At 73.9% G+C, this 57,671-nt stretch carries 36 protein-coding genes (1 of these 36 running past the window's edge); 16 read left to right on the top strand and 20 right to left on the bottom strand.

Features of this window, described 5'->3' with window-relative positions; genetic code table 11:
* On the bottom strand, window positions 1-2,149 hold the beginning of the coding sequence (locus tag ACFYUY_RS32590) for a LamG-like jellyroll fold domain-containing protein (RefSeq protein WP_387905992.1). 2,309 nt of this gene lie to the left of the window's left edge; the window shows 2,149 of its 4,458 coding nt (coding positions 1-2,149); it begins with the start codon at window positions 2,147-2,149; its stop codon lies off the left edge, out of view.
* 378 nt (window positions 2,150-2,527) lie between these two features.
* Here ACFYUY_RS32590 and ACFYUY_RS32585 point away from each other — a divergent pair, with 378 nt between their 5' ends.
* The 5 genes from ACFYUY_RS32585 to ACFYUY_RS32565 all read left to right on the top strand — a co-directional run bounded on the left by ACFYUY_RS32585 (window position 2,528) and on the right by ACFYUY_RS32565 (window position 12,994).
* A complete protein-coding gene (locus ACFYUY_RS32585) occupies window positions 2,528-9,634 on the top strand; it encodes an RHS repeat-associated core domain-containing protein (protein ID WP_387905990.1) in 7,107 nt (2,368 codons plus the stop codon).
* Window positions 9,631-10,152 carry a hypothetical protein gene (locus tag ACFYUY_RS32580; protein WP_387905988.1) on the top strand — a complete coding sequence of 174 codons (522 nt, stop codon included), beginning with the start codon at window positions 9,631-9,633 and terminating at the stop codon, window positions 10,150-10,152. The genes ACFYUY_RS32585 and ACFYUY_RS32580 overlap by 4 nt, the downstream gene beginning before the upstream one ends.
* Window positions 10,153-10,606: 454 nt before the next feature.
* Window positions 10,607-10,969 (top strand): YciI family protein, encoded by a 363-nt coding sequence (locus ACFYUY_RS32575; protein WP_360215927.1) that lies wholly within the window; start codon window positions 10,607-10,609, stop codon window positions 10,967-10,969.
* The gene (locus ACFYUY_RS32570) at window positions 10,966-12,264 is read left to right on the top strand and encodes an RNA polymerase sigma factor (RefSeq protein WP_387905986.1); all 1,299 of its coding nucleotides are present in this window, start codon (window positions 10,966-10,968) and stop codon (window positions 12,262-12,264) included. The genes ACFYUY_RS32575 and ACFYUY_RS32570 overlap by 4 nt, the downstream gene beginning before the upstream one ends.
* A gap of 316 nt (window positions 12,265-12,580) precedes the next feature.
* Window positions 12,581-12,994, top strand: a complete 414-nt coding sequence (locus ACFYUY_RS32565) for a hypothetical protein (protein WP_387905983.1) — start codon at window positions 12,581-12,583, stop codon at window positions 12,992-12,994.
* 126 nt (window positions 12,995-13,120) lie between these two features.
* On the opposite strand, the gene ACFYUY_RS32560 is transcribed toward ACFYUY_RS32565, so the two are convergent.
* The gene (locus ACFYUY_RS32560; protein ID WP_387905982.1) at window positions 13,121-13,732 is read right to left on the bottom strand and encodes a TetR/AcrR family transcriptional regulator; all 612 of its coding nucleotides are present in this window, start codon (window positions 13,730-13,732) and stop codon (window positions 13,121-13,123) included.
* Between the two features lie 97 nt (window positions 13,733-13,829).
* On the opposite strand from ACFYUY_RS32560, the gene ACFYUY_RS32555 reads away from it, so the two are divergent.
* From ACFYUY_RS32555 to ACFYUY_RS32535, 5 genes are all read left to right on the top strand, one after another.
* Complete coding sequence (locus ACFYUY_RS32555; protein ID WP_387905980.1) at window positions 13,830-14,651, top strand: SDR family oxidoreductase; 822 nt, start codon at window positions 13,830-13,832, stop codon at window positions 14,649-14,651.
* A 959-nt stretch (window positions 14,652-15,610) separates the two neighbouring features.
* On the top strand, window positions 15,611-16,672 hold the full coding sequence (locus ACFYUY_RS32550; RefSeq protein ID WP_387905977.1) for an alpha/beta hydrolase: 1,062 nt from the start codon (window positions 15,611-15,613) through the stop codon (window positions 16,670-16,672).
* 273 nt (window positions 16,673-16,945) lie between these two features.
* A complete protein-coding gene (locus ACFYUY_RS32545) occupies window positions 16,946-17,947 on the top strand; it encodes a diiron oxygenase (RefSeq protein WP_387905974.1) in 1,002 nt (333 codons plus the stop codon).
* A 70-nt stretch (window positions 17,948-18,017) separates the two neighbouring features.
* Entirely contained in the window at window positions 18,018-19,769 is a 1,752-nt protein-coding gene (locus tag ACFYUY_RS32540; protein WP_360215906.1) for an FAD-dependent oxidoreductase, read from the top strand.
* 410 nt (window positions 19,770-20,179) lie between these two features.
* Complete coding sequence (locus ACFYUY_RS32535) at window positions 20,180-20,368, top strand: hypothetical protein (protein ID WP_360215903.1); 189 nt, start codon at window positions 20,180-20,182, stop codon at window positions 20,366-20,368.
* Window positions 20,369-20,387: 19 nt separating this feature from the next.
* On the opposite strand, the gene ACFYUY_RS32530 is transcribed toward ACFYUY_RS32535, so the two are convergent.
* Together ACFYUY_RS32530 and ACFYUY_RS32525 are read right to left on the bottom strand one after the other, a co-directional pair.
* Complete coding sequence (locus tag ACFYUY_RS32530; protein WP_387905971.1) at window positions 20,388-21,449, bottom strand: aromatic ring-hydroxylating dioxygenase subunit alpha; 1,062 nt, start codon at window positions 21,447-21,449, stop codon at window positions 20,388-20,390.
* 48 nt (window positions 21,450-21,497) lie between these two features.
* Entirely contained in the window at window positions 21,498-22,445 is a 948-nt protein-coding gene (locus ACFYUY_RS32525; protein WP_387905969.1) for a methyltransferase domain-containing protein, read from the bottom strand.
* A gap of 203 nt (window positions 22,446-22,648) precedes the next feature.
* Between ACFYUY_RS32525 and ACFYUY_RS32520 the strand changes: the two genes are divergently transcribed.
* On the top strand, window positions 22,649-23,527 hold the full coding sequence (locus tag ACFYUY_RS32520; protein ID WP_387905967.1) for a hypothetical protein: 879 nt from the start codon (window positions 22,649-22,651) through the stop codon (window positions 23,525-23,527).
* Here ACFYUY_RS32520 and ACFYUY_RS32515 read toward each other — a convergent pair.
* From ACFYUY_RS32515 to ACFYUY_RS32495, 5 genes are all read right to left on the bottom strand, one after another.
* On the bottom strand, window positions 23,472-28,463 hold the full coding sequence (locus ACFYUY_RS32515; RefSeq protein ID WP_387905964.1) for a DNA repair ATPase: 4,992 nt from the start codon (window positions 28,461-28,463) through the stop codon (window positions 23,472-23,474). The two genes, ACFYUY_RS32520 and ACFYUY_RS32515, sit on opposite strands and share 56 nt — an antisense overlap.
* A gap of 176 nt (window positions 28,464-28,639) precedes the next feature.
* The gene (locus ACFYUY_RS32510; RefSeq protein WP_360215891.1) at window positions 28,640-30,658 is read right to left on the bottom strand and encodes a flotillin family protein; all 2,019 of its coding nucleotides are present in this window, start codon (window positions 30,656-30,658) and stop codon (window positions 28,640-28,642) included.
* A 212-nt stretch (window positions 30,659-30,870) separates the two neighbouring features.
* Window positions 30,871-31,698 carry a hypothetical protein gene (locus ACFYUY_RS32505; RefSeq protein WP_387905961.1) on the bottom strand — a complete coding sequence of 276 codons (828 nt, stop codon included), beginning with the start codon at window positions 31,696-31,698 and terminating at the stop codon, window positions 30,871-30,873.
* Window positions 31,699-31,950: 252 nt separating this feature from the next.
* Window positions 31,951-33,066 carry a helix-turn-helix domain-containing protein gene (locus tag ACFYUY_RS32500; protein ID WP_360215885.1) on the bottom strand — a complete coding sequence of 372 codons (1,116 nt, stop codon included), beginning with the start codon at window positions 33,064-33,066 and terminating at the stop codon, window positions 31,951-31,953.
* A gap of 279 nt (window positions 33,067-33,345) precedes the next feature.
* Window positions 33,346-34,104 (bottom strand): GntR family transcriptional regulator, encoded by a 759-nt coding sequence (locus ACFYUY_RS32495; RefSeq protein ID WP_360215882.1) that lies wholly within the window; start codon window positions 34,102-34,104, stop codon window positions 33,346-33,348.
* Between the two features lie 172 nt (window positions 34,105-34,276).
* Between ACFYUY_RS32495 and ACFYUY_RS32490 the strand changes: the two genes are divergently transcribed.
* Window positions 34,277-35,035 carry a tyrosine-protein phosphatase gene (locus tag ACFYUY_RS32490; protein WP_360215879.1) on the top strand — a complete coding sequence of 253 codons (759 nt, stop codon included), beginning with the start codon at window positions 34,277-34,279 and terminating at the stop codon, window positions 35,033-35,035.
* A gap of 257 nt (window positions 35,036-35,292) precedes the next feature.
* The gene (locus ACFYUY_RS32485; protein ID WP_387905956.1) at window positions 35,293-35,856 is read left to right on the top strand and encodes a DUF4291 domain-containing protein; all 564 of its coding nucleotides are present in this window, start codon (window positions 35,293-35,295) and stop codon (window positions 35,854-35,856) included.
* Window positions 35,857-35,909: 53 nt separating this feature from the next.
* Here the strand turns inward: ACFYUY_RS32485 and ACFYUY_RS32480 are convergent, their stop codons facing one another.
* From ACFYUY_RS32480 to ACFYUY_RS32440, 9 genes are all read right to left on the bottom strand, one after another.
* A complete protein-coding gene (locus ACFYUY_RS32480) occupies window positions 35,910-37,106 on the bottom strand; it encodes an MFS transporter (RefSeq protein WP_387905953.1) in 1,197 nt (398 codons plus the stop codon).
* Between the two features lie 230 nt (window positions 37,107-37,336).
* Window positions 37,337-37,915, bottom strand: coding sequence for a hypothetical protein (locus ACFYUY_RS32475; protein ID WP_360215870.1), 579 nt, complete (start codon window positions 37,913-37,915; stop codon window positions 37,337-37,339).
* Window positions 37,916-38,123: 208 nt separating this feature from the next.
* Entirely contained in the window at window positions 38,124-39,152 is a 1,029-nt protein-coding gene (locus ACFYUY_RS32470) for a BadF/BadG/BcrA/BcrD ATPase family protein (protein WP_360215867.1), read from the bottom strand.
* Between the two features lie 141 nt (window positions 39,153-39,293).
* Window positions 39,294-40,595, bottom strand: coding sequence for a 6-phospho-beta-glucosidase (locus ACFYUY_RS32465; RefSeq protein WP_387905949.1), 1,302 nt, complete (start codon window positions 40,593-40,595; stop codon window positions 39,294-39,296).
* Entirely contained in the window at window positions 40,595-41,506 is a 912-nt protein-coding gene (locus tag ACFYUY_RS32460; protein WP_387905948.1) for a carbohydrate ABC transporter permease, read from the bottom strand. The genes ACFYUY_RS32465 and ACFYUY_RS32460 overlap by 1 nt, the downstream gene beginning before the upstream one ends.
* A gap of 71 nt (window positions 41,507-41,577) precedes the next feature.
* Window positions 41,578-42,576, bottom strand: a complete 999-nt coding sequence (locus tag ACFYUY_RS32455; RefSeq protein WP_387905946.1) for a carbohydrate ABC transporter permease — start codon at window positions 42,574-42,576, stop codon at window positions 41,578-41,580.
* A gap of 22 nt (window positions 42,577-42,598) precedes the next feature.
* A complete protein-coding gene (locus tag ACFYUY_RS32450) occupies window positions 42,599-43,954 on the bottom strand; it encodes an ABC transporter substrate-binding protein (protein WP_360215856.1) in 1,356 nt (451 codons plus the stop codon).
* A 154-nt stretch (window positions 43,955-44,108) separates the two neighbouring features.
* Window positions 44,109-45,299, bottom strand: coding sequence for an ROK family transcriptional regulator (locus ACFYUY_RS32445; RefSeq protein ID WP_360215853.1), 1,191 nt, complete (start codon window positions 45,297-45,299; stop codon window positions 44,109-44,111).
* Window positions 45,300-45,558: 259 nt separating this feature from the next.
* The gene (locus tag ACFYUY_RS32440; RefSeq protein WP_387905943.1) at window positions 45,559-46,740 is read right to left on the bottom strand and encodes a mechanosensitive ion channel family protein; all 1,182 of its coding nucleotides are present in this window, start codon (window positions 46,738-46,740) and stop codon (window positions 45,559-45,561) included.
* A 436-nt stretch (window positions 46,741-47,176) separates the two neighbouring features.
* Between ACFYUY_RS32440 and ACFYUY_RS32435 the strand changes: the two genes are divergently transcribed.
* Window positions 47,177-47,821, top strand: coding sequence for an HNH endonuclease (locus ACFYUY_RS32435; RefSeq protein ID WP_360215847.1), 645 nt, complete (start codon window positions 47,177-47,179; stop codon window positions 47,819-47,821).
* A gap of 139 nt (window positions 47,822-47,960) precedes the next feature.
* Here the strand turns inward: ACFYUY_RS32435 and ACFYUY_RS32430 are convergent, their stop codons facing one another.
* A complete protein-coding gene (locus ACFYUY_RS32430) occupies window positions 47,961-51,950 on the bottom strand; it encodes a beta-N-acetylglucosaminidase domain-containing protein (protein WP_360215844.1) in 3,990 nt (1,329 codons plus the stop codon).
* Window positions 51,951-52,240: 290 nt separating this feature from the next.
* Here ACFYUY_RS32430 and malQ point away from each other — a divergent pair, with 290 nt between their 5' ends.
* On the top strand, window positions 52,241-54,325 hold the full coding sequence (gene malQ / locus ACFYUY_RS32425) for a 4-alpha-glucanotransferase (protein ID WP_387906069.1): 2,085 nt from the start codon (window positions 52,241-52,243) through the stop codon (window positions 54,323-54,325).
* Window positions 54,326-54,622: 297 nt separating this feature from the next.
* Window positions 54,623-54,796: a hypothetical protein gene (locus ACFYUY_RS32420; RefSeq protein ID WP_360215841.1), complete on the top strand. Its 174-nt coding sequence runs from the start codon at window positions 54,623-54,625 to the stop codon at window positions 54,794-54,796.
* An 88-nt stretch (window positions 54,797-54,884) separates the two neighbouring features.
* On the opposite strand, the gene pepN is transcribed toward ACFYUY_RS32420, so the two are convergent.
* Window positions 54,885-57,464 (bottom strand): aminopeptidase N, encoded by a 2,580-nt coding sequence (gene pepN, locus ACFYUY_RS32415; protein ID WP_387905940.1) that lies wholly within the window; start codon window positions 57,462-57,464, stop codon window positions 54,885-54,887.
* Window positions 57,465-57,671: the final 207 nt, after the last annotated feature.

Here is a 57,671-nt window from a genome sequence, read left to right as displayed (position 1 = left end):
CGCCCCACTCCCCGGCCTTCTTCCTGGTCACCTGTCCGTTGCCGGACGGGGGGAACCGGTCGGCGAGGGCGCTCTCGGGGAGCGTGGTGTAGACGTCGGGGACGGAGAGGCTCGGAGGAGTGAGGTCCACGCCGAACCGGCATGCCGGGGCGTATCCGGAGGAGGTGATCCCGTCGGTGGCCACGGAGCCCCAGCCGTAGACGTGGCCGTCCTTGATCACGTCGGAGCGCACCTGGAAGGCCGCGTTTCCGCCGTTGCCCACCAGGCCCGACTGGCCGGAGTCGACCTCGGGCACGCCCGGGAGGTTGTAGTCCCAGATCTTGGACCACGAGGAGAGGGAGTTCTGGACGGGGCTGTGGACGGTCGCGTTGAGGGACACCGAGCCGTTGAGATTGCTGCCCGCGCCGAGCCAGCCGACCGAGGTGCCGTCGCAGCCCTGGTTCTCCGCCCACGGTGAGGCGGTGCTCGGTGGCGGCCACACGTAGGTGTTGGTCGGGGTGTCCGGGGCGCGGTCGTACTCGACGACGACCACGGGGTTGTAGGTCAGGCGTTTGAAGGCCATCTTGTCGGACTCGTTGCCCGCGAACACGCCGAAGGTCAGGTCGTCGTGGGTGGCGGCGCGTTCCTTGTAGACCGAGGTGACGTCGTACTGGAACTCGCGGTTGTCGTAGCAGCCCTGGCCGCCGGAGCCGGCGACGTCGGCGCGGCCGAGCCGCCCGCCGACCACGACGGGCGGGTTCTTCCAGGTGGTCTGGTTGTCGATCGGCCCGGTGAAGTAGAGGTCCACCGGATAGGTGGTGGTGCAGGAGAAGTCGGAGGACTCGTACTCCCAGACCGACATGGTGGCCTTGTTGATCACCGCGCCGGCGAAGCCGCGGGTGTCGATCTGGAAGTAGGAGCGCTCGATCCCCTTGTCGACCTGGTAGCCCTGGTAGCCGACGCCGGGGCGGGCGTACTTGTCGCCCGAGGCGGTGGTCTGGCCGTAGCGGGGCGTCGTCGGGTACGCCTGCTGGGTCCAGGTCCAGGCGTTGCCGCTGCGGGAGTCGTAGAGCCAGCCGGGATCGATGAACCAGGGGCCCTGTCCCTTGCCGAGCACCGAGGCGTCCGTGGTCAGCTCGACGGCGTCGCCGGTGGTCGTGGCGGGCATGGTGGCGACCCTGGCCCCGGTGCCGGGGCCGTCCGCACTGCTGGTGCTGCGGGACTTGGCGGGTACGCCGGCCTGAGCCGTCCGACCGTCGCCATCGGCCTGGAGGGCCTGGGCGGCCGCGGCCGACTTGCCGACGGGAGCGGCCGGGGGTGCTGCGCTCACGGAGCTGTCCCACATCCGGGGCGCGGGTGCGTGCCAACGGACGGTGCCGTCCTTGCCGGTGGCGGTGAGGTTGCTGTCGCCGTCGGCCTTGACGGTGACGCCCTGGCCGGTGGTGCCGAAGCGGATCTTCTTGAGCTGCGGGCTGTTCGCGGCCTCGGCGGTCTTGACGATCAGGACGGTGCTCAGCCCGCCGAACCTGTCGGCGGTGACCTTCAGGTCGATACCGGGGGCGACGTCGGGGTACACCAGGCCGTCGCCGTCGTCGTCGAGGGACGGCTTGGTCAGCGGGAACGGCGAGTCGATGGCGAGCTTCTCGCCGTCCGGAGCGGTCAGCGTGCCCAGCGGGCCGGTGCCGCCGCCGGACAGGAGAACGCCCGCGGCGGAGGCCCGGGGGCGGTAGCCGCCGGCCGGATCGGCCACGAGCCTGGCGTCCAGTGTCGCCCAGGTGCCGTCCTTCTGCTTGACCCGCTGCTGATCGGGGTGCTGCGACCGCGAGAGGTGCCCCTCGGGCGTGGCGACGGTCTCGCTGTACTCGTCCGTCAACTCGGCTACGGGAACCGGCTTCCCGGTGGCCTTGGCCTGAGCGATCGCCCGGTCGGCGGCGGTGGCGGAAGGCTTGCCCTTGGTGTGCCGGGCGTCGGCGGACGCCATGGCGGCCAACGCGTCGGGCGTGATGGCCCCGGGCGAGGCGGTGGGTGCGCCGGCGGGCGCGGCGAAGGCGGCGGGCGCTGCGGAGGTCAGCGCCAGGACGAGCCCGACGGCCGCGGCGGACGCGCGCGCGGACGGGATCCGTGAGCGGAGGCGGGCGCCGGAGCGGGCGCCGGGCGGAGCGGCAGGCATGTGGTGAGGTTCCCCCCTCGGTCTGACAATCGGGTCCGCCCCCGGCCCGATCTGTGCACGTCATGGGCAGGGGGCGCGAGCAAGGTCCCCGATGGGTAAACCCGCGGTCAACTCGATTAGGTGTTCGACTGTCCGATTTCGGAGTGTGCGAACCACTATGGCTCTCCTGTGACATGAATCACCGTCGGCAATCATCAGGCAACTCCTCGACCTGACGGTGTCCGGTCCCCTACTCTCCGCCACAGTCGTCTGTCCACGCCCTACCTGAGGCGTGGCTACCTATGGGGGGTAGCGGTGTCCATTCGTCGTGTCCGCTTGCCGTGGCCGGCCGGGAGGGGAGCGCCGCCGGGGCGGCGCCGAAGCTCTCGGGTGGCTGTCGTGAGCGCTCTGGCCGTACTCGGTGCGCTCGTGGCGCCCGTCGCCCCGGCGCTGGCCGCTCCGACCGCCGACAGGGACAGGATCTGGTCGCCCCCGGGCACGCCGTTGCCGAAGACGGCGTCGGTGCCGGGTGCGACGGAGAAGCCGAAGTCGGCGCCGGCGAAGAAGGGCTCGCCGAACTGGGTGCCGCCCAAGAGCGCGCCGAAGACGGCCACGGGCTCGGCGGTCGCCGTGTTGGATTCCGTGCCTGCAGCCGGTGCGAAGACGGTCCGCAAGTCCGCGGACGGCGCCGAGGTGCGGGAGCCGGCGGCGGGGGCCTCCAAACGAGCCGGTGAACTACCGGTGTGGCTGGCGCCCGTCGCGCCGGACACGGCCCCGAAACCCACGGACTCCGCTGCTGCCCCGGCAGCCGCGGACACTGCTCCGGCCGGGTCGGTCAACCCTTCGGCCGCCTCGCCGGTCAAGGTGAACGTGGCGGACCGGAAGGCCGCGGCTGCGGCCGGTGTGCAGGGCGCCCTGGTCACCCTGGAACGCTCCGAACAGGCGGACGCCACGAAGGTGAGGCTGGGCCTGGACCTCTCGGGCGCAGGCTTCGGCGGTGGCTTCGCCGAGCGTGCCCAGCTGGTGACGCTGCCCGCGTGCTCACTGACCACCCCCGAGGTGGCCGGTTGCCTGACCCGCACCCCGGTGCCCTCGCACTACGACGCGGAGGCGAAGCGGCTCGTCGCCGACATCGACCTGCCCGCCGTCGCGGCGGTTCCGACGAAGGACCAGCGTGCCGAGTCGAAGGCGGCGGAGTTCGCGCCGTCGGCCGGCGCACCGTCCGCCGGTGCGGAGCCCTCGGCCTCGGGTCCGATGGTGCTCGCCGCCGAGGGGACTCCGTCGAGCGGCCTGGGCACGTACAGTGCGACGTCCCTGTCGCCGAGCCAGGCGTGGACGGCCGGCAGCTCCTCCGGCGCGTTCACGTACAGCTACCCGATCCAGGCCCCGCCCTCGCTCGGCGGCGCGGCGCCCCAGGTGGCGCTCGGCTACGACTCGGCCTCGGTCGACGGGCGGACTTCGTCGACCAACTCCCAGGCCTCCTGGGTCGGTGACGGTTGGGACCTCAGCTCGGGCTTCGTCGAGCGCTCCTACAAGGCGTGCGACAAGGCGGGGATCACCGGATCGAGCGACCAGTGCTGGGGCGGGGCGAACCTGACCCTGTCCCTGGGCGGCCACTCGGGCGAGCTCGTGCCCGACGACCAGTCCTGCGTGTCCGGCGACGCCAAGTCCGAGCAGTCCAAGTGCACCTGGCGGCTGAAGAACGACGACGGCACCAAGATCGAGTTCCTCGGCGGCGCCGACAACGGCACCTGGAACGGCTCCTACCTCAAGGTCACCGACAGCTCCGGCACGGTGTACTACCTCGGCCTCAACCACCTCCCCACCTCGTCCGGTACGCCGAGCAGTACCGGTCCGGCGAGCGGGTCGGCATGGACGGTGCCCGTGTACTCGCCCAACCCCGGCGACCCCTGCTACGACGCGGCCAAGGGCAAGGGCTCCTGGTGCCAGACGGCGTGGCGCTGGAACCTCGACTACGTCGTCGACGTCCACGGCAACCTGACCACCTACACCTACGCCCCGGAGGCGAACTGGTACGCCCGCGGGGGCGGCCAGAACCGCGGCAGCGGCGTGAACTCCTCGTACACCCGGGGCGGCACGCTCGCCACGATCGGCTACGGGCAGCTGCTCTCCGACCAGCTCGGTGCGAACGGCACCTACCAGCCCGCCGCGAAGATCGAATTCGAGACGGGCGAACGCTGCGTCTCGGGCGCGGCGGCCTGCGACCCCGCCCGGCGGACCTCGGCCAACGCGGCCGACTGGCCGGACGTGCCGCTCGACAAGCAGTGCGCCGAGCAGGGCACCTGCTCCAGCTTCGGGCCGACGTACTGGTCGACCAGGTGGCTCAACGCGATCACCACCTCGATCCGCGACGGCGGCTCCTACCGCCCGGTGGACCGCTACGAGCTCGCCCACGTCTTCAAGACGCCGGCCAACTCCGGTGAGAACACCCAGATCCCGTGGCTGCAGACGGTCAGGCGGACCGGCAAGGACGCCTTCAACGGGCAGACCGAGCAGGCCCTGCCCGAGGTCACCTTCGCCGACCTGATGCTGCCCAACCGGGTGGACGGCCTCGTCCCGGCGCGTCCCCGCTACAACCGGCCGCGCATCGAGGTGATCACCCTCGAGACCGGCGGCACGATCGCCGTCGACTACAACCGCGACTCCTGCATGCGCACCACCGGCAGGATGCCGTCCTCCGCCGACGGCAACACCATGAGCTGCTACAACGTGAAGTGGTACGACACGGGTGTCGCCGCGATGGTGGACGACTGGTTCCTGCGCTACCCGGTCGCCTCGGTGACCGTCGACCCCAACTCCAGCCTCGTCGCCGGTGCGGCCACCAAGGTCACCGCCTACGAGTACGGACCGGCCGCCTGGCACCGCAACGACGGCGCCCTGACGGACGACAAGTCCCGCACCTGGGACCAGTTCCGCGGCTACGCCAAGGTGACCGCGGTGACCGGCTCGGGCCAGGACGGCGCCAAGTCCAAGACGTCGACCAGCTACTACCAGGGCATGGACGGGGACCTGAAGGCGGACGGCTCGGCCCGATCCGTGACGGTCTCCGGTCCGACGAGCGGCGGCAAGCGCGACGACGACTGGCTGTCCGGCCGGGTGCTGGAGAGCGACGTCTACGCGGACTCGGGCGCCTCCACCCCCGAATCGTCAACGGTGAGCACCAGCAGTGGCCCGGTCACCACCGCGACCCGCAAGCGGACCGGTCTGCCGGACCTCGTCGCCCGGTACGCCGCCACCACCGCGACCAGCACCACCACCAGCCGGACCACCACCGGCACCCGGACCACGTCCACGGTGACCAGCAGCGACGCGGCCAACGGAAACCGGATCAGGACCAAGCTCAGCACCGCCGACGGCACGCCCGACCTCTGCACCCGGAACGCCTACGCCACCGGTACGAACCCGCAGATGACCGGACTGCTGTCGGAGGCCCTGACGGTCTCCGGCGCCAACGCCTGCACGGCGAAACCGACGGCGGACAACACCGTCTCCGGAGCCCGCTCCCTCTACGACGGGGCGGCCTACGGCAACGCCGGCGCCAAGGGCGAGCCGACCGGCACCCAGGTGCTCGACCGCTACGACGGTTCCGGCGCAGCCCAGTTCGTGACCACCGGCACCACGGCCTACGACACGTACGGCCGTACCGTCGGCGTCACCGACGTCACGGCCACCGACGCCGCCAACCCGAACGGCGCGACGGTGACGACGGCCTACACCTCGGCGAACGCGGGCGAACTGCCCAACCGGACCGTGACCGGCACGCCGGCCCCGGCAGGCGCACCCGACGCCGGAGCCAAGCGCACCACCACCGCCACGCTCGACCCGGCCCGCGCCCTACCGATCACCACCACCGACCCCAACGCCCGTACCGTCAACCAGGCGTACGACTCGCTCGGCCGGCTCAAGGCGGTCTGGACCCCGGGCCGGGAGACCAGCGCGAGCGCCAACTACACCTTCGACTACACCGTGGACGGCACGGCCAGGCCGTCGACCGTCACCAGCCGGACCCTGCGCTCCAACGAGAGCTACGCGGTCTCCACCCAGATCATGGACGGGCTCGCCCGGGTCGTGCAGACCCAGAGCGACCCGGCGATCTCCGCCTACCACGGCCGGTTGCTGACGGACACCTTCTACGACTCACAGGGCCGCACCAACCGCAGCTTCGCCGCCCACTACGACGACACCAGCGCTCCCAACACGGTCCGCTTCAACGTGACGCCCGCCGATGTACCCGGCCAGACCTACACCGTCTTCGACGGCATGGGCCGACCGGTCAGCTCGCAGTTCATCGCCCTCGGCGTCCCGCAGAACACCACGACCACCGCCTACCCGGGCGCCGACCGGGTCGACGTCTCGCCGCCGGCCGGAGCCACCGCGACCAGCACCCTCACGGACGCCCGCGGCCGCACCAGCCAGCTGTGGCAGTACAGGACGCCCTCCGCGACCGGCAAGCAGGCGGACGCGGACGTCACCACGTACACCTACACCGCGGGCGGTCAGGCCGCCACCCGCGTCGACGCCGCCGGGAACTCCTGGAGCTACGGCTACGACCAGCGCGGCCGTCAGGTGAAGGCGGACGACCCGGACACCGGCGTCTCGACCCGCACCTACGACAGCGCCGGCCGGCTCGCGACCACCACGGACGCACGCAACCAGACGGTGGCCACCACCTACGACCTGCTCGGCCGCAAGACCGGCACGTACAACGGCACGGTCGCCCCGGCCAACCGGCTCACCGGCTACACCTACGACACCGTCGCCAAGGGCCAGGCCGCCAGCTCCACCCGCTACGTCGGCGGTGCGAGCGGTGCGGCCTACACCAAGGCCGTGACGGACCTGGACACCGCGTACCGGCCGACCAAGACCACCGTGTCGATCCCCGGCAGCGAGGTCGGTACGACCGGGCAGGCGACCTACGAGTACGAGGCGGTCTACGACCCGATCACCGGTGCGATGACCGGGGAGTACCGGGCGGCGGCAGGCAACCTCGCCTACGAGTCGATCACCTACGACTACGACGTCTACGGCCTGCTGTACGGCATGGGCGGCGCCGGCGACATCTACCTCCGCCAGTCCGACTGGGACGCCTACGGGCGCAACATCCGCTCCACCGTCAACCCGTTCGGCTGGCAGATCGTCGCCACCAACACCTACGACGAATCCACCGGTCGCCTGCTCACCCAGTACATCGACAAGCAGACCTCCACCACGGGCACGGTCCAGAACACGACCTACGCGTACAACCAGGCCGGGCAGATCACCGGGATCCGGACCATCCCGAACAACACCCCGGCCGCCACCGACCTGCAGTGCTTCGGCTACGACTACCTGGGCCGCCTCACCAGCGCGTGGAGCGACACCGGGAAGCTCGACCAGCCCACCCCGTCCCTCGCGGGCCAGGGGGCCTGCGCCAACAACACACCCACCAGCGGGGCGGTCGCACCGGCCAGGACCACCGTCGGCGGCAGCGCCGCCTACTGGCAGGACTACACCTACGACCTGACCGGCAACCGGACCAGGCTCGTCGACCACAACCCGGCCGGCGACCAGTCCAAGGACGTGAAGGTCGACCAGACGTTCCCCGCCCCCGGCACCCGCAACACGCCCACCACCGCGTCCGGCACGGGCGGCGGCACCGGCGGCCCGCACGCGCTGGCCACCGGCAAGTCGACCTTCGGGTGGAGCGCGGGCACCGTGGGAACCGACCAGTACGACGCGGCCGGTAACACCACGAAGATCAACAACCCCGGCGGAAACCGGGTCCTCAACGCCGGCTTCGTCCTCAAGTCCGGAGAGAGCATCCGCTCCAACGGTGCCCAGCTCACCATGCAGACCGACGGAAACCTGGTGATCAGCTCGCTGCGCACCGGACAGACGACGTGGTCGACCAACACCCAGAACCACCCGGGTGCCTGGGCCACCATGCAGGACGACGGCAACTTCGTGGTCTACGACCAGCAGCGGGTCTCGCTCTGGTCCTCGCAGACCTACGTCGGTGCGGGCAGCGGCTACTTCGCCGCCCTCCAGGACGACGGCAAGTTCCTGGTCTACGCACCCGGCTGGAAGTCCAAGTGGAGCACTCCCACCTGGAACGCCGTCGACGCGGCCAACAGCGCCACCCTCACCTGGGACGTCGAGGGCAAGCTCGCCTCACTCGCCCAAGGCTCCGCCGTCACCACCTACGTCTACGACGCCGACGGCAACCAGCTGATCCGACGCAACCCGGGCAAGACCACCGTCAACCTCGGCGGCGGCGACGAACTCAGCTACGACACCGGCACCAAGACCAGCACCGCCACCCGCTACTACAGCATCCCCGGCGGCATCACCCTGGTCCGCCAGAGCCCGACCAAACTCACCTACCAGTTCGCCGACCACCACGGCACCAACACCCTGTCCATCGACCGCGACACCCTCGAGGAGACCCGCCGCCCCACCGACCCCTTCGGCGCCCCCCGCGGCACCACCTCCACCACCACCGCCTGGGCCGGCGACAAGGGCTACGTCAACGGCCTCAAGGACGACGCCACCGGCTTCACCAACCTCGGCGCCCGCCAGTACCAGCCCACCACCGGAAGGTTCCTGAGCCCCGACCCATTGTTGGCGACAAAGGATCCTCAGCAGTGGAACAGTTATGCCTACGGCCATAACGCCCCTGTCAACAGGGATGATCCCTCCGGGCTCTATGATCCTGATATCAGGGCGGCGATACAGGCCGAGCAGAAGGAGCAGAAGCAGGCCGCCGAAGAGGCGTCGCACAATTGTGGCGGGAACGGGATGAGCGGCCCGCAGATCTGCCCGAATGGAAGCAGTTGGGAAGATAACAGGCCAACAGAGACGCAAATGAATGTCCTGAAGTACCGGATGCAAATGAAGAAACTTATCTCAGAAACCGGAGATGACTACTCCGACACGGAGGACAGGGTATTCAATAAGCATGCGCCGGGCCCGCATGATATGAAGATTAGGAATTGGGTGTATCAAGTCATCTCGGGCCTAAATGTCGAGGGTTTGGTTCGTGACGACTCGTGGAATGTGGCATCCAAGCTTTTGCAGCACTGGATGGATGCAAGTGGAACGCCATTCGAGCTGCATCCCGACAGCATGATGGGCGAGATTCCAAACTTCAAAAATGATGTCAAGAAATACTTGACGGGAGATGCTGCAGGTAAGGGTAGGTTCGACTCGGGCTGGCAAGTGACAAGGTCGGTTGAGAAGGATGGGGGGTCGAGTATCGGGTGGTTCTATGCTTTGAACAACTTCCAGTGGAGGGTTACGGGCGTGAACGGAGGGAGTGGCGGTCCTGAATATAAACTGGAGATTCGGAAGCGCTACGACTGGGGAACCCCTAGTGAAGGTCGCGATCGCGTGCATAAGATGCAAATCGATATGACTCAGCCGGAGATGGCGCACCTCAACACAGTCGGTCTGGCGCGAGACTTTGATGTCTTCGGCTCGTCAATGATGCGAGGATTGCCTGAATGAGAGCAGCCGTGAAGCTTTCTTACGTTTTTGTGGCGGGAGTTTCGGTGCTGGCTGTCGCCGCATGTGGGAATGAGGTCCCGCAGGGTCGGGCTGTCAGTGCTGCCAGTCCTTCACCCTCGATGCGGACCGCGAGCGCCACGATCGACGGTTCTCCGAGCCTCGAGCTGCAAAGGCGGTACGGAGTGATCGTTCCTGCTGGCGCGAACGGTGTCTCCTACGGGTACCGCCAGGAGGGTGGCGGAGGAGAGCTGTGGGTGACATTCAAGGTTGGGCGCGAGGGGCTTGGCGCATTCCTGGCTGATGCCGGAGCCCGTGAGGAGCAGCTGAATTCCGGTGTCGTTGAGTTTACGGCGAGCGATCTTGAGCTGACTGGGTGGTCGATCGACGCCAAGAGTTCCGTAAAGGGGCTGATGGTGCCTGCGAAGGATGGGGATATCAAGAGTCCCAGTCGGAAGGTTACGGTCGACTACTCGGACTCCGAATCGATGGCGGTATTTGTCCTCGCGGCGAAACCGTAAAGATTTCGGGTATCTGGTCTATGGGCGGGGTCGTCGATTAAAATCGACGGCCCCGCCCTATCCTTTATTTAGGGTTCGCAGACGAGGGGTGGGCGATGGCGGAGGGCAGGTGCTGAGGCGCTGCCTGCCCGTACCTGCGGTCGCCGTGGGTGCCCCTGACTGGCTGCTGCTCCAGGGCGCGGGACAGCTCACACGCGCCTGCCCTGGCCCGAGGACCTCGCCGTCGCAAGGAGGGTCTGGCGAGGGACCCGCCGCAAGCGCCGGGGCCCGGCGTCTGCGCCCTGGGCGGGGCGGGGCGGCGCGTGGGGGTGGTGGAGGGGTCCGGGTGTCGGGGCGGCGGCTGGAAAGATCTTCGGGAGGAGTCGCCGACCGATGTCGAGGACCCGCCCGCGGCTCCGACCGGAGGGTGACGGCGCGCCGACGGGGCGCGCGGGACACGGATGGAGACACCGCCATGAAGTACCTCGCGATGATCTACGGCAACCAGGCCAAGTGGGAGTCCTTCCCGGCCGAGGAGTGGCCGGAGGCGATCGCCAGGCAGGAGGCGTACAACGCCAAGTACCGGGAGACCGGCGAACTGCTCGGCGCCTACGGGCTGGCCGACGCGGCCGCCGCCCAGCTGGTCCGGCGGGCGGAGGGCGTGCCCGCCGTCACCGACGGGCCGTACCTGGAGACCAAGGAGTACATGGCGAGCTTCTACCTGCTGGACTGCGAGAGCCTGGAGCGAGCCCAGCAGATCGCCGCCGACATGCCGTTCGCGGACACCGACCCGGTGGAGCTGTGGCCGATCCTGCACGAGTCCCCGGGGAACGAGTGAGCCCGACCGGCCGCGACGCCGAGGACCTGCTGCGCGAGCTGGCGCCGCAGGTCCTCGGCGTGCTCGTCCGGCGCCACGGGGCGTTCGACGCCTGCGAGGACGCCGTCCAGGAGGCGCTGTTCGCCGCCGCTCTGCAGTGGCCCGCGGACGGGGTGCCCGACAACCCGCGGGGCTGGCTGCTGACCGTGGCCACCCGCAAGCTGGTCGACCAGGTGCGCAGCGACTCGGCGCGCCGACGGAGGGAGGAGGCGCTCGCGCTCGCCACCCCGCAGTCGGCGCTGCTCGCGCCCCCGGCGGACGACGACGCCGTCCAGCAGGACGACTCGCTCGCCCTCCTGTTCCTCTGCTGCCACCCGGTGCTCTCCGCACCGAGCCGGATAGCGCTGACGCTGCGCGCCGTCGGCGGCCTCACCACCGCGCAGGTCGCCGCCGCCTTCCTGGTGCCCGAGGCGACGATGGCGCAGCGGATCAGCCGGGCGAAGCAGGGGATCAGGGCGGCCGGTGGCGACCTGCCGCCCGGGTCGGGGCCGGGGTCGGGGATTGGGGCGGGTTCGGGGGCGGGGGCGGACGGCGAGCGGCTGGGCGAGGTCCGGCACGTGCTGTACCTGATCTTCAACGAGGGCTACACGGCGAGCGGCGGCGAGGAGCTGACCGCGCCGCCGCTCGCCGCCGAGGCGATCCGGCTGACCAGGCTGCTGCTGCGCCTGGTGCCCGACGACGCCGAGACGGCCGGACTGCTGGCCCTGATGCTGCTCACCGACGCCCGTCGCGGCGCCCGTACCGGGCCGTGCGGCGAGCTGGTCCCGCTCGCGGAGCAGGACCGCGACCGGTGGGACGGCGAACTCATCTCCGAGGGGCTGGAGTTGATCTCCTCGACGCTGCCGCGCGGCCGGCCCGGGCCGTACCAGGTGCAGGCCGCGATCGCCGCCGTGCACACCGAGGCCGCGAGCGCCGACGCCACCGACTGGCCGCAGATCCTCGCCCTCTACGACCTGCTGCTGCGCTTCGACGCCAACCCTGTCGTCGCGCTCAACCGGGCGGTGGCGGTGGCGATGGTCCACGGACCGGCCGCCGGTCTGGACCTGCTCGCGGAGCTGGCGGCCGACAAGCGGCTGACCAGGCACCACCGGCTGCTCGCCGTCCGCGCCCACCTGTCGGAGCTGCGCGGCGACGATCCGGCGGCCGCCGCGCAGGCATACCGGGAGGCCGCCTCCCGTACGGCGAGTGGCCCCGAACGCCGGTACCTCCTCGGGCGGGCGCAGGGGTTGGCGGGCGCGGGGCCTGACGGGCAGTGATGCGGGGAGGGGCGCCGCCTGCGGCCTGTCGCGGTGCGGTCGGGCCGGGTTTCGCTATTGGGTGCGCGGGGCGCGTGGTGTCGCGGGGGCGGTGTCCGGCTGCCCTGCCGGGACTGGGGCGGCGACGGCGTACCCGTCATACTGCTGCGCGGCTGGCCGGGCGCGAATGGTCCACCATGGCTGGGGGGTTGCGGGCCGCCAGGCACAGGGTGATCGCCGTCGACCAGCGCGGGCACGGCGCCGGCGAACGGCGCCCGGCGGACGCGTCGCGGGCCGCGTACGTCGCCGACGCAGGCCGGGCTGCTCGGGGGCCGGCGTGCAGGAGCAGATCGGTGAGTCGCCGGACTCCTGGCTGCTGCCGTTCCCCTCGCCGGAGTCGGCGGCGGACTTCGTCGGCGGCGGGCCGGCGAGGGAGGGCTGGGCGGCGGGCCTGGAACGGGCGCGCCGACGGCTGGTCGCCGCGCTTCGAGCGGCACGTGCTCGTCGCCTCGCCGGCGGAGTGCGCCCGGCGCTCGTCCGGGACGAGTGGGAACGCATCGACTGCTCGACGCTGGTGGTGCTCGCGCAGTCCGGAATCATCCCCGCACCGGACGTCGAGGGCGTGCTGGTGGGCGTCCCGGGCCGGAACCCACGGTCGCGACCGTCCCCGGGACGGGACACGACCTGTACCTCGAGCGTCCGGGCGTCCTCCTCCGTCTGCTGGCGGACTTCCTGGCCGGATAGCCGGTGACGGGGCCCCGGAGCGGGTCCGGCGTGGGCCAGGGTGTGGGTTCCGGTGCGGTTCGGGAGAAGGCCGAGGTGTCCGCGCGGCTGGTGGGCGCGTACCGGGCCACGCCGGGTAGGCGCCGGGGAGGGCTCAGTCGCCGACGGAGTCGAGCCAGGCGAGTAGCCGGTCGCCCTCGCGGGTCATCAGGTCAGGGTCGCGCAGGGCGTTGGCGAGCAGGGACATGCCCTGGTAGCCGGCGACGAGGGTGACGGCGTGGCCGTCCGGGTCCGGGACGCCGAGTTCGCGGAACTGCTCGGCCGCCCAGTCCAGTAGGCGGCGGATGACCTGCGCGGCGGCCCGGTCGAGGCCGCCGGAGGGCTCCGGGTCGCGCTTGTCCAGCTCGACGGCGAGGGTGCCGGTGGGGCAGCCGTAGCGGGCGGCGGTCTCGCGCTGGGCGACCCAGGCGTCGACGAGGCCCTTGAGCCGGGCGCGGGGGTCGGGGATCCGGTCGAGCTCGTCGGTGAGGGTCGTGACGTGGGCGGTGTGCTCGGCGAGAGCGGCCTCGACCAGGTCGTCCTTGGTCTTGAAGTAGTAGTACACGTTGCCGACCGGGACGCCGGCGGCCTGGGCGATGTCGGCGATGGCGGTGCGCTCGACGCCCTTCTCGTGCAGCACCCGGGCGGCGGCGGCCGTGAGGCGGCGGCGCTTGGCGGCCGCGGCGGCGGCTCGGGAGGAGCCCTTCGATGCTAGTGAGTCAGTCACCCAACTCACTATAGACAGCGCTCCCCGCGGCGCGCTACGGTCGGGACCGCAACAGAACTGAGTCAGCCAACTAACTCATGAATGTGGGGGAACCGTCATGATCGTTGTCACCGGAGCCACCGGAAACGTCGGCCGCGCCCTGGTCCGGTACCTGCTGGCGGCGGGCGAGCAGGTCACGGCCGTCTCGCGCCACGCCCCGAAGGTCGCCCTTCCGCCCGGCGTCCGACACCACGCCGCCGACCTCGCCGACCCGTCGGCCGTGCGGCCCGCGCTGGACGGCGCCGACGCGCTGTTCCTGCTGGTCGCCGGCCCCGACCCGGACGGACTGCTGAAGCAGGCCGCCGACGCCGGCGTCCGCAGGGTCGTCCTCCTCTCCTCGCAGGGCGTCGGCACCCGGCCGGACGCCTACGGTCACCCCGCGGCCTTCGAGTCGGCGCTCGCCGCGAGCGGACTGGAGTGGACGGTGCTGCGCGCCGGCGGCCTGGCCTCGAACGCCTACGCCTGGGCCGAGCCGATCCGCAACCACCTGGTCGCCGCCGCACCCTTCGGGGACGTCGGCCTCCCGTTCGTCGACCCCGACGACGTGGCGGCGGTCGCGGCCGTGGTGCTGCGGGAGGACGGGCACCACGGCGCCACGTACGTGCTCACCGGGCCGGCGCCCGTCACCCCGCGCGAGCGGGCTGCGGCCATCGGCGAGGCGATCGGCGAGACCGTCGACTTCCGGGAGCAGACCCCGGACGAGGCCCGGGCGCAACTGGCGGCCGTGATGCCGCTGCCCGTCGTCGAGGGCACCCTGGCCATCCTCGGTGCGCCCACCCCGGAGGAGCGGCGGCCCAGCTCCGACGTCGAACGCCTCCTCGGCCGCCCGGCCAGCTCGTTCGCGGCCTGGGCCCAGCGCAACGCGACGGTGTTCCGCTGAGGGGAGAGGGCGGGCCGGCGATGACGCCGGCCCGGCGCTGGCCCGGTGTTGGCCTGATGCTGGTCCGGTCCGACCTCACCTCACCTCACCTCACCCTGGCCGGACGGCGGCAGGCGCCCACTCTGCGCAGGAAGTCGGCCAGGTCGACTTCCTGCGCAGGGAGGCGACGGGCGGAGCCGAGGAACTGGCGCGGAGAGAAATATGTAGGCCGGTCTACTGATTTCATTGCTCATCGCGGCTTGCATGCCCCGTGCCGCGCTACAGGAAGTCGATCAGGTCGACTTCTGGCGCGGGAACGGTGTGTGCAGCGAGAGAAATATGTGGGTCGGTCTTCTATTTCTGTTGTCCCGCCCGATGTCCTGCCTCGTGTCACCCCCCTGCCTCTGGAGCCAGAAGTCGATCAGGCCGACTTCTGGCTCGGTCGGCGGCCCTTGGCGGGAGCGAATATGTCGGTCGGTCTACTGATTTCAGGCCTCGCCCCCGCGCCCATGCTTGCGTGTGCTTGCGCGTCGTCGCAGGAAGTCGGCCTGGCCGACTATTGGCTCGGGGGCGGAGGCTTGTGAGTGCCGGGCGTGAATATGTAGGTCGGTCTACTGATTTTTCTCCCGCACCACGCACGGGCGTGGTGCGGCCCTGCATGCCTGCACAGGAAGTCGGACCGGTCGACTTCCTGTGCAGCCGCCCTGAGGGCTACCCGGCGGCGACCGAAACGGGGGTGCCCGCCTGCCTCGGCCGGTCGGGCGCGGACGACCGGGGCAGCAGGGACAGCAGGGGCAGCAGGGGCGACAGGGTCGGCCGGACCGCACGCCAGATCGCTCGCCGGACCCGCCCGTCGGATCGAGGAGCGGCACAGGGAGCGTCGAGGAGGCTTCCAACGCCGCTGGGTCGGCCCCATCATGGGCTCCCGGTCAGGGTCCCCGGTCGAGGGGCTCCGGGAGCGGCCCCAGGAGGCAGAAGCGATGACGATTCCACCCCCCGTCCGGATCCAGTCCGCCGTCGTCCGGGCCGCGTACGCGCTGCCGGAGCGGCTGCGGCGGGCGATCGCCGGCCCGCCGGTGGTGCGTGACGGGCAGACGCTGGCGCTGGACGCGCAGCTGATACTCAAGCTGCAGCGGATGTCGAAGGCCGCCCTGGTGATGCCCGGCGGCGTCGGGCCCTCGCGAACCGCCATGGAGCACGCGCGCCACCTGGTGGGCGGTGCCACGATCGAGCCGGTGGCCGTCCGGAGCATCGGGATCCCGCAGGAGCAGGGCGAGTTGGCGGCCACGCTGTACACACCCGGTGGTCTGGCGGCCGGTTCGGGCCTGCTGGTGTACCTGCACGGTGGCGGGTGGGTGGTCGGAAGCCGGGCGAGCCACGACCACGTCGCGCGGTTCCTGGCGCAGCGGGCGCGGGTGCGGGTGCTGTCGGTGGAGTACCGGCTGGCGCCCGAGCAGGTGTTCCCGGCGGCGGTGGACGACGCGCTGGCCGCGTTCGACTACGCGTACGCGAAGGCGGCCGACCTGGGCGCGGACCCGGAGCGGATCGCGATCGGCGGGGACAGCGCGGGCGGGAACCTGGCGGCCGTCACCGCGCAGTCGGCGGTGCGCCGCGGCGGTCCGGCGCCGGTGTTCCAGCTCCTGCTGTACCCGGCCGCCGACGCCTCGGTGCGGCGGCCCTCGCGCGAACTCTTCGGTGACGGCTTCTTCCTGACCGACGCGGACATGGACTGGTTCCTGGACCAGTACGCGCCCGAGCCCGCGGACCGCACCGATCCGCGCCTGTCGCCGCTGCTCGCCGCGGACCTGGGTGACCTCGCCGGCCTGCCGCCCGCGTACGTCGGCACGGCGGGCTTCGACCCGCTGCGGGACGAGGGGGAAGCGTACGCGGAGGCGCTGCGGGCGGCGGGGGTGGCGGTGCGGCTGAGCCGTCAGCCGGACCTCATCCACGGGTACGCCAACTACATCGGCGTCGGCCACCGGTTCCGCGAGGCGACGGCCGAGGCGGCGGAGGCGCTGCGGAAGGCGTTGGGTGCCGGGTAGCGCGTGCGCGCACGGATCCGGCGCCCGGATGTGACGCCCGGATCCGGCGCCCGGATGTGACACCCGGACGGGGCTCGTCGGAGGTTTCGGCGGGCCCCGTCCGGCGTTTCGGCTGCCTGTCGTGCCAGGGCGCTCGTCGGTGGCCGCGCGCCCGCAGGGGCGTGCACCTGTCGGGTGCTGCGCAGGGGGTTCTCGGGAACGGGCTCTTATTGTACTGTCCGTCTAATAAGCGGGTGAGCGGGCACCCGCAGGAGCAGGCCCCTGGAGGCAGCCATGGCTCTCACCGACGCGACGACCGGAGCGACCACGGGCGGGACCACCGGAGCAACGGCCGGTGCGTCGGTCGACGCGACGACCGGGGCGCCCGCCGGTCGTCCCGACCGCTCGCACGCGCACACCGCGGCCGACGACGACGTCTCGAAGCGGCTGCTGGAGTCCGCCGCCACCCTCTCCTACGACCCCTCGACCGAGATCGACTGGGACGCGCCCCTCCCGGACGAGCACTACGGCCTCAACCCGGAGTGGAGCACCCTCTACGGCACCAGGTTGTGGGACGAGATGACCGAGCAGCAGCGGGTCACCCTCACCCGGCACGAGGTCTGCTCGATCATGAACACCGGGATCTGGTTCGAGATGATCCTCCAGCAGATGGTGCTGCGCGACCAGTACCTCAAGAACCCGGCCAGTGCCGAGTTCCAGTTCGCCCTCACCGAGATCGCCGACGAGTGCCGGCACTCGATCATGTTCGCCCGCGCCTGCGAGAAGATGGGCGTCCCCGCCTACCGGCCCAACAAGCTGATCGCCCAGGCCGGGCGCGCCTTCAAGGCGCTCGCGAAGGGCGAACTCGCCTACGGGGGAATCCTGGTGGCGGAGGAGGTGCTCGACGTCATGCAGCGCGACTGGATGCGCGGCGAGAACGTCCTGGAGATCGTCCGCGGCACCTCCCGGATCCACGTGGTCGAGGAGTCACGGCACATGAAGTTCGCCCGGCAGGAGATCCGCGAACGCATGCGCCACGCCGGCCCCGGCCGCCGGCGCGCCTCGGCCACCGGGATCGCCGTCGGCGCGTACGTCATCGTCAGCAGCATGGTCCACCCCGGCGTCTACCGGGCCGCCGGGCTCGACGTCGAACGGGCGCTCGCCGAGGCGCGGGCCAACGAACACCGCAAGGCGATGATGCGCACCAGCTCCCGCCACCTGATGGCCTTCCTCGCGGAGACCGGCCTGATCACCGCCCGGTCGGCCGCCATCTACCGCCGGGTGAACATGCTCTGACGCTCCGTCAGTCCGTCGACCCGGGCGCCCGCCCACCCCACCACCGCGCAGCGAGGACCCCACCCGCGCCATGGCCTACGCGATCACCCAGACCTGCTGCAACGACGCCTCCTGCGTCTCCGTCTGCCCGGTCAACTGCATCCACCCGACCCCGGACGAACCGGAGTTCGGCACCACCGACATGCTGTTCATCGACCCCGCCGCGTGCATCGACTGCGGTGCCTGCGCGGACGCCTGCCCGGTCGACGCGGTGTTCCCCGTCGACCGGCTGCGCGGCCCCGACACCGTGTTCGGCGACCTCAACCGGGACTGGTACCGCGACCACCCCAGCGACCACGCCTGGGGCGCGCCGACCTTCCCGCGCAGTCTCCCCGACGGCCTCGGCACCCTGCGCGTCGCCATCGTCGGCACCGGGCCCTCCGCCGGCTACACCGCGCAGGAGCTGCTGCGCAGCACCGGCGCCGAGATCACCATGATCGACCGGCTGCCCGTCACCGGCGGCCTGCTGCGCCACGGCGTCGCGCCCGACCACCAGTCCACCAAGCGGATCGCGGAGAGCTTCGCCAGCGTCTTCCACGACCCCAGGCTGCGGATGCACCTCAACGTGGAGGTCGGCACGGACCTCACCCACGAGGAACTCGCCGCCCACCACCACGCCGTCGTCTACGCGGTCGGCGCGGCCGCCGACCGGCGGCTCGGCATCCCCGGCGAGGACCTGCCCGGAAGCCTGCCCGCGACCACCTTCGTCGGCTGGTACAACGCCGAGCCGACGGTGCCGGCCGACGCCGTGGACCTGACCGCCGAACGGGCCGTGGTCGTCGGCAACGGGAACGTCGCCGTCGACATCGCCCGCATCCTGCTCACCGACCCGGACCGGCTCGCCGCCACCGACATCGCCGACCACGCCCTCGCCGCGCTGCGCCGCAGCCGGGTGCGGGAGGTCGTGCTGCTCGCCCGGCGCGGGCCCGGACAGGCCGCGTGGACCAGGGCGGAGTTCCTCGCGCTGCGGCGCCTGCCGGGCGTCGAGGTGGTGGTCGAGGACCACCCGGAGGTGCGGGCGGCGATCGAGACGGCGGCGCCGGACTCGCAGGCCGCACTGCTGGCCGGGCTGCCGCTGGTGCCGTTCGACGGAGGCGACGCACCGCGGCCGGGGCGCCGGATCGTGCTGCGCTTCCTGTCCGCGCCGACCGCCCTGAGCGGGGCGGCGGAGGCGGACGGGTCGGTCGCAGCGGTACGGCCCGGAGGTGCCGGCGCTTCCGGGGCGGTCGGTGTGGTCGGTGCTGCCGGGGCGGTCGGGCGCGGGCGGGTCGAGGCCGTGAGTGTCGTCCGGACCACCATGGCGGCCGGCGACCGGGCCGAGCCCACCGGGGAGACGGATGTCCTCCGGGCCGGACTGGTCGTGCGGTCCATCGGTCACCGGGGCGTGCCGGTGCCGGGCCTGCCCTTCGACGAGCGGACGGCGACCGTCGCGCACCAGGGCGGCCGGGTCGTCGACCCGGCGACGGGGCGGCCCGTGCCGGGGACGTACGTGGTCGGTTGGGCCAAGCGCGGACCGTCCGGCGGGATCGGCGCCAACCGGGCCTGCGCCCGCGAGACCGTGGACGCGCTCCTCGACGACGCCGCGGCCCGGGTGCTGGCCGCCCCGGCGGGTACCCGCAAGGACCTCGACCGCCTCGTCCACCGCCGCCGCCCCGACGCCGTCGGCCTCAGGGAGCTGCGCGCGGTGGACCGTGCGGAACGCGCCCGGGGAGAAGCCGAGGGCCGCCCCCGGGTGAAGCTCGCCACCGTCCCGGACCTCCTGGCAGCCTCTCGCCGGAAGTAGGCGAGCCCGGGCGGGTGGGGCGGCCTCAACGAATATGTAGGCCGGTCTACAGATTCATTGCTCATGGGGTAGAGGGCTGAGCCCGTGCGTCGCACGGTGGGCGCGAGAAGTCGGACCGGCCGACTTCTCGCGCTCTTGCCTGCGACCGGGCGGGATGAAAGCGAATATGTCGGTCGGTCTACAGATTTCATCTGCGCCGTGGGAGCGAAGGGTGAGCAGGAAGTCGGCTGGGTCGACTTCCTACGCTTGCGCGCGGCTGCGTGCCCATTCCTGTAGACCGGTCTACATAATTCCCCCCCCGCGTAGCAATTTGGGCCCGTGGCGGGGTTGATGCCGGGGCCGTGGGGTTGACACCGCCGTGTCCCGGTGTGGGTGGGGTGCGTTGGGTGGGTGTGAGTGGTTTTGGGGTGATGCCGGCGTCTCGACGGGAGCCGGTCGAAGAAACGTTCCTGCAGGACGCTGAGAGCTCGCTGCAGTTCGAGCCGGACGCGCCCATCTACGCCGAACTGGCACGGGCGTGGCGGGCCGAGGGGCGGACGGTCCCCGGGTTGCCGGATCCGGTGTGGGAGGCGCTCGCCGAGCCGGGCGGGTACGGGTGACCGGCAGCAGGAGCGGCCCTCAGCCTGAGCGCTCTGCTTCCGGGTCGGCTTCCGAGGCGACTTCCGGGCCGGCTTCCGGGGCGAGATCCGGGTAGAACTGCCGGGCCCAACGACGGAACAGCCCGATAGACCGTTCCCCGGGGACGAGCCGCGGCTGTGCCAGGTACCGCTTGTGGGCCAGGACCGGCCGGTCCTGCTTGATGATCCGTACGGAGGCCTGCAGCGCCACCCAGGAGGCGAGTCGGTCGGCAGCCCCGGAGACCAGACCGGAGAACGGGCCGGAGGCCCCACCGGTGAGGTCGACCGTGCCCGCCGTGCCACCGGTGGAGCCGGTCGCGACCGCGAACCGCACCCTGGTCCGCCAGGGCCCGACCGGCGTCGGCAGCACCCACACCCGCAACGTGGCCCCCAGCTCCGGCAGTTCGGCGACCAGCCGCATCATCCCGAGCCCCGCCAGCGTCACCGGCTGGTCCAGGGCGACCGCCCCCAGCCCGGGGAACCGGGTGGTGGTGCGCTGGTGGACGGTGAACAGCGGTCCGTCGACCTCGGGCGGCGCCGTCTCCCGGGTGTCCAGCCCGTGCAGCACGGCGACGTGCCGGAAGTCCACGCTGTTCTCCATCACCTCCTGCGGGTGGGAGAGCAATTCGCCGCTCCACCACGCGCGCGGCCGCACCCCCACCGGTGGCGGCAGCTGCCAGGTGGGCGGCCCGTCGTCGGGTCCGCTCCAGACGAACAGTGCGCCGTCGCGTTCGCACAGGTGGCGTCCGGTCAGTCCGGCCCGCAGCAGGGCGCCGTCCGGGGCGCCGGTGCAGGAGCCGTCCAGGCCGAAGGCGAAGCCGTGGAACGGGCAGACCAGTTCCTCGCCGCGGACGGTGCCGCCCGCCCCGAAGTGCGCGCCCAGGTGCGGGCAGTGCGGCCCGATCGCGCGCACCACGCCCCGCCCGGTCCGGTACAGCACCACGTCCTCGCCCATCAGTCGGGCCGTGCGCACCCGCCCGGGCGGCAGGTCCCGTACGCGGCCGACGCAGAACCAGCCGCTCGGGTACGGCAGCGGGGCGGGGCGGTCGGCGCGCTGGGCCATCGGTCACCTCTTCGGCTCGGGTCCTGCCTGGCACGTCTCCCGGGCCGGCTACCCGGCGGGATCCGGGCCGACCACTGGTCCGGCCGGTACGGCCCGCGGCCCGGTGGCAGGGCGGGCGGCCGGTTTGACGGCGGTGTGCACGTACCAGGCGATGTACTCCCGGACCGCGTACATCTCCACCGTGGAGCGGAGGTTGAGCCAGCGCGCCGGATCGCCCACCCGGCGCAGCACCGCCCACGGCAGGCGGAAGTACGTGTACACCGCCTCCGAGGTGGGCTCGTAGTACGGCGTCGCGTCCAGCGCCTCCTCGACCTCGAAGCCGGCGTCGGCGAGCAGCTGCGGCATGTTGCGGGCGTGGTAGATCTTCGCGCCGGGGAACACCATGGCGTCCAGGTAGGGTTCGAGCACCGAGCGGGCCTGAGGGGTGAGTTCGTCCAGCGGAACGGTGCTCATCGGGCCGAGCAGCACCAGCCGCCCGCCCGGGCGCAGCACCCGGTGGAACTCGGCCAGCGCGCGCGGCGGGTCGTAGGAGTGGACGAGCGTCTCCATCGAGTACGCGCCGTCGAAGGTGTCGTCCTCGAAGGGGAGTCGGTGGTAGTCGCCCCAGGAGAACGACGGCGGAGCAGCGGCCCTGGCTCCGGCCCTGGCCCCGCTCCCGCCCGCGGCCCGGGCGCTGAGCCGGCGGGCCTCGGCGAGGTGGATGTCGAGGACGTCGACGCCGGTCACGGCGAGCCCGAACCGGTCCGCCATGGCCCGTGCCACCACCCCCGCCCCGCACCCGGCGTCGAGCACCGAGGCGCCGGCCGGCAGTGCCAGCTTGCGGCCGAGCACGTCCTCCAGCTGCCGCTGGGCCCGCCACAGCCGCCACTTCGACTGCCCCGGTTCCGTCCACCCCCAGTGGCGGGCGTTCCTGGCCACCCGGGTGTAGAAGAGCCGGCTGCCGGTGCGCCCGTAGACCCGGCGCAGCCCGGTGAGATCGAGTTCCTGAGCGCCCATGCGGTCAAGCTAGCCGCGGGCCGCGGTTCCATCCGGTCGCGCCACGCGCGGAGGGCTCGCGGGGCGCGATAGTGCGGTCGTAGGACCAGCTGATCACGAGACTGGTCGGTTCGGCCCGGGGTGAGACCCGCGGGCGCCGCAACCTCCCTGGCCGCGCGGCCTTGAACCGCCACGAACCGCCACGAACCGGCCATGAACCGGCTATGAACGACAACCACGTGCCGCTCGGCGCCCGGCGGGGTCTCTCGCCGGCGGCGGACACCCGAGCGGCTCCCGACCGCCACATCACCAAGGCGCGCCACGTCGTGGCGATCGACGGTCGCCGGGTCGCGCCGATCGAGGCGACCGAACTGATGGCGCTCGCCGACATGCCCGATACGGCGGTCGTGTTGGGGAGCCGGCGGGGCCACCGGTCGGAGAGCGCGGTGAACCGGGACTTCGCGGCCACACTCCGACTGCGGCCCGAGGAGGCCGGCGTGGTCGGGTCGCCCGTCGTCCTCGGGGTGGAGAGCCTCCACCGGGAGCCGGGCCGCCGCGGCGGCGAGGGCCGACTCGGCCTCGCGGGAGTCCAGTGCATCGAGGGATTCCAGCGGCTGGTCACGATCGCCCACCTCGCCCGCGAGCTGCCGCCGGAGGTGCCGGCCAGGGCGGTCCTCCGGGTCGCCATCGTCGCCGGGGAAGATCGCGACCGGATCCGCGAACTGTGTGACGAAGCCGCCCATCGCCTCGACCCTCTCGTACCCCGGGACGACCTCGCGCGGTGTCCGCGCCTCCTCGTCGTGCGGGAGGAGTCCCAGAAGGAGGGCGGCTACGTCGATCCGCGGCGGGGCATCCTGGCCGGACCGCACCCGGTCGGGTGGACGGACCTCATCCACGACCGGCTGCCGGCGGAGACCGACCGGATCGCGCACCTGCTGATCGCCTCCTACGAGCGCCTGCGCGGGTCGAACCACGTGTTCGAGTCGGCGGCACCCGAGCTCGACCTGTGGCTGGAGCTGGCGCGCCGTCCTGGGCCGGTCGTCGCCGTCACTGCTGCCAGGGGCGCCGCAGCTCCTCCCAACGGGCCGCCTGGGGTTCGGTGAGCCGGCCGCGGAGGGCGGCGAGTTTGAGGAGCTGGGCCTCGGCGTCGGCGCCGAGGGGCTGGGCCTCGGCGCGGTAGTGGTCGGTGAGCAGGGCGTCGAGTTCGGGGCGGGTGAGGGCCGGGTCGAGGCGCTGGGCGAGTCCGGTCATGGTGCGGTAGGAGCCCTGCAGGAGGAACGGCGGCTCGGTGCGGGTGCGGTCGTCCTGGGCGGCGGAGGCGAGGTAGGCGCGGTTGACGTCGAGGACGGTGGCGCGCAGGTGGAGCAGGCCGGCGAGGGTGGCGGTCATCCGTTCGACCTCGGCGGCGGGCCAGGAGCCGGTGAGGGTGCCGGGGGAGGCGCCGGGGGTGCCGGCCGCGCGGGCGAGCAGGGTGTCGAGGTCGGCGCGGTCGGCGGTGGCGAGCGGGGCGAGGTGGGGGTTGGCGGGGAGGGCGTTCTCGACGAAGCTGAGGGCGAAGAGGTCGTCGCGCCCGGCGATGACGTCGCCGAGGTTCCAGACGTCGGCGCGGTTGGCGAGCATGTCGGGCAGCCGGAAGAGCCGGCCGGACTCGGTGTACGGGTTGGCGGCCATGACGACGGCGAAGCGCTTGCCGCGCAGGTCCCACTCGCGGGCCTCGCCGTCCCAGACGCCGTCGATCCTGCGCTGGGCGTCGCAGAGCGGGATGAAGCGCTGCAGGAACTCGGGCGAGGTGTGCTGGACGTCGTCGACGTAGAGCAGCACGTTGCTGCCCGCGTGGAGGGCGAAGTTGAGCTTCTCGAGCTCGCGCCGGGAGGTGGCGTCGGGGGCCTCGGCGGGGTCGAGGGAGGTGACCCGGTGGCCGAGTGCGGGGCCGCTGACGGTGACCAGCAGCAGGCCGAGCCGTTCGGCGAGGTACTCGACGAGGGTGGTCTTGCCGTAGCCGGGCGGGGAGACCAGGAGGAGCAGGCCGCTGCGGTCGACGGGGCCCCCGGTCGCGGTGCCGAGCTGCTTGGCGAGGTTGTCGCCGACCAGCGGCAGGTAGACCTCGTCGATGAGCCGGTTGCGGACGAAGCCGTCGAGCGGGGCCGGGCGGTACTGGTCGAGCCGTAGCCGGGCGTGCTCGGTGGCGAGCAGATCGCCGCGCAGGCGTTGGTAGGCGCGGTACCCGGGGGCGTCGTCCCGCTCGAACTCGGCCACCCGGGCGAGGAGTTCGTCGAGACGGAGGTCGAGGGCGCCGGCGCTGACGCGGGGGTGGTCGCCGAGGAGTCCGGTGGGCCGGGCGGTGACGGCGCCGTCGGCGGGGCGGCGCGGCAGGTCGGGGCAGAGGAGGACGGCGGTGGCCTCGGCGAGGTCGGCCGGGTCGGCGTCGGCGCTGCCGGAATCCAGCCAGGCCCGGGCGAGTTCGCGACGGGCGGGGAGGAGCTCGGGCTCGTCGGGGAGGGCGGCGAGGGCCTCGGTGAGGCCGGCCGACTCGGGTGCGGCGCGGAACTTGTCGAGCAGGGCGGACGCCCCGGGCGATAGCGCGAACGCCGGTTCTGTGGAGGCGAGTTCGGCCACCAGATAGGGGCCGGCACCGGCTGGGTCGCCAGCGCCGCCCGCGGGCTGGCCGCCGGGGCGGGCCCCGGGCAGCACCTCGGCCGCGAAGTCGGCTACGGCGGAGTCGAGTTCGGCGGCGAGCGCGTCCAGGGCCGGGACGGCGCCGAAGGCCTGGCGGGCGAGGCCGAGCGACCGGGCCCGGGTGTGCCACACCAGTCGCTGCCGCTGGTCGGCTCCGTGCGCCCAGTACAGCTGCGCGGCTGCCCGGGCGGCCGCCGGGTGGCGCAACAGGCCCGCCTCGGCGTGGAGTTCCAGCAGGGTGCGCAGCAGCAGCGCCGCGTCGTGGTCGTGCACGCCGCGCTGGTAGCCCTCGTCGGGCCGCCGTTCGACGGCGCGGCGGACCACCTCCAGCAGGTCGCCCTCCGCCCGGAGCGCGTCCAGCCCGCCCGACCCGCCCGACCCGCCCAGGCCCTTCGGCCCGTCGAGCCCGCCCAACGCGCCCGACCCGTCCAGCGCACCAGGGCCGCCGAGCCCGCCCGCCCCACCGGCCCCACCCGCCTCGGCCGCCAGCAGCAGGCTCGCGGCGAGGTACTCGGCCCGGTAGAGCGCGGGCGTCTCGGAGGGCAGCGGCCGGTCCCAGTACCGCTCGGTGGCGGCGAAGGCGGGGTCGGTGACGGGGGAGCGGTAGTCGGTGCCGGTGAGGGTGAAGGCGGGGCGGCCGCGCCAGGGGACGAGGGTGAGTTCGGGTCGGTGGGTGGTGACGGCGAACAGGTGGCGGCCCAGCCGCAGGGTGCCGGGGCCGTCGCCGGCGAGTTCGGCCCGGTCGCGCAGCGCGCGGTGGGCGCGGCTGCGGGCGGCGCGCAGCCGTCCGGTCAGCTCCTCGGCCCGGACGCGGTCGCCGAGCGCGGTCAACTGGGCGGCGAGGTCGCGGAGTTTGACGGCGGTCGGATCGGCGGCGAGGGCCGCGTCGATCTCGGCGGGAGCGTCCAGGGCGGACAGCCGGCGGTGCAGGGTGTCGAGGACGCGCTCGGCGGAGGCGGCGAGCCGGTCGGCGCGGCGGGCCCGTTCGTCGAGCAGGTGCTGGCGGCGGGCGGTGAGGGCGTCGTGGACGGCGGTGCGCCGCTCGGTGAGCTGTTCGCCCAGGGCGGGGTCGGCGTCGGCGAAGCGGGTCTCCAGCTGCTCGATCCGCAGCAGGAGCCGGCCGAGCTGGTCGTCGCAGTCCTCGGGGGTGTCGGCGGCGGCGAGCGCGGCGGTGGTGGCCTGGGCGAGCAGGGCGGTTTCGGCGGCGAACTCGGCGGCGGCCTCGCGGGTGCGCAGTTCGCGGCGGCGGACGGTGAGGGTGGCGCGGGCGCGGTTGAGCAGGCCGAGGACGTCGGCGAGCCGGTCGAGGATGGCGGTGCGGGTGGTGGCGTCGGCCAGGTCGAGGGTGCCGACGAGTTCCGAGACGGTCTGCAGCGTCTCGCCCTGTTCCGTGAGCCGCGCGGCCAGCGGGTCGGCCTCGGCGGCGGTGGCGATGGCGGCGCACCGGTCGGCGAGTTCGTCGGCGCGCCGCCGGTGCGGGGCGAAGGCGTCGGGTTCGGCGAGCCGGTCGACGGCGCGGGCGGCGGCTTCGGCCAGGCCTTCGGCGAGGTGGGCGGCGAGCGCGTCGATCCGGTCGGGGTCGGTGCGGGGCTGGTCGCGCAGGGCCTCGACCCGGCCCTGGGCACGGCGCAGCCCGGCGAGCCGGTCGACCCATTCGGTGGCGTCGGCGAGGGTTTCGCCGCGGGCGGTGCGCAGCAGGCCCTCGACGTGTTCGGTGCACTCGTCGGTCTGCCGGGCGGCGTGCGCGGTGAGTTCGGCGACGGCCTCGTACTCGGCGATGACCTGCCGGGCGGTGTCGCGGATCTCGGCGAGCGGCGCGGCGAGGTCGCCGAGGCCGGGCTGGCCGAGCCAGTGGTGCCGGTCGGCGGTGCGGGTGCAGGCGGCGAGGACGGCCTGGTGCCCGGCGGGGGTGTCGGCGCCGGCGGCGGCCAGCCGGGCCAGCGAGAGGCAGTCGGCGAGGCCGCGGACGAGGTCGGCGTTGCCGATGCGGGCGAGCGGCCCGGTGCCGGGCGGCTGGGCGGCGGCGTACTGCTCGCTGGTGAACGGGGTCTGCCACAGCTGGACGGGGTGCAGCCGGGTGGGGCCGCCCTCGGCCGGTCGCAGCGCGATCAGGGTGCCGTCGGGGAGCAGCGCGTACCCCTGGCAGGGCAGGGGGGCGGCGGTGTCCTGGCGGACGCTGTTGTACGGCTGGAGCAGGGTGCGGCCGTCGGCGGGGGAGCGGAACTCGTACAGCACGTCCTCGCCGTTGGGCGAGACGAGGGTGCGTTCGTAGGCCAGGCCGTCGACGGGCTGGTCGAAGGTGCGGACGGTGCCGTCGGCGAGGTGGTGGCCGCCGGGGAAGGCGACGCCCTGGTCGGCGGGCAGCCGCAGGCAGGCCTGGCCGAGCGCGTCGATGCGGGTGATCCGGCCGGTGGGCAGGTGGCAGACGAGGTGCCGGACGGTGTGCTCCTGGTAGGGGCGCACGCGCACCAGCAGCAGGGGGCCGAGCCGGGTGTGGGCGATCTGCGCGTCGGCGAGGGTCTGCAGGGTCTCCGTGAGCGGCTCGTGGTGCAGGTCCCGGCCGTCGGGGGTGCTGAGGGTCAGCCGGCCGCCGTCGACGCCGATCCGCAGGTCGCCGCCGAGGTCGGCGCGGGGCGGGCTGCCGGGGGCGCCGGGCAGCTGGTCGTCGCGGGTGAGGGCGGTCCAGGCGAGCTGTTGTCCGTCGGCGGGGGTGTGGTCGCGTTCGCCGCGGCCGTCCTGGTAGACGGGCCGGCCGTGGTCGGCGAGCTGCCAGCGCAGGGCCCGGACGTCGCTCGCGGCGGGGCCGGTGCGGAAGACGGCGAGCAGCCGGCCGCCGACCGGGCGGAGCCGTTCCAGCCGGGCGTCGCGGAAGTAGCGGCGCAGGTCGGCGAGGTCCTGGCGCAGGCGCGGGTCGTCCAGCAGGGTGCCCTCGACGCGGGCGGGGGTGAGGTCGGGGTGGTGGAGGCTGAGGACGTCGGCGAGGCCGCCGGCCGTGCCGCCCGGCCCACCGGTGCCCGCGGGGCTCCCCGCGTCGGACGGCGATGCGGCGGAAACCGGGGACCCGGGGGACGCCGGGGACCCGGGGGACGCCGGGGAGCCGGGCGCAGGGTCGGGGGAGCCGCCGCCCGGCCGGGTGCCGAGCAGCAGCAGCCCGCCGGCGGCGGTGAGGTCCTGCGGGAGGCGCTCCCGCTCGGTGGTGAGGCGGCCGGTGCCGGTGAGCCGGAGCAGGCCGCCGCCGAACTCCGCCACCCGGCGGGCGTTCAACGCCTGGGCCCGGTCGGCGAGTTCGGCGGCAGACCGGGCGAGCCGGCCGCGCAGGACCTCGTAGGTGCCGGCGTCCGGCCGGGCGTCGAGGGGGTCCACGTCAGTTCCTCGGTCTCGTGCGTCGCGATGGTGCGGTACGTGCGGTGCGTGCGGGTGCGGGTGCGGGTGCCGCGCGAAGCGGTGCCGGTGCCGGTGCTGGTGCCGGTGCCGGTGCCGGCGCGGGTGGGGTGCGGTGCGGCCGTCCGTCGCCGGCCGCACCCCCCCGCACCGATGGTTCACCTGCTGCCGTTGACCGCCGCCAACGACCCGACCGGGGTCTCGGCGAGGCCGAGCTTCTGAGCGGAGGACAGCAGCTGGCGCAGCTGTCCGGCCTGCTCGCCGCCGCCCGAGCCGATCATGCGCATCAGCAGCGCGGACACCGTCAGGTTCTGCACGTCCGCGGTGGAGACCGAGGAGAGCACCCTGGTCAGGTCCTCGGTGAAGCTGGCGCTGCCGTCCAGCCAGGGGGCGGCGAGCGCCTGGGCGGTCTGCGAGTGGCCGACGAAGGCGTCGACGCTCTTGGCGGCCGTCACCGACTGCACCAGGCGGTCGAAGAACACCCCGTCCCCGCCCACGATGTCGATCTTGGCCTTCTCGAGGCCGGCCGCGACCAGCGCCGCCTGGGCCTCGGCGATCTGCCGCTGGGCGTCGAGCCCGGCCAGCCGGACGTCCTTCTCGGCCGCGAGCCGCAGCCGGTACTCCTCGTGCCCGCGCGAGGCCTCGTCGAGCTTGGCCATCGCCGCGGCCTTCTCGGTCAGGCCCTCGGCCTCCGCCTTCAGCCTGGCGCCGACCTCCAGGGCGGCGGCCTTCGCCTTCTCGGTCTGGACGACGGCCTCGGCGCGGCCGACCTTCTCCACCGCGGCGGCCTCCTGCTCGCGCACCTGCACCTGGGCCAGACCCTCGGCGGCGGCCTCCGCCCGGATGCCCTCGGCCATCCGGATCTTGGCGGTCGCGTCCAGTTCGGCGGCCTGCTGACGGGCCTCGGCCATCACCAGGGCCTCGCGGGCCTTGTGCGAGGCGGCCTGCTCGGCGGCCTCGGCGGCCTTGATGTCCTTGACGAGCCGCTCCTGCGCCTCCGCCTCGGCCTGGATGACCACGGCCTTGCGCACGCGCTCCGCCTCCTCGGTGGCGCGCAGCGTCTTGACGGCCTCCTCCTGCTCGGCGACGGTCCGCTCCACCGCGACCCGCTCGCGGACCACGTCGGCGACCTCCCGCCGGCGGGACTCGACCTCCTTCTGCTTGGCCATCGAGGCGAGTTCGGTCTCCCGGTCGCGGCCGATGACCTCCAGCAGGCGGTCCTTCTCGATCCGCTCGTTCTCCACGGCGATCACCCGCTCGCGGTTCTTCTGCGCCACCGCGACCTCGCGGGCCTGGTTCTCCCGCTGCACGCCGAGCAGCTCCTCGGTGCGCAGGAACGCGGTCTGGGCGTTCAGCCGCTCCTCCTCCTGCACCCGGGCGATCACCGCGTCCTCCTTGGCCCGCAGCGTCTCGATCTCGCGGCGCTGGCGGATCTCGGCGTCGGCCTGGCGGCGTTCGAGTTCCAGGACGGTCTCCCGGGCGTCCACGTTCTGCCGGGTGATCTCCTTCTCCTCGGTGCGCTGGTACTCGTTGGTGCGCACGTGCTCGATCGCGGTCAGCTCGGTGATCTTGCGGATGCCCTGGGCGTCCAGGATGTTGTCGGCGTCCAGCTGGCTCATCGGGGTCTGCTCGAGGTGGTCGATGGCCGCGTCCTCGAGGGTGTAGCCGTTGAGGTCGGTGCCGATGACCGCGATGATCTGGTCCCGGAACTCGTGCCGGTGGGTGTAGAGGTCGGTGAAGTCCAGTTGCTTGCCGACGGTCTTCAGGGCCTCGGCGAACTTGGCGGCGAAGAAGTCCTGGATGGCGGCCGGGTCGCTCGCCCGGACGGTGCCGATCGACTGCGCGACCTTGACGACGTCCTCGACGGTCTTGTTGACGCGCACGAAGAACGAGATCCGGATGTCGGCCCGGATGTTGTCCCGGCAGATCAGCCCGTCCCGGCCGGCCCGGTGGATCTCGACCGTCTTGGCGGTGATGTCCATCAGTTCGGCCTTGTGCAGGATCGGCAGGACGATCGCGCCGGTGAACGTGACGTCCACCTTCTTCGTCCGGGAGACGATCAGTGCCTTGCCCTGCTCGACCTTCTGGAACAGGCGGCCCACGAACAGCAGCAGGGCGAGCACGATGAGCAGGACGACGGCGACGAGAACGCCGAAACCCACGGCGATGGTGTCCATCACGGAGTCCTTTGACGAGATGGTGCGAAGGTGAGAGGTGGTCGGTGGGGCGGTGTGGTCGGGCGGTGCGGGTGGTGGGAGGCGCCGGCCGGAACGGCACGGGGGCACGGGCGGTCCGGGGGCGGCCGGGCCGGGGGGCGGTGCACCGGCCCTCCTGCCCGCCCGCGCAGGCCGGGAGCCCGGGGGCCGCGCAGGCCGTGAGCCCGTGAGCTCTACCCGTCGGGGAGGTCCGGGTCGAACGGCGCCACCAGGAAGTGCTCGCCGTCGGTGTCGTAGTCGAAGATCAGCGCGGTGCGGCCGGCCGTCAGCCCGGGCTCGTCGCCGAGCGTCCGGACCTGGACGGTCGCGGTGGAGCCGTCCCAGGCGGTCACCTCGGCCTGTCCGAAGCCGGTCGTCACCCGGCCGGTCCGGACCACGCAGACGCGGCCGACGAAGTCCCCCCGGGTCACCGGGCGGTCCTCGGGGAACAGCCGGGACAGCGGCCGGACGAGCAGCCGCGTGCCCGCCCACGAGGCGACCAGCGCCACGGCGAACACGCCGCCGCGGGCCGGCGCCCCCGAGGTGAGGACGGTGCCGGCGAGGCTGACGAACCAGGCGAGCGCGACCAGCAGCGAGACCGCCACCGTCACCGGCACCCCGCCGAGGCCCAGCGCGCCCAGCACACCCCCGTGGTGATGGGCGCCGCGTCCCTCCCCGTCGTGTCCGCCCCGCTCGCCGGAGCCCCCGTTCCCCCCGTGCGCCGCGCTCCCCCCGGGCGCGGCATGCCCCCCGTTCCCCCCGTGGGCCGCGTGCCCCCCGCCACCGTGCCCGCCATGACCGGCCCCGAGGTGCCCGCCATGACCGGCCCCGAGGTGGTGACCGGCCCCCAGGTGGTGTCCGGCGTCGAGGTGTCCGCTGCCGTGCCCCGCGTGCGGGGCGTGGAAGCCCAGCCCGCCGAGCAGCATCAGCAGCCAGTAGCCGACGACCACCACCAGCGCGAAGCTGAACAGCGCCGTCGGGAAGGCCAGCGCGGCCGCGAAGAAGTCCCCCGTCCCGGCCACGCCCCCCACCTCTCCGACGGCGCCGCACCTCGGCGCCACGGAGATCGTGACAGCGGACGGGCCGTCCGCACATTGCCAGGACCCGGCAATCTTTACGGCCTGTTGACACCCTGGAACGAGCGTTCCGCCCGCCACCGGAACGGCCCGGCAACAGGACGGCTGCAGAACCGCGACAGCGACCCGGTCCCGCCGCCCCGCGCCGCGGACGCCCCCGAGGCCCGCCGGCCCCGCGTTCCCGCCGTGCCGCCCCCGCTACAGCGGCTCCTCCGGCCAGTTGAGCAGCCGGGCCCCCATCGCCGCCGTCTCCAGGGTGAAGCGCTGCAGCGCGTCCGACGGGTCGTACCCGGTGAGCGCCTTGATCCGCTCCAGCCGGTAGCCGAGCGTGCGCACGCTCAGTCCCAGCCGGCGGGCCGCCTCCGCGTTCACGTACGCCGCCTCCGCCTGCACCGCGATGGTCTCCAGCAGCGGACGGGCGCCGCCCCGTGCCTCGCTCAGCGGGCCCAGCACGCTGCGCACCAGGTCGGCCATCGCGGCCCGGTCGCGCATCAGCACTGGGAACACCAGCAGTTCCTCGGCCTTCAGTTGGCGTGCCGGGAGGTCCAGCCGGCTCGCGTAGTCCAGTGCGTCCAGGGCCTCCTCGTAGCTGCGCAGGACCCCGCTCGCCCCCGAGTGCCGGCGCCCGGTCGCCACCCGCAGCACCGGGCGGTAGCCGGGGCCGGGGCGCAGCGTCAGGTCCGCGAACGCCTCCAGCACGGCCCGCTCGGAGTCCGGGGCGATGCACACCAGCCGGCCGTCCTTGCTGGCCAGCAGGACGTCCCGTTCGCCGAACCGCCCCACCAGTTCCCGTTCCACCCGGTTGACGAGCGGGTGGACGTCGGCGAACGGCTGGTCGCCCACCGCGACGGCCACCGTGTAGGCGCCTGCGAGCCGCAACCCGAACCGCTCCGCGCGCTCGGCCAGCAGGCCGAGGTCCGCCCGGCCGTACAGCAGGTCGTCGATGAACTCCCGCCGGGCCGCCTCCTCCTGGCGGACCGCCATGCGCTGCGCGCGCTCGTGCCCCTCGCCGAGTGCGGCGAGCGCGGCGTCGGCGGCGGTCAGCACGGCGTCGCCCATCCGCCGCAGCTCGCCGACGGCGCTCGCGGCGGTGATGCCCGGCAGCGTCTGCCAGGCCCGCCGGGTGGCCGACAGGCAGTGCGAGACCAGCTCGCGCAGCCCGTACCCGGCCTCGGCGCTGTGCTCGCCCAGTGCGCGCAGGCGGTCCAACTCGTCGCGGCGCAGCAGTCTCCCGGTGCGGGAGACGTCGGCCAGCAGTGTGAGGTACACCTCGGCCAGTTCGGCCGGTACGTCGTGCGCCATCCCTTCGGACATCGCCGTGCTTCGCCCCCCGTGACACCTGATGATCCGGCATGATCCGGCGCGGAACCCTAGCAGGATCCATACGGCCCGAACCGTTGCGGGGTGGGCTCCCGGTCTGCTGCCGCCGGAGCCGCGGCCAGGGCCGACGGACGTGCCGGAGAGCGGACGCGCCGCCGGTCCCGACCCCGTCGCTCCCGCGGACCCCGCCACCCCGAACCCGCCGTTCCCGCGGACCCCGCCGCCCCGACCCCCGCTCGGGGCCCCGCCTCACCGCTCCCGCCACCGCCTCCGTCAGGGCTCGCGGAAGTGCAGCACGAAACGGGCGCTGCTGCCGTCGATCCGCCGCCGTACGTAGAGCGCCGGCGCGCCGTCCGGGGTGCAGCTGACGCCCTCGCGGACCAGCAGGGCGGTGCCCGGCGGGACGCCCAGCAGCTCGGCGTCGGTGAGGTCCGCGCCGACCGCCCCGAAGGCCCGCCAGTCGTACTCCAGCTTCACCCCGGCGGCCCGGGCGAGGTCCAGCACGAGGTTCCCGGGCCGTCCGGGGCGCACCAGGTCGGCCGGGAGCGGGCCGAACGGCACCCAGTAGCTGCACGCGGCGCGGGGCCGCCCGCCGAGGCGGATGACGGTGTCCACCCGGGACAGTTCGGCCGTGCCGCGCCCCAGCTGCCGGGCCGCCTCCTCGTCCTCCGCCGAGCCGGCCACCGGCGGGGCGCCCAGCACGAACTCGCCGTCGCCGCCCGGCGCGTCGGGCAGCGCGGTGTGCACGCTGCCCAGGTCGAACCGCTGGCTGCGCGGGTCGACCGCGATCGACACGCGGACGGCGGGCGGGCGGACGAAGGTGCCCACGCCCCGCCGGATCTCCACCACGGCGGCGCGCTCCAGCTCCGCGACCGCCTGCCGGACGGTCAGCCGGTTCACCCCGAACTCGGTGCTCAGCTCGGGCTCGCTCGGCAGCCGGGCGCCGGCCGGGTAGGTGCCGGCGTCGATCCGCTCCTGGAGGCGCCGGGCCAGCCGGCGGTAGAGCGGGGTATCGGGAGGGTTCGTCGCCATACGCCCGATCCTACGAAGCCTCCCTCCGTTCGACGGGACTCGTGCGCGGGAGTGGGATGGAGGGGTGTCGCGGTCCGCGTCGGCTTGCCCGGCACCCCGGGGAGGGGCTAGACATCTAGACGTCTAGATGTCCTGCTCTTCCCTCGTCCGGCTCCACCCGAAAGGCCCGCGCATGTCCCTGGTCAACTTCCGCGACCCCGCCGTCCTCAGCGACCCCGACGGCCGGCGGATCCGCCCCGGGGTGCTGTTCCGCTCCGCGCAGCCCTTCCCGGCCGCCGACGAGGCCACCGTCGCCCAGCTGCGCGGCTGCGACATCCGCACCGTCGTCGACCTGCGCGACACCCGCGAGACCGACCCCGCCGACTGGGCCGCCGCCGAGGCCGCCGGGATAGCCGTCGTCGCCGCCCCGGTGAACCCCGCCACCGACGGCCTCACCGAGCGGATGCGCACCATGGCCACCGCCGCCGACCTCGGCGACTGGTACGTGCTCCTCGCCGAGTCCGCCCCCGGGGCCGTCGCCGCCGCCGTCGAGGCCGCCGCCCGCCCGGGCGCCGTCCTGCTCCACTGCGCCGCCGGCAAGGACCGCACCGGCCTGCTGACCGCCCTGCTGCTGGACCTCCTCGGCGTGCCCGCCGAGCGGATCGTGGCCGACTACGCCCGCACCGCCGACGCCCTCCCGCAGATCTTCGCCGGCCTCGCCGAACGCCACCGCACCGCGCTCAACGACCGGAAGGCCCGCGTCACCGACTCGGCCGGCCGTGAACTCGCCATCCCCGCACCGCTGCTGGAGGCCCCGGCCGAGGCGATGGCCGTCTTCCTCGACCGCGTCCGCACCCGTCACGGGGGCGCCGAAGCCTTCCTCCCCGCCTGCGGCGTGCCCACCGCCACCCTCGCCGCCTTCCGGGCCAAGGCGGCCGTCGTGACCGTCTGACGACGCCGGCCCGGGGCCGGGGACGCCGCACGGCGCTGCCCCCGTCCCGGGCCTGCGCCCGACCCTGGCCCTGCCCCGGCGTACGTCCGGGCCCTTCCTTGCCCGGCCTGCGCCCCCGTCCGCGGCCCGGACCCCGCCGCTGCGAAGGGACCCCCGACGCCGGCCCCGGCGCCCCGGCGGCAAATCCCGTTGCGGCGGCGCCCGCCCCGCTGGCAGCCTGCGATCCACCCGCACGGGGGCGAGGGGGACAGGAACCGATGACCGCGCTGCGCGAGATCCGCGCCGACTTCGACGACCGGACGATCGTGCTGTACCAGGCGTACGCGCCCGCCGTCGCCGAACCGGCGCTGGCTGCCGGGCGCTTCGTACCGCCGTTCTCCTTCGGGCGGATGACCTGGATCAAGCCGTCGTTCCGCTGGCTGATGCACCGCAGCAACTGGGCGCAGAAGCCGGGCCAGACCCGGGTGCTGGCCGTCCGGATCACCCGCGAGGGCTGGGAGGAGGCGCTCGCCCGGGCGGTGCCGACCACCGCGGACCCGGCCGGACTCGGGCGCGCCGAGGTGCACGTGCAGTGGGATCCGGAGCGGACGCTGCGCGGGGCCGCTCTCAACCACTACAGCATCCAGGTGGGCGTCGGCCGCTCGCTGATCCGCACCTTCGCCGAGGAGTGGGTCACCGGCATCACCGACCTCACGCCGCGGGTGCACCGGATCGCCGCGCTGGTCCGCACCGGGCAGTCGGCGAGGGCCCAGCGCCTCCTGCCGCCCGAGCGGCCGTACCCGGCACCCGCCGCGCTCGCCGACCGCATCGGCCTCGGCTGACGGCGTACGGCGTACGGCGGACGTCTGACGGCTGACGTCCGGCCACCCGATCGTCAGCAGTCCGGCCCGCTCGGCCTGGCCTCGCCGCCCCGCCCGCCGGCCCCGGGCAGCACCGCCACCGCGAGCAGCGGGAACACCGCCGCCAGCCCGTACGCCCAGCCGTACCCCGCGGCCCCGATCAGCGCGCCGGCCGTCGGCGCCACCCCGGCCGCGACGGCGTTCTGCACGGTGGTGTGCACCCCGAGCGCCCGGCCCGCCCAGGCGCCGCCCGCGTACTCGGCGACGGCGGTGAAGGACAGGCCGTTGGTCGAGACCGTCAGCACCCCGGCGGCCATCAGCGCCGCCGTGGCGGCCGCCGAGTGCGCGAGCGCCCCGGTGGCGAGTGCGGCCAGGACGGCCGCCGCGGTGAGCGCCAGCCGCCGCATCGGGCCGGTGCGGCTGCCGGCCAGGTCGGACCACCGCCCGGCCGCGAGCCGTGCGCCCGCCCCGGCCACCTGCACGCCGGCCAGCAGCGGACCGGCCGTCGACGGCGACCAGCCGCGTTCGTCGACCAGGAAGACCAGGGCGAAGACCGACACGGTGAACTGAGGCACCACCAGCAGCGTGGCCGCCCCGTGCAGCCTCCACAGGACCGGGGTGCGGTACGGATTGGCCGCCCGGCCGCCGGCGCCCGGTCCGGGCCGCGCGGGATCGCGGACCACCGCCGCGACCAGCAGCGCCGAGGCTGTGCTCAGCGCCCCGAGGACCGCGAGCGCCGTGGCCCGTCCGTGCGCGGCCAGCGGCGGCAGCAGCAGGGCGGCCAGCGCGACGCCCAGCGGTAGCGAGGTCTGCCGCAGGCCCATCGCGAGGCCGCGCTGCCGGGCCGGGAACCAGCCGAGGATCAGTCGCCCGCTCGACGCGTGGGCGGAGGCCCCGGCCGCGCCCGCCAGCAGGAAGCACGCGCCGAGGGCGACCGTCCCGTGCACCGTCGTCGCGGCCAGCAGCACCAGCCCGCCGAGGCCGAGGCCGGAGGCCAGGACCCACCGCTCGCCCCACCGGTCCGCGGCCGCGCCCCAGGCGGTGAGCGTCAGGACCAGCCCGGCGGTCGGGCAGGCGGCCAGCAGCCCGGCCTGCGACAGGGAGAGGCCCTCGTCGCGCAGGGCGGGGATCAGGTAGGGCAGGCCGAACTGGAACGCGCAGCCGGAGATCATCGCGACCATGCCGACGGCGAGCACGATCCTCCGCTGCCGGCCGTCCGGGTCGTCTCCCATGCGTCGCAGCTCATCAGAGGGACGGGCGATCCGGCAGGTGTGTCTACCAGTTGGACGGGGCGGCGGACCGGCCCGCCGGCGACCACCCCGCTCCGCCCGTCACGCCGACCGCTCGCCGAGCCGCCGTGGCGGCTTCACACCGCCCCGTCAGGGCTGCCGCACCAGGACCGCGACGCAGACCGCGACGCAGACCGCGCGCCGCTGCCGTACCGAGACCGCACGCCGCCCCGTCACGGTTGCTCCGCGATCTCCCCGATCCGCATGATCCGGCCGTGCGAGTCCAGCACCACGTCGTACGCGTTCCCGTAGCAGCCCTCGGTGCTCCCCGGGTCCCGCTCGCCCAGGCACTCCTCCAGGTGGCCGAGCACCTCCTCCAGCCGCACCGGCTTCGTCGGGTCGACGTTCGGCCGGTCCACCAGGCTGGCCTCGACCCCCGCCGACGCGAAGCCGTAGCGGGCCGGTTCGCCGGAGGCCTCGTAGCGGGCCTCGTCGCAGAGGTAGCGCGCGGGCTGGGCGACGACCTCCGTGCCCTCCACGGCGACGACCACCAGGACGGTGTGGCCCGGGCGTTCGGTCGGGGTCGGGGTGGCGCACTCGACGACCGGCGCGGGGGAGGTGTCCATGGTGGGCTCGGGGCCGCCGAGGTCCCCGTCCTGGTCGTCCTCGTCGTCGTACGCGCCGTCCGCGACGGCGGCGGCCGAGGCGGCGGCCACGGTGGGCGCCGAGTCGGCGGGGGTGCAGGCGGAGAGGGTCGCGGCTGCGGCGGAACAGGTCAACAGGGCGGCGAGGAGGGTTCGGTGCACGGCCATGGCACTAGTGTCTCCGAGCGGCGGGCGGACGTCGTCACCCAGGTCTCACGCCCGGTGCACGGGGCGTGGTTCCCGCCCCCGCCGGACGTGCGGATCCGGCGGGGGCGGGGGTCTCAGGGGGTGGGGGTCTCGGGGGCGGGGTCTCGGGAGACGGGCGCCTCAGGAGGCGGGGACGCGGCCACCGCCCCGGGCCGGCCCGCGGCCGGCCTCAGCGCACCGGCTCGGCCACCGGCCGCGGCACCTCGTACGCCTCGCGCACCCGGGCCTGCGCCCCGGCCCCGGCCCCGAGGTGGTCGAGCCCCAGCAGCGCGGCGCCCAGCACCGGCGGTGCGACGACGACCCGCGGACGGGCCAGCGGGGCCGCCCGCGCCAGCCGGGCCGTCAGGTTGTCCAGCAGCAGCGGCTGCCGGGAGGCGAGCACTCCGCCGCCGAGGACCACCGGGGCCGGGCTGTCGAGCAGGTCGAGCCGCCCGAGCGCCACCACGGCCAGCCGGACGATCTCGTCGGCCTGCCGGTCGATCAGCTCCAGCGCGACGGCGTCCCCGTCCCGGGCGACCTCGAACAGCACCCGGACGATCTCGTGCAGCCGGTCGGGCGGCAGCTGGCCGAGGTGGACGGCCTCGGCCACGGCGCCGGCACTGGGCAGCCCGAAGTGCGCGGCGATGGCGGGGGCGAGCGCGGTGGGCCCGCCGCGCCCGTCCTCGGCGCGCACGGCGTGCCACATGCTGGTGGCGGCGAGGCCGGAGCCGCCGCCCCAGTCGCCGGTGAGCTCGCCGAGGGCGGGGAAGCGGGCGGTGCGGCCGTCGGGCAGCAGGCCGACGCAGTTGATGCCTGCGCCGCAGACCACGGCGACGCCGCGCGGGCCGTCGGTGCCGGCCCGCAGCAGGCCGAAGGTGTCGTTGACGACGGTGTTGCTGGCGCCCCAGGGGTGGGCCTCCAGCGCCCTGCGCAGGCCCTCCTCCTCGACCGGCAGGTCGGCGTTGGCGAGGCAGGCGCTGACGTGGCTGGTGAGGACGCCGTTCCAGGACGGGTGGCCGGCCGCGGCGGCGGCCTCCCGCACGAGCGGGGCGAGGCCCGCGACGGCTGCGGCGCCGCCGATCCGCTGGGGTGCGAAGCCGCCGCCGCGGGCGGTGCCGCGGACGGTGCCGTCGAGCCCGATCAGGGCGACGTCGGTCTTCGAGTTGCCGGCGTCGATGGCGAGGACGCCGGGCAGGAGTGGTTCGGGCTGGTGGGTCATCAGGTCCCCGCGGCTCGTACGTGGCCCGGCCGTGGTCGTCGGCCGGGGGTGCCCGGCCGTGTACCGGCCGGGGTGGTCGGTCTCCTCGCACCGCCCGGCCCGCGACACCCTCGTCTCGCGGGCCGGGCCGTCTCCGGGGCGTCAGGCCCAGGCGAGGTGCTCGCGGTTGTGGGCGAGCAGCCGATCGGTGAGCCGGTCGGCGAGTTCGATCTGGCCGACCAGCGGGTGGGCGAGCAGGGCGTCGAAGACCCGGTCGCGGCCGCCGTGCAGGGCGGCGTCGAGGGCGAGGTGCTCGTAGGCGGTGACGGCGGCGACGAGGCCGGCGTAGAGCGGTTCGAGCGGGCGCTGGGGCAGCGGGCGGACGCCGTCGGGGCCGACCTCGGCGGGCACCTCGACGACGGCGTCGTCGGGCAGGAACGGCAGCACGCCGTCGTTGCGGGTGTTGACGACCTGGACGGACGTCCCGCCGTCGGTGCCCAGCAGGGCGGCGATGAGCTGCACGGCGGCCTCGGAGTAGAAGGCGCCGCCGCGCTGGCCGAGCAGCTCGGGCTTGGTGTCGAGGGCCGGGTCGGCGTACATCTCCAGCAGCCGGCGCTCGATCTCGGCGACCTGGGCGGCCCGCGAGCCCTGGGCCCGCAGTTCCTCGACGACCGCGTCGTGCTGGTAGAAGTACCGCAGGTAGTACGAGGGGACGACGCCGAGGCGTTCCACCAGGGGCTGCGGCAGGTGGAGGTCCGCGGCGATCTCCTTGCCGAAGCCGCGGAGCAGTTCGGGCAGCACCTCGCGCCCGCCGGCCGCGCCCGGCGCGTCGAGCAGGGTGACCCCGCGCTCCCAGGTCAGGTGGTTGAGCCCGACGTGGTCCAGCCGGATCAGCTCCGGGGCGACGCCCAGGTGCGCCGCGAACTTGCGCTGGAAGCCGATGGCGACGTTGCACAGGCCGACGGCCTTGTGGCCTGCGCCCTGCAGGGCGCGGGTGACGATGCCGACGGGGTTGGTGAAGTCGACGATCCAGGCGTCCGGGTTGGTCCGGCGGACCTCCTCGGCGATGTCCAGGACGACCGGGACGGTGCGCAGGGCCTTGGCGAGCCCGCCCGCGCCGGTGGTCTCCTGCCCGACGCAGCCGCACTCCAGCGGCCAGGTCTCGTCCCGGTCGCGGGCGGCCTGGCCGCCGACGCGCAGCTGCAGCAGCACCGCGTCGGCGTCGGCGACGCCCGTCCCGACGTCGGTGGTGGTGGTGACGGTGGCCCGGTGGCCCTCCTTGGCGAAGATCCGCCGGGCGAGGCCGCCGATGAGCTCCAGCCGTTCGGCGGCCGGGTCGATCAGGACGAGTTCGCCGATCGGGAGGGTGTCGCGCAGCCGGGCGAAGCCGTCGATCAGCTCCGGGGTGTACGTCGAACCGCCGCCGACGATGGCCAGCTTGAGCGCGGACTTGCGTGCGGACATCAGCCCTTGACCCCTGTCAGTGTCACGCCTTCGATGAAGGCCTTCTGTGCGAAGAAGAAGAGGACGATCACCGGCGCCATCACCAGCAGGGTGGCGGCCATGGTGAGGTTCCAGTTGGTGTGGTGGGCGCCCTTGAAGGACTCCAGGCCGTAGGAGAGGGTCCAGGCGTCGTGGTTGTTGCTGGCGTAGATCTGCGGGCCGAAGTAGTCGTTCCAGCAGTAGAAGAACTGGAACAGCGCGACGGCGGCGATGGCCGGTCTGGCCATCGGCAGGACGACCCTGAGCAGGGTGCGCAGGTCGCCGCAGCCGTCGATCCGGGCGGCCTCGATGTACTCCTTGGGGATGGTCAGCAGGAACTGGCGCAGCAGGAAGATCGAGAAGGCGTCGCCGAAGGCCATCGGGATGATCAGCGGCCAGAGCGAGCCGCCGAGGCCGAGCTGCTTGGCCCAGAACAGGTACATCGGTATGACGGTGACCTGCGGCGGGAGCATCATCATGGCGATGACGGCCATCAGGGCGAGGTTGCGGCCGCGGAAGCGGAACTTGGCGAGCGCGTAGGCGACCGGCAGGCTGGAGACGACGGTCAGCAGGGTGCCGAGGCCGGCGTAGAGCAGGGTGTTGCGCCACCAGGTGAGGAAGCCGGGCGTCTCCCAGACCTTGCCGTAGTTGCCCCACTCCCAGGAGGTGGGCCAGTAGTCGGTGGTGAGCGCCTGCTGGTCGGTCATCACCGAGGTGAGGAAGGCGAAGACGAACGGCAGCAGGAAGAACAGGGCGGCGGCGATGGCCAGGGAGTGCACGGCGACCCAGTTGAGCAGGGCACGGCGCCGGGCGGCCCGGGCGGCGGCCGTGCCGGGGGCGCGGGGGGTGCCGGCCGGGGAGGGCGCCTGGGTGAGCGTGGAGCTGAGAGTCATGATCGGGTCCTCACTGGTCCGCCGGGTCCGTCGATTGCTGCCGGCGAGCGCTGGGGCTTGTCTGACGATCCCTAGTCATCGCTCGCCATGAAGCCGGAGTTGCGGCGGAGCAGGACCGAGGTGACGGCCATCGAGATGGCGAACAGCACCAGGGCGACGACGCACGCCGCGCCGTAGTTGAAGCGCTGGAAGCCGAGGTTGTAGACCATCTGCGGCAGGGTCCAGGTGGAGCCCTGCGGGAACCCGGGTTCGAACTGCTGGCCCGAGTTGCCCGCGATGCCGCCGGCGACCTTCCCGGCGACGATCGCCTGGGTGTAGTACTGCATGGTCTGGATGACGCCGGTGACCACCGCGAACATGATGATCGGGGAGATGTTCGGCAGCGTGACGTACCGGAACCGCTGGACGGGGCCGGCACCGTCCAGTTCGGCCGCCTCGTACTGCTCCCTGGGGACGTCGAGCAGGGAGGCCATGAAGATGACCATCAGGTCGCCGATGCCCCACATGGCGAGCATGGTGAGCGCGGGCTTGGACCAGTTCGGGTCGGCGAACCACCCGGGCTGCGGCAGCCCCAGCTCCCCGAGGAAGTGGTTGACCGGGCCGGTGCCGGGGTTGAGCAGGAAGGCGAAGGCGACGGTGGCGGCCACCGGCGGTGCCAGGTAGGGCAGGTAGAAGGCGGTGCGGAAGAAGCCGACACCGGTCTTGACCTTGGTGATCAGCAGTCCGATGCCGAGGCCGAAGGCGACCCGCAGGCCCACCATGACGACGACCAGCCACAGGGTGTTGCGCAGGCCCTGCCAGAACGCCGGGAGGTCGTTGAAGACGTAGTCCCAGTTCTGCAGGCCGTTCGGGGTGGGGGCGCCGAAGCCGTTGTACTTGGTGAAGGAGAAGTAGACGGTGGAGATCAGCGGGTAGAGGAAGAAGACCGCGAAGCCGATCAGCCAGGGGGAGAGGAAGGCGAGGGTGCGGGCCGCCTCCCGGCGGCGCTTCCGGCGCAGCAGGTGCTGCGTGGAGGGCGCCGCCGGGTCGGTGGGGCCGGTGCCCTTGCGGGTGCCGAGCGCGAGTGACATGGGAGCTCCGTGGGCGGTGCTGCTACTTGGCCTGGGCGATGGCCGAGTCGATCTCCTTGGCGGTGGCGGCCAGGCCGGCCTGGAGGTCGGCCTGCTTGCCGGACTCGTGGGCGTACCCGAGGTTCTGCAGGGAGACGATGTAGCCGCCGCCGTTGACGCTCGCCGGGGTGGTGCCCGAGCCGGGGTTCTTGGCGATGTCCAGGAAGGTCTTGAAGTTCGGGTCGCTGATCAGCTTCGGCGAGTTGAGCGCGTCGAAGGTGCTCGGCACGTTGTGGATGGCGTTGGCGAAGTTGACGACCGCGTCGGTGTCGGTGGTCAGGTACTTGACCAGCTCCCAGGCGGCGGCCTGCTTCTTGCTGCCGCTGGCGATGCCGATGATGGTGCCGGTCTGGTAGCCGCGGCCGTAGGTGGCGGCCTGGTCGTCCGGGACGGGGAACGGCGCGGTGGCCCAGTCGAAGTCGGGCTTGTTCTCGGCGAGCGAGGCGGTGCGCCACTCGCCGTCGATGGCCATCGCGACCTGGCCGGTGTGGAAGGGGTTCTTGGCGCTGAACTCCTCGCCGAAGGCGGAGCGGTACTTCTCCAGCTTGTCGTAGCCGCCGAGCTTGTCGACCAGGCCCTTCTGCCAGGTGAGCATCGCGCCGACCTTGGGGTCGGAGGCGATGGTGGACTTGCCCGCGGCGTCGAAGTACGTCGGGCCGTACTGGCCGAGGAAGTGCTCGGTGGTGGACTCGTAGCCGTGGTAGAGCGGCATGAACCCGAGCTGCTTGTAGCCGTCGCCGTCGGCGACGGTCAGCTTGGCGGCCGCGTCGGCGAACTCGCTGAAGGTCTTCGGCGGGGCGGTGATGCCGGCGGCGGCGAAGGCCTTCTTGTTGTAGTAGAGGCCGAAGGCGTCGCCGAGCAGCGGCAGGGAGCACTGGTTGCCCTGGAACTGCGTGTAGTCGAGCATCGCGGCCGGGAAGGTCTTGGCGGCGTCGATGCCGCTCTTGGCCAGGAGGGGCTTGAGGTCGGCGAAGGCCTTGGTCGAACAGAACATGCCGACGTTGTTGGTGGTGAAGGAGGAGACCACGTCGGGCGCGTCGTCGCCGCCGGCCCGCAGGGCCTGGTTGACCTTGTCGTCGGCGATGTTGCCGACGGCCTTGACGTGGATGTTGGGGTGGGCCTTCTCGAAGGCGGCGATGTTGTCGTTGATCGCCTTCACCTCGTTGTCCTGGCTCCAGCCGTGCCAGAAGGTGATGGTGACGTCCTTGCCGCTGGCCGAGTCGTCGTTGCCGCCCGCGTCGTTGCTGCCGGTGCAGGCGGTGGCGAGCAGGGCCAGGACGGCACCGCCGGTGACGGCGGCGAGCGTGCGGCGGCCTCTGCGGGAGGTGGTGGGGTGCACTTCGAGGTCCTCCTGGGGGTGCGCGGGCAGGCGTCATTGCCTCTGGTCCCGCGTTCGGGGGTTGGGGAGAGGTGGGTGCAGGGGGGCGTTCGGGGGGCAACGGGTGCGCAGGCGTCGGTGGGTGGGCGTCCGGGGGCGGCGTCGGTGGGTGGTGTCAGTGGGTGGTGAAGACCGCCTCGCGGGCGTCGGCCAGAGCGCGTTGCAGCGCGCCGAGCAGGACGGGCGAGTCGGGCAGGGCGCTGCTGCGGACTTCGGGCCGGGCGATGGAGAGCCGGGCGAGCTCGTCCTCGACGAGCGCGCGCAGGCGTTCCCCGCCCGCGCTGGGCACCGCGCCGGAGAGGACCACCAGCTGGGGGTCGACGACGGCGACGATGACGGTCAGCCCGACGGCGAGCCGGCCGGCCAGCTCGGTGAGGAACGCGTCTCCGGCGCCCGGGGTCTCCAGGGCCTTGGCGATCGACTCCTCGGCGGTGGGTGCGCCGAGTCCGTGCTCGCGGGCGAGGGCGCGGACGGCGGGTGCGCCGACCAGGGCCTGGAACCCGCCGAACTTGCGGCGGCGCGCGTCCCACTCGACCGGTGAGCCGGGCACCGGCATGTAGCCGACCTCCCCGGCGCCGCCGGTGAATCCGCGGTGCAGCCGGCCGGCGATGACGATCGCGGCGCCGGTGCCCGCGCCGGCCCAGAGCAGGACGAAGTCCTCGGAGCCCCGGGCCGCGCCGGAGGCCTGTTCGGCGACGGCGGCGAGGTTCACGTCGTTCTCGATCGACACCGGCGCGCCGATCGCCGCGGAGAGCTCCTCGACCAGGTGCGGCGAGTGCCAGCCGGGCAGGTGGGAGGCGTAGCGCAGCTTGCCGGTGACGGGGTCGGGGGCGCCGCCGACGCCGATCGCGGCGGTGCGCAGGCAGTCCTCGGGGAGCCCGGCGGCCCGGACGGCGGCGGCGACGGCGGCGGCCACGGTGGCGACGGTCTCGGCGGCGGGCACGCCCTTGGTGGGCACGGTGTGCTCGGCGAGCGTGGTGCCGGTGATGTCGGCGACGGCGACCCGGATCCCGCTGTTGGTGACGTCGACGCCGGCGACGTGCGCGGCGGCCGGGTTCACCTGGTACAGCTGCGCGTTGGGGCCGGGGCCGCCGGCGGTGGTGCCGACCGGCAGGACCAGCCCGGCGGCCTCCAGCCGGGCCAGCAGCTGGGAGGCGGTGGGCTTGGAGAGGCCGGTCAGGGTGCCGATCTGGGTGCGGGAGAGCGGGCCGTTCGCCAGCAGCAGTTCGAGGGCGGCGCGGTCGTTGATGGCGCGCAGCAGGCTGGGGGTGCCGGCGAGGGGGGCCTTGGCCGTGGTCTTGGTCACCCGCGAATCCTCCTCTTCCGGCTGGTCGGGCGCGCTCCCGGGTGGCTCCCGCGGGGGCTTCGCGCGAACTGTTAGGAAACTTTCCAGTCGCTTGGGAAGGACCGTACGGTTCCCGTCAGCGGGGTGTCAATGGCCCGCGGACCGGAGGATGCCGAAGCGTTACCGGACAGCACGGAGCCCCGCCCCACCGCCGGGGAACGCTTGCGGTGGAACGGGGCTCGGGGCTCCGGTCCGGCCGTCGGAGGCCGGGGGCGTGCCGCTAGTCGCCGGACTTCGGCATCGGTATCGCCTCGGCCGCCTTGAACCGGGCCGAGTTCGGATCGCTGAGCGCCGACGGCGGGGCCGGCTCGGAGGCCGGCGCGATCACCACGCCGGTGGCCGGGGGCGCCGCGGCGGCGGCCGCTGCGGTCGCTGCGGCCGCCGTCGGGGTCTCCTCCTTGACCTTGATCCCGGCCTGGTCGAAGGCGGTCTTGAGGCGCTGGCGCAGCGCCCGGGAGACCACCGACGACTTGCCCGGCGCCGTGCGGGCCTCGATCCGGACCATCACCGAGTCCGCCGCGACCGACTCCAGGCCGAGGATCGACACCGGCGCCCAGATCAGCTCGTCGTACGGAGCCTCCTTGGACAGCGACTCGGCGGCCTCCCGGATCAGGTCCTCGACCCGCAGCAGGTCCTCCTTGTACCCGACCTGGACGTCCACCGAGGCCGTCGACCAGCCCTGGCTCATGTTGGCGATCCGCTTGACCTCGCCGTTGCGGATGTACCAGATCTCGCCGTTCGCGCCGCGCAGCTTGGTCACCCGCAGGCCGACCTCCAGGACCGTGCCGGTGGCCACCCCGGTGTCGATCTCGTCGCCGACGCCGTACTGGTCCTCCATGATCATGAAGACCCCGGAGAGGAAGTCCGTCACCAGGTTGCGCGCGCCGAAACCGATCGCCACACCGGCCACACCGGCGCTCGCCAGCAGCGGGGCCAGGTTCACGCCCAGCGCGGACAGCACCATCAGCGCGGCCGTGCCCAGGATCGTGAACGAGGCCACGCTGCGCAGCACCGAGCCGATCGCCTCCGAGCGCTGCTGGCGCCGCTCCGGGTTCACCACCCCGGTGTTGGCCAGCAGCCCGCCGAGCCGGCTCTCCTCCTGGTGCTCGTGGGAGCGCGCCATCCTGGCTATCAACTGGGTGATCAGCTTGCGCACCACGGCCCGCAGCACCAGGGCCAGCAGCACGATGAAGACGATCCGCACCCCGCCGGCCAGCCAGCCCTGCCAGTGCGTGTCGAACCAGCTGGCGGCCTGCTTGGTGGTGTCGCTGACCTCCTGCGCGCTGGTCGGGATTCTCAGGTCCAGCTGCGGCAGCTGCGGCGCGGTCGGGCTGGGGGCCGGCGTCGGGGTGGTGAGCGTCGAGGACGCGTCGGCGGGGCCGGTGGCGCCGGAGCGGAACACGTGCGGGACCTTCCTGCAGGGGGCGTGGCGGGCCCGCGCCGCGGCACGCGGCCCGCGGACCGTCCGGCTTAGCCTAGCCGCCACCGGGCACCCGCCCCGACACGCCGGAGGGCGTACCGGACGGCCCGGACGCCCCGTCAACGCCCCGGTGCGCTCCCCCGGCCGCCGGGGCCCGGGGCTGCTCCGACCGGCCGAGTCGTCCTCCGGGAGGGCTCCCGGGGGCACCCCGGCGGCACCCGGGTGCAACCCGACCCTCCCCCGGGCATACCGGCTATGACAGAGACCACACCCGCAGTTCCGGTCAGGTCCGTTACACAGGAGTGGTGGCGCCGTACGAAGGCGTAAGGCGACACTGGGGGAGATCACACACCAGTTGTGCGATCCAACCGCTCGTCCCGGCGCGAGCCACGCGCCGCAGGCGTCCAAGGAGGCATCCGTGCCGCATGTCCTGGTCCTCAACGCGTCCTACGAGCCACTCGGCGTCGTATCGATGCGCCGCGCACTCATCCTGGTCCTCAACCACAAGGCGGTCAGCCTGGAGGACACGGGAGTCACTCTGCACAGCGCCACCAGCGCCCTCCCGGCGCCGTCCGTCGTCCGTCTGACCCGTTTCGTCCGGGTCCCGTTCTGCGGGCCCGTCCCGCTCACCCGCCGGGCGCTGTTCGCCCGCGACCACGGCCGCTGCGTCTACTGCGGGGCCGCCGCCACCAGCGTCGACCACGTCATCCCGCGCAGCCGGGGCGGCCAGCACCGGTGGGACAACGTGGTGGCGGCCTGCCGCCGCTGCAACCACACCAAGGCCGACCGCCACCTCACCGAACTCGGCTGGCGGATGAAACGCCAGCCCGCCCCGCCCAGCGGACTCGCCTGGCGGATCATCGGCACGGGCATCAAGGACCCGCGCTGGCGGCCCTACCTGGAGCCGTACGGCGGAGCCGACCAACTGCGCGCCCCGCAGTGGGGCGAGTACGAACACCTCGACCATACCGAGCCCGGCCACACCGTCCCGCTCGGCCGGGCGCACGCCGCCCACCCCGCCCCGGTCCGCCGCGGCGAGCAGCCCGAGCCGCTCTCCGCCTGATCCCGTTCCACAAGGGCTTGCCCGTCACACCGTCGGTACGCCTCATGGGCCGCCGCGCCCCCCACCGGGGAGCGCGGCGGCCCGCCGCGTTGCGGGCGGCCGGGCGGCCGGGCGCGGTGCCGGGCGGAGGGGCCCGACCCTACGGCTTCGGCGCCGTCGTACCGCTCGGGGTGGCCGCCGGCGGGGCGGCCGGGGCGCTGGGGGTCGTCGTCGGGGTCGGGGTCGGCGCGGGGGTGGCCGGGGTGCCGCCCGGCTGGACCGGCGGTGTGACCGGCGGCTGCGGCTGCCCGGGCGTGGTGACGGCGTACAGCTCGACGCCCCACAGCGAGTAGCCGTACTTGGTGGCCCGCGAGACGCCCTGCATGCGCACGAACCGGGCGCCGGGCGCGTCGAACCGCACGGTCTCGTCGCCGCCCTTGCCGTTGTCCACCGTCGCCGCGTCCGTCCAGGTGCTGCCGTCCGCCGAGACCTGGATCTTGTACGAGGAGGCGTACGCGGACTGCCAGTGCAGCACCGCCGCGCCCAGCCTGGTCGCCTGCGGCAGCTCCAGCTGCACCCAGGCGTCGTCCTTGGCCGGCGAGGACCAGCGGGTCTTCGGGTCGCCGTCGACGACCGACGCGACCGGGAAGTCCGCCGTCTCGTCGCCCGAGGAGGTGGCCTTGGCGCCGCGCGCCAGGTCGGCACCGCCGGTGGGCGGCACCACGTGCACCTGGAGCACCTGCTTGACGGTGGTCGTGCCGGCCACGAACTGCACCGGCACCTGGTACGTCCCGGACGGCGTGCCCGGGGCGGCGCTGACCAGCAGCGGCACGCCCACCCGGCCGCCGCGGGGCACGGTGACCCCGCCCGCGGGGGCCACGGTGAGGCCCTTGGCGGCGGCCGGCACCTCGGTGCGCAGCTCGCCGCTGGTGCCCTCGGGCCGGCCGGCCTCGACGGTGGCCCGGGCCTGGGCGGGGGCGGCCGCGCCGGTCACCACGTCCACGGACGGGTCGGTCAGGCTGAGCCGGGCCGCCGGGACGTCGGCGTACCAGGGGATGACCTGGTTGACGACCGGCGGGTCGCCGCCCGGCTTCCAGGTGAGCCGGAACGCGTCGGCGAGCTGCCCGCCGGCCTGCAGCTCGTTGTAGCCGGGCTGCACGGTGCCGATGTCGGCCCAGGTGCCGTCCTGGCGGCGCACCGCGACGGTGGCGGTGGCGTGCACGTTCGGGTCGGTGAGCACGGTGAGCCGGTCGAGCGGCCGGGCCGAGCCCAGTTCGACGGTGAGCGGCTCGTCCTGCGCGGTCGGTGCCTTGGCCGCGCGGTACGCGGTGTCCGGGTTGCCGTCCAGGACGGCGGCCGCGGAGGACCCGGGCAGCGCGGCGGGGCCGCCGGTCACGCTGGTGGGCGCGTCCTCGGGCGCGGTGACGGTGAACTCGCGGACGGCGACGGCGGTCTTCTGCGCCGCGGTGGCGCGCAGCCGCACGGCCCGGACGACGGCGCCGGCCGGCAGCTGGGCGCTGACGGTCTTCTGGTTCCGGACGACGGCGAGCTGCTTCCAGCCGCCCTCGCCGGTGGAGTACTCCAGCACGCCGTCGCGGATGTAGTCGTCGACGGCGGTCCGGCCGTCCTGCCCGCTGCCCCAGGAGCCCATCAGCACGGTGACGCTGCCGACCGGGCGGCCGCCGCCGAGGTCGACGCCGACCGCGTCGCCGGGCTGCGGGGGAGCGGAGCTCCAGTAGAAGGTGTCGGCCACGCCGTCGGTCATCAGCGCGGGCAGGTGGTCGTGCGCGGTGCCCATGGTGCTGGTGGGGGTGACCCCGCCGCCGACCACGCCGGCCCAGTTGTCGGCGGCCCGGACGGCCCGGTCCAGGAACGGGTCGAGCACGCCCGCACCGATCGTCGCCGGGCTCTGCGCGAGCAGTTCGCGCCGCTGGTTGAGCTGGACCCGGGCCTTCCAGGCGGCGGCCCCGTCGCCGCCGTGCTGGGCCAGCAGCATGTCCAGGGCGGCCTGTCCGGCCAGCCCGTAGTCGTGCAGCGGGGCGAGCCAGGGCGCGGCCTCGGCGGCCAGCTGGGCGGTGGCCTCGGTGCCGGAGAGGGTCTGCTGGGCGGTGGCCATCGCGGTGAAGGCGTCCCGCACCGGCGCGGCGGCCTCTATCAGCTTGGCGAGGTCGGGGGCGGCGCCCGAGGTGGGCTCGGCGGCGGCCCAGAACCGGTCGAGCAGCGGCGTCAGGTAGCCGGACTCCTGCTTGGACAGCGGCGAGGAGGAGCTGTTGCCGGCCAGCGCGGTGACGGCGGACAGCGCCGTCCCGACGGGCGTGGCGCTGGTGCCGTTCGGCCCGGCCAGCGAGCGCACCGCGGCCTGCCAGGACTCCTCCGGCTTGTACCCGGTCGGGTTCCAGGCGAAGTCCCCGGCGGTGGCGAGGGCTATCCGGGAGGCGACGGGCTGCTGCATCGCGCCGGTCAGCATCACCGCGGAGCGGGTGGCCACCTCCGGCTCGCGGCCGGTGTAGGCGCCGAGGAAGAGCCGGTCCGGGTTGGCGTCGTTGACCGGGTAGTTGTCCATGGTGACCAGCGGGTGGCCGTACAGGTCGCCGGTCTCGGCGGCCTGGGCGCCGGTGATCTTCTCCGGGATGACGCCGACGCCGCTCCACGCCACCTGCACGCCGCCCGGCAGCGCCGCGGCCAGCGCCTTGCGGTACGGCGTGGCGCCCTGCTTGTGGTACTCGGTGGGCACCACGGACAGCGGGGCCAGCCCCGGGTTCCGCGCGATCAGCCGGTCGTTCACCTTGGCCACCAGGGCGGCCTGGGCCTTGGCGGCCGCGGCCGGCCCGGTGCCGTAGGCGGAGCGGTCGTCGTCGCAGTGCCACTCGTCGTAGCTGACGTCCAGGAACTGCAGCTGGAAGGCGGTGAAGCCGAGCTTGCGCAGCCCGTCCAGCTTGGCGACCAGCGCGTCGACGTCCTTGCCGGAGCTGAAGCAGAGCGACTGCCCCGGGTCGATGGCGTAGCCGAGGGTGACGTGGTTCTGGCGGGCCCGGAAGCCCAGTTCGCGCAGCTCGTCGGCGCGGGCGGCGGGGTAGGGGTCGCGCCAGCGGGAGAGCCGGAACGGGTCGTCGCCGGGCGCGTAGAGGTAGAAGTTCTGCTTGGAGCGGCCGAGGAAGTCGACCTGGTCGAGGCGCTGCTGGGCCGTCCACGGGCTGCCGTAGAAGGCTTCCGCGGTGCCGCGCACCGGCGCGCCGGTCGGCCAGTCCCGCAGCGTGATCCCGGGCAGGCCGAGCCCGGCGGCGCCGGCCGCCTGCCCCTGCCCGGCCGGGACGGCGGCGAGCAGCTGGCGCAGGCTCTGCGCCGCGTAGAAGGTGCCGGTGGCGTCGGCGCCGGCGAGCACGACCACGCCGTAGGTGCCGCCGCCCTGGGCGGGCAGCTGACCGGCCGACAGCACGTAGCCGCCGGTGGGCATCCCCGTGGTCGAGGGCACGGCGGTGCCGGCCGCGGCGGCCAGGTCGTGCAGCACCCCGTCCACCGCGCCGTCGGCGTCCTCGGCGGCGCCGCCGACGTACACCACCAGCGATCCGGCGGCCGGCGTGCCGGCGTCGGCCTGCGAGGTCACGGTCGTCGCGCCGGCGACGCCCAGCACCTCCCGGACGGCGTCGACGGCGCCGCGGTCCGCCTTGGGCGCGGTCACCAGCGCCACCGTGTCGGGGACGGCGACGGCCTTGCCGGCCACCGTCTGCTCCTGCGGGCGAGGGAACACCTGCGGGTTCGTCATGCTCCCCAGCGGGGTCTGCGGCGCGGTGCTGACCACGTCCGGCCCCGGCACCGCCGCGTACGCCGCCGACGGCACCGGCCCGGCGAGCATCCCGCCGAACACCGCCGCGGCCGCGACCCCCGCCGCGATCTGCATGGTCCGGCGCCCCGGCCGGCCCGCCGCGCGCCCGGCCCGTTCGGCCCGCACCGAGGCCAGCAGCGGCTCGGTGCCCTTGAGGTCGGCGATCAGCCGGTCCGCGGTCTTCGGGGCCAGTTGACGGCACGTCCGGGCCGTGGCCCGCCGCGCGGCCAGGGCCGCCGGGTGGTGGAGTACCTCGCGCAGTGCCGGGGCCTGCTCCAACTGCTGCCGCAGCCGCCGCCCGGCCGCAACGGAAACTCGGGCTTGCACAGGAGCCTCCTCGCCAGGCCTGGACCACGTCGCCGCAACCCCACCAGCTGGCCAACCCGGTGTCAACGTCGCCGACGGCTATGACGGGTTTGTCCTGATTGGAGAATTCGGTGAAGCCCTCGCGCGCACCTCGTGCCGGTCGCCCGTTCCGCCTCCCCACTCGTGTCGCACAGGGTGGTCGGGGCGTCACGCGGGTAGGACTGTGGTCGTCCTGACCAGGCGTTGCCGAGACATCGCAGGAGCCGCGAGTGGCCGCTTATCTCGACCGTGACGGAGCCGACGGGCTGAAGGTGCCGGCGCAGGACGCGCCCCCACCACCGGCCGAACTGGTGGCACTGGCGCAGGCGTACGGGGTGGACACCCGACACCCGGGGCCGGGCGGGTTGACCGTGGGGGCGCGGACGCTGGTCGCGGTGCTGGCGGCCCTGGGGGTGGCGGCCGGCACTCCGGAGCAGGTCCACGAGGCGCTGGAGCGTCACCGCACCGCCCAGCGGGCCCGGTTGCTGCCGCCGTGCGTCGTGGTGCGGGCCGGCCGGCGCACCGCCCTGGACGTGCCCGCCGACGCCCGGCTGCACGTCGAACTGGAGGACGGCGGCGTCTGGGAACTGCCGCGCGGACACGCGCACTGGCTGCCCGCCGACCTCCCGCTCGGGCGGCACATCCTGAAGGCCCGGACGGGCAAGGGCGAGGCCGAGGCCGCGCTGATCGTCGCCCCCGAACGGCTGCCCGCGCTCCCCGGCCGCGGCTGGGGCTTCCTCGCCCAGCTGTACTCCGTCCTCTCCGACCGCTCCTGGGGCATGGGCGACCTCGGCGACCTCGCCGAACTCGCCCAGTGGGCGGGCGCCGGCCTCGGCGCCGCCTTCGTCCAGATCAACCCGCTGCACCAGGCCCTGCCCACCGCCCCCGCCGACCCCTCGCCCTACCGGCCCTCCTCCCGCCGCTTCGCCGACCCGGTGCACCTGCGCGTCGAGGCGCTCCCCGAGTACGGGTACCTGACGGCCGGCCAGCGCGCCGAGGCGGAGGAGCTCGGCCGCCGCGCCGCCCGGCTGCGCGACGAGGTGCTGGTGCACGACGGCCTGATCGACCGGGACGCCGTCTGGGCGCTCAAGCGCGAGGCCCTCGAACTGCTGCACGAGGTGCCGCGCGGGGCCGGCCGCCAGGCCGCCTACGAGGCGTACCAGCGCCGCGAGGGCGAGTGGCTGCGCCGGCACGCGCTGTGGAACGCGCTCGCCGAGGAGCACGGCGCCGACTGGCACGGCTGGCCGAAGGGGCTGCGGCACCCGGACGGCCCGCAGGTCGAGCGGGCCGCCAAGGAGCTGGCCGAGCGCGTCGAGTTCCACCGCTGGCTCGCCTGGCAGGTCGACCAGCAGCTCGACACCGCCCAGCGGGCCGCACGGCAGGCCGGCATGCCGGTGGGCCTGATCCACGACCTGGCCGTCGGCGTCCACCCGGACGGCGCCGACGCCTGGGCGCTCCAGGACGTGCTGGCCGGCGGCATCTCGGTCGGCGCCCCGCCGGACGCCTTCAACGCCCACGGCCAGGACTGGGGCCTGCCGCCCTGGCGCCCGGACGCGCTGGCCGCCGCCGGCTACGCCCCGTACGCGGAACTGCTGCGCGCCGCGGCCCGGCACGCCGGGGCGATCCGGATCGACCACGTGATGGGCCTGTTCCGGCTCTGGTGGGTGCCGGACGGGCACCCGCCGACCGAGGGCGCCTACGTCCGCTACGACGCGGAGGCGATGCTCGGGGTGCTGGCCCTGGAGGCGCACCGGGCCGGGACGGCGGTGATCGGCGAGGACCTCGGCACGGTGGAGCCGGGCGTGCGCGAGGAGCTCGCGTCGCGCGGGATCCTCGGCACGTCGGTGCTCTGGTTCGAACGGGACTGGCAGGCGGCCGGCGAGGTCCTCGCCCCGGACCGCTGGCGCCCCGGCTGCCTGGCCACCCTCACCACCCACGACCTGCCCAGCACCGCGGCACGGCTCTCCGGCGAGCACGTCGAGCTGCGCCACCGGCTCGGCCTGCTGGCCCGCCCGCTCGGCGAGGAACAGCAGGAGGCGGCCGCCGAGCTGGCGGACTGGCGCGCGGTGCTGACCGGCCGGGGGCTGCTCGCACCGGGCGAGCCGCTGTCGATGCCGGCGCTGTACCGCTTCCTGCGCGCCACCCCGGCGGAGCTGATCGGGGTCTGGCTGCCGGACCTCGTCGGCGACCCGCGCCCGCAGAACCTGCCCGGCACCTGGGACCAGTACCCGAACTGGCGCCTGCCGGTCGCGGACGGCGCGGGCGGCCCGGTCACCCTCGACCGCCTGGCCGCCACCCCCGCCGCCCGCCTGCTCGCCCACCTGCTGGCCCCGCCCAGCCCCCACCCCACCGTCTGACCCCCCGCGCCCCCGGGCCCCACCCCGGGGGCCGCCCCACCCCGGGGGCCGCCCCACCCCCACCCGCCCCGCGCACCCCCCGCCCCCCGGAGGGCCGACCTCGTCGAACCTGGTCCTCTCCGGTGCCCCCCTCCCCGCCGCCCGCAGGGCCACCCCCGCCGTCAGCCGCCCCCGCGCACCCCCACCCCCCGGAGGGCCGACCCCGACGCGCGGAGGCGCATAAGCGGCGGGTAAGTTGGAAACGTGGACAAGAGGAACGCTTTGCGAGCCGGCGCGGTCTCCGCAACGGTCACGCTCATGATGCTGCTGTCGTCGCCCGCCATGGCCTACACCCGGGACGACGGTGACGACCCGGGTGCCGGCCTGAGCATCGGCCAGACCATCGGTCTGTACGTGCTGCTCCCGATCGCCGCCTTCGTGATCATCGCCGCGCTCGCCGGCATGCCGTACGGCAAGGCCAAGAAGAAGTAACCCACCGCGTCCACCAGGACCGCACGACGCCCGAGGGGGCGCCGGACACCGTCCGGCGCCCCCTCGGGCGTTCCTGTGCGTCCGCGGATCAGCGCCCGCCGGCCGCCGTGTCGACGGCCTGCGCCTTGAGCGCGCGCTCGATCCCGGCCCGGGCCTCGACGACCTGGCGCCGCAGGGCGGGCGCCGGCTCGGCCGAGGCCAGCCACGCGTCGGTCGCGTCCAGGGTGTCCTGGGTGACCTGCAGCGCCGGGTAGAGCCCGCCGATGATCCGCTGCGAGATCTCGTGACTGCGGGTCTCCCAGACCTCCTTGACGGCCGCGAAGTACTTGGCCGCGTACGGGGCGACCAGTTCGCGCTGGTCGGCCTGGTGGAAGCCGGCGATGACGGCCTCCTGCACGTAGTTGGTGAGGGTGTCCGACTCGACGACGGCGGCCCAGGCCTCGGCCTTGGCCTCGGCGGTGGGACGGGCGGCGCGGCAGGTGGCGGCGTGCTCCTGGCCGGCCGCGGTGTTGTCGCGCTCCAGCTCCTCCGCGATCCGGGCCTCGTCGGCGAGCCCGGTGGCGGCGAGCCGGGTGAGCAGGGTCCACCGCAGCTCGGTGTCGACGGCCAGGCCCTTGATCTCGACGGTGCCGTCCAGGAGGCCGGTGAGCAGGGCGAGCTGCCCCTCGGTGCGGGCGACGGAGGCGAGGGTGCGGGCCCAGGCGAGCTGGTGGTCGCTGCCGGGCTCGGCGGCGCGCAGGTGCTCCTCGGCGGCGGCGGCCCAGCGGGCGGTGCCCTCCTCGCGCCACTGCGGGTCGGCGTACGCGTCGAGGGCGAGCTTGACCTGCCGCTGCACGGACTGCACGACGCCGATGTCGCTCTCCCGGCCGATGCCGGAGAGGGCGAGCGCGAGGTAGTCGCGGGCGGCGAGCTCGCCGTCGCGGGTCATGTCCCAGGCGGAGGCCCAGCACAGCGCGCGCGGCAGGGAGTCGGTGAAGCCGCCGAGGTGCTCCGTGACGACGGCGAGGGAGTCCTCGTCGAGCCGGATCTTGGCGTAGGAGAGGTCGTCGTCGTTCAGCAGGACGACGGCCGGGCGGTGCCGCCCGACGAGCTCGGGCACCTCGGTGTGCGGGCCGTCGACGTCGAGCTCGACGCGGTCGGTGCGCACCAGCGCGCCGTCGGCGAGCTCGTACAGGCCGATGGCGATGCGGTGCGGCCGCAGCACGGCCTCGCCCTTGGCGCCGGCGGGCAGCGCGGGCGCCTCCTGGAGGACGGCGAAGGACTCGATCTCGCCGTCGGTGTTCAGCGTGATCGAGGGCCGCAGCACGTTGATGCCGGCGGTCTCCAGCCAGGCCGCGGACCAGGTCCGCAGGTCGCGGCCGCTGGCCTCCTCGAGGGCGCCGAGCAGGTCGGGGAGGCGGGTGTTGCCCCAGGCGTGGCGCTTGAAGTACGCCTGGACGCCCTGGAAGAAGGCGTCCTGGCCGACGTAGGCGACCAGCTGCTTGAGCACCGAGGCGCCCTTGGCGTAGGTGATGCCGTCGAAGTTGACCTGGACGTCCTCCAGGTCGTTGATGTCGGCCATGATCGGGTGGGTGGACGGCAGCTGGTCCTGCCGGTACGCCCAGGTCTTCATCTGGTTGGCGAAGGTGGTCCAGGAGTGCGGCCACTGGGAGCCGGGCGCCTCGGCCTGGCAGACGGCCTCGGCGTAGGTGGCGAAGGACTCGTTGAGCCAGAGGTCGTTCCACCACTCCATGGTGACGAGGTTGCCGAACCACATGTGGGCGAGCTCGTGCAGGATCGTCGCGGCGCGGGCCTCGTACGCGGCGTCGGTCACCTTGGACCGGAACACGTACTGGTCGCGGAAGGTGACGGCGCCCGCGTTCTCCATCGCGCCGGCGTTGAACTCCGGGACGAAGAGCTGGTCGTACTTCGCGAACGGGTAGGGGAAGTCGAACTTCTCCTGGAAGTAGTCGAAGCCCTGGCGGGTGACCGCGAAGATGGCGTCGGCGTCGAGGAACTCGCGCAGCGACGGGCGGCAGTAGACGCCGAGCGGCACCTTCTGGTCGCCGTTCTCGTAGCTGTCGAAGACGCCGACGTACGGGCCCGCGATCAGCGCGGTGATGTAGCTGGAGATGCGGCCGGTGGGCTCGAAGCTCCAGACCCGGGTGTCGCCGTCGCCGACCGGGGTGGGGGTGGGCGAGTTGGAGACCACGACCCAGCCGGCGGGGGCGGTCACGGTGAAGGTGAACGCGGCCTTCAGGTCGGGCTGCTCGAAGTTGGCGAAGACGCGGCGGGCGTCCGGCACCTCGAACTGGGTGTACAGGTAGGTCTCGCCGTCGACCGGGTCGACGAACCGGTGCAGGCCCTCGCCGGTGTTGGTGTAGGCGCAGGTGGCGACGACGCGCAGCTCGTTCTCGGCCGCCAGGTCGGGCAGCGGGATCCGGCTGTCGGCGAAGCTCGCCGGGTCGAGCTGCGCGCCGTTGAGGGTGATCTCCTCGACGCCGGGGGCGACGAGGTCGATGAACGTGTCCGCGCCGGGGGTCGTGGCGGAGAACCGGACCACGGTGGTGGACCGGAAGGTGCCTCCTTCGCGGGCCGAGCTCAGGTCGAGCTCGATGTCGTACGCGTCCACGTGGAGGAGGTCGGCCCGGGTGCGGGCCTCCTCGCGGGTCAGGTTGGTGCCGGGCACTCGCTGCACTCCTTCGTCAGGCTGATGGTGCGAATCCTCCCACGGCCCGGCGGGCGGGCCCCCGGAAAAGCGCGAGCGGGGCGGGGCCCGGGCCGCGGCCCGGGCCCCCCCCCCCCCGGGGGGGCCCCCCCCCGCCCCCCGCGGGGCCCCCCCCCCCGGCGCGGGGGCGCCTATGGCACAAAGGGACCGGGGCCGGGGGGGCGGCCG

Source organism: Kitasatospora sp. NPDC004745, from assembly GCF_042873275.1.
GTDB lineage: Bacteria > Actinomycetota > Actinomycetes > Streptomycetales > Streptomycetaceae > Kitasatospora.
The sequence above is the reverse complement of the archived record's forward strand: the minus strand, read 5'-3'. Positions and strand labels throughout refer to the sequence as shown.

Coding starts and splice junctions, on each gene's coding strand:
- ACFYUY_RS32455 (WP_387905946.1), bottom strand. CDS start 42,576: ATGTCACTCGCGCTCGGCACCCGCAAGGGCACCGGCCCCACCGACCCG.
- ACFYUY_RS32475 (WP_360215870.1), bottom strand. CDS start 37,915: ATGGCCGTGCACCGAACCCTCCTCGCCGCCCTGTTGACCTGTTCCGCC.
- ACFYUY_RS32580 (WP_387905988.1), top strand. CDS start 9,631: ATGAGAGCAGCCGTGAAGCTTTCTTACGTTTTTGTGGCGGGAGTTTCG.
- ACFYUY_RS32535 (WP_360215903.1), top strand. CDS start 20,180: ATGCCGGCGTCTCGACGGGAGCCGGTCGAAGAAACGTTCCTGCAGGAC.
- ACFYUY_RS32500 (WP_360215885.1), bottom strand. CDS start 33,066: ATGTCCGAAGGGATGGCGCACGACGTACCGGCCGAACTGGCCGAGGTG.
- ACFYUY_RS32555 (WP_387905980.1), top strand. CDS start 13,830: ATGATCGTTGTCACCGGAGCCACCGGAAACGTCGGCCGCGCCCTGGTC.
- ACFYUY_RS32540 (WP_360215906.1), top strand. CDS start 18,018: ATGGCCTACGCGATCACCCAGACCTGCTGCAACGACGCCTCCTGCGTC.
- ACFYUY_RS32530 (WP_387905971.1), bottom strand. CDS start 21,449: ATGGCCCAGCGCGCCGACCGCCCCGCCCCGCTGCCGTACCCGAGCGGC.
- ACFYUY_RS32545 (WP_387905974.1), top strand. CDS start 16,946: ATGGCTCTCACCGACGCGACGACCGGAGCGACCACGGGCGGGACCACC.
- ACFYUY_RS32510 (WP_360215891.1), bottom strand. CDS start 30,658: ATGGACACCATCGCCGTGGGTTTCGGCGTTCTCGTCGCCGTCGTCCTG.
- ACFYUY_RS32470 (WP_360215867.1), bottom strand. CDS start 39,152: ATGACCCACCAGCCCGAACCACTCCTGCCCGGCGTCCTCGCCATCGAC.
- ACFYUY_RS32575 (WP_360215927.1), top strand. CDS start 10,607: ATGAAGTACCTCGCGATGATCTACGGCAACCAGGCCAAGTGGGAGTCC.
- ACFYUY_RS32480 (WP_387905953.1), bottom strand. CDS start 37,106: ATGGGAGACGACCCGGACGGCCGGCAGCGGAGGATCGTGCTCGCCGTC.
- ACFYUY_RS32495 (WP_360215882.1), bottom strand. CDS start 34,104: ATGGCGACGAACCCTCCCGATACCCCGCTCTACCGCCGGCTGGCCCGG.
- ACFYUY_RS32525 (WP_387905969.1), bottom strand. CDS start 22,445: ATGGGCGCTCAGGAACTCGATCTCACCGGGCTGCGCCGGGTCTACGGG.
- ACFYUY_RS32550 (WP_387905977.1), top strand. CDS start 15,611: ATGACGATTCCACCCCCCGTCCGGATCCAGTCCGCCGTCGTCCGGGCC.
- ACFYUY_RS32520 (WP_387905967.1), top strand. CDS start 22,649: ATGAACGACAACCACGTGCCGCTCGGCGCCCGGCGGGGTCTCTCGCCG.
- ACFYUY_RS32420 (WP_360215841.1), top strand. CDS start 54,623: ATGATGCTGCTGTCGTCGCCCGCCATGGCCTACACCCGGGACGACGGT.
- ACFYUY_RS32465 (WP_387905949.1), bottom strand. CDS start 40,595: ATGTCCGCACGCAAGTCCGCGCTCAAGCTGGCCATCGTCGGCGGCGGT.
- ACFYUY_RS32490 (WP_360215879.1), top strand. CDS start 34,277: ATGTCCCTGGTCAACTTCCGCGACCCCGCCGTCCTCAGCGACCCCGAC.
- ACFYUY_RS32460 (WP_387905948.1), bottom strand. CDS start 41,506: ATGACTCTCAGCTCCACGCTCACCCAGGCGCCCTCCCCGGCCGGCACC.
- ACFYUY_RS32485 (WP_387905956.1), top strand. CDS start 35,293: ATGACCGCGCTGCGCGAGATCCGCGCCGACTTCGACGACCGGACGATC.